Raw genomic sequence first — 57,671 nt, 5'->3', positions numbered from 1 at the left:
GATGGAAACCTTCGCTGATTTTAAGATGGACGGTCGTTTTATCAACGTGGAAGTCTCTCAAAAAGCCAGCGGACGCGATCGCGGCCGTAAGAAGGGCAGAAATCGTGATGAAGCCACTCGATTTAGCAAAAAGAAGGAAACTTCCTCCAAAAAAGGGAAGAAAAAGGACAGCAGAAGCCGAAAAACTGCCGAAGCCTTCGAGAACGCCTTTAAGAAAAAGAAGAAAAGAAAGTAGGAAGGAGAGATCAGGAGTCAGAGATCAGAGGTCAGGGATCAGAGAAGAGAGAGCAGGAGCCAGAAAGCAGAGGTCAGAGAGTAGAGAGCAGAGAGTAGAGAGTAAAGATGCGTGATTGGTTGTAATACTCCAAAAAACAAAAGTCAGGAATTAACATTTATGATTAATTCCTGACTTTTTATTTACTACAAAACTATTTCTAAAGCATTTACAGCAGATCTCTGAACTCTAACCACTAAATACTAACCACTAATCACTGCTCTCTGCTCCCTGATCTCTGTTCTCTCTATTGAAAATACTCCAAATTGCGTTCGATGACGCTTACAGGCTTTTTATTATCGTCATCATTGGGGATATATTTGATGCGTTTTACCCAATTATTTCGATATTCGTAGGTATATTCGTACAAAAATACTTTATGATCGCTCTCTTTTTCAGTAGAAAACTCTTCTTTTATAAGATTATGGTGCTCATCGTAGGTGTAAAGCGTTGTATCGATCAATTTTTTCCCTGAATTGTAAGTTTTCTTCTCTATAATGTTTCCATTAGCGTCGAATTTACCTTCGATGTAGTTAGAAAGCATTTTACCAACGAATATATCCGTACGAATAGGGTTCCCATTGGCATCATCCTCAAAAACGAACTTATAAGGAAGGTTGCGATGTGCCTCACTTACTTGCAGCTCCTTCAAGAATCCTTTCTCGTCATAAGTAGGCACCATCCGAATCCCACTACTGACAACCACCGATGTAGGACGCTTTCCTCCTTGGTAAACATAGTCCATCTCAAAGTCTTTTTTGCCCGTTTTAACGTTGTAATTAACGCCTTTGGTTGCAAATCCGTTTTCGCTAAAGGTATACACACTTTTTGAAAGCAATTTTTCCTTCTTTAGGTCGCCTTTTTTGTTCGCGGAAACAGTATACTCCAATTCCCAAACGGTTTTTACTTTTCCTACGATGGAAAAATCCTTTAATCGATATTGAAACACATCGTCCTGAGCCCAAGAAGCCATACTTATCCCCAACAGAAGAAATGTTATAAGTATTGATTTCATATTTTTACTTATTTTTTGATGATTTTTGTATATAAACACGGTTTTTCACTACTCCCCTACTCTATTTATATAGATAGATACGGAGTATTATAGGTAAAACAGCCCTCTTTTGGTATAAAGAGGGGCTTTACATACCTAAAAATCGACGTTTAAAACTGTTTAATCGTTGTTTTTATTGGTATTATCCGATATTTTTTTTGCTTTTCCGCGTGGCATATCGGCTTTACGGGCTACAATATCCGCATAATATTTGCGAATGTTGTTCACCACGCCGATGATGGTCTTCAAATTGTCCGATGGAGTTACTTCGTTGATAGCTACCACATAGTTTACCAATTTTTGATATTTGGCATTGAGGTCTTTGCGTTCTTTTCGGGTGTTGAGCTTCCCTTTTTGAAGGTTCACAATCGATCTACTGCCGAATAGCTCGTTAAACTCGTCGTTAGATTTTTCAAGTTCGTCAACATACTTTTTGATGCCTAATGTTTTAACATCATCGGCGTATTTTGACGACTTAAGCGACTCGATCAAGAGCTTTACTCGCTTGGTAAACTCCTCATAAGTTTCTTTTTTCTCTTTTTTATTGCTATCCAAGAGGAGTTTCAGGTCTTCATACGATTTTTTTTCGGCTTCTACCTTGGCATAACGGTGCAAACGAATACTATCCTTCAATATCTGAAAGTCATTTTCGCGCACTTTACCTAATTTCGCAATCGCTTTTGATTCTTCAGCAGCGTAAACTTGCTTTAACGCCGTGTCGTATACTACATTTTGCGCTTTTAAGTCATCAAACAATTTCTTTAGGGCTGGATCTGTCTCTAAATCAATAGTTACTTTGGCTAAATCTTCAAAAAGACGGGTAACAAACTGTCCGATTTCGATGTTTGAAAGTTTATTAACATTCAAACTTTTTAACACATAGGTTCTCATTGTTCTTTTTTTTTAAAAAAAATTAATATTATTTCTATGTTTAACTATATTTCTTACTTGCAATAATTATCGCAAGCAACATTTACATTTATTTATCCCTTGCAACAATTGTTGCAAGCTATTTTTGCTCTTATTTTTCGCTTGCAATAATTATTGCAAGTCATATTTATATCTATTTATCACTTGCAACAATTATTGCAAGGGTGTTTTATATTTATTTCTTCGTTGTTACAATTATTTTCGGCGACAAAGGTAATATATTATCCAATACGTGTCAAGTTTTTTGGGATATTTTTTTTATTTTTTTCGTATATATTAAAAAAACTCCTCCCATTTTAAATTTTAAAACAAGAGGAGTTATAAACAAAAAGCATAATGTTCGTTATTTAAGGTATTCTTCATACATCATCTTTACGCCTTCTTCGATTTCTACGCTATGTTTCCATCCTAATTGGTGTAATTTTGATGGATCGGTGAGTTTCTTCATCGTACCATCGGGTTTGGTAGTGTCAAAATGAATTTCTCCTTTGTAGCCAACGGTGTCCTTGATAAGCTCAGCGAGTGATTGGATGCTTAAATCCTTGCCTGTACCTATATTTATATGTGTATTGCGTATTTCTGAGGTGTTTTGAGGGAGCAAATCCTTAAAATCTATATTTTCCATTAAGAATACGCAGGCATCTGCCATATCTTCACTCCATAAAAACTCTCTTAAGGGGGTGCCTGTGCCCCATAACACTAATTTATCGCGATAGATGCCAAAAGAGGCTAATACGCTTTCAAAATCTTCAAAAGCGCTTGACGATGTTAGGTTTTTTATAGGTAATTTGGCTATATCGGATCTTAAAATGGCTATATTCTGCTCATTAAGGGCTTTTGCAAGATGCATTTTGCGTATCATTGCAGGCAACACGTGCGATTTTTCGAGATCAAAGTTGTCATTAGGGCCGTATAGGTTGGTGGGCATCACGCTGATGTAGTTTGTGCCGTATTGTAGGTTGTAGCTCTCGCACATCTTGATGCCTGCAATCTTTGCAAGGGCATAGGGCTCGTTGGTATACTCTAAAGGCGAGGTAAGCAGGGCGTTTTCGCTCATCGGCTGAGGTGCTTCTTTAGGATAAATGCAAGTGCTGCCCAAAAATAGCAATTTCTTAACGTCGAAAGCGTAAGCGTTGTGGATTACATTGTTTTGTATCATCAAATTCTCGTAAATGAAGTTCGCACGATAGGTGCTATTAGCCATAATACCCCCAACTTTTGCCGCTGCGAGGAATACATATTGCGGACGCTCCTCTTCGAAGAAGGATCTTACTTGCGCGCTATCGGTAAGGTCTAACGCGGCGTGTGTACGCTCAATAATATTGGTATATCCCTTGCTTCGGAGATTTTTTGCGATGGCAGAACCTACGAGCCCGCGATGTCCTGCTACATATATCTTGTCTTGTTTGTTCATAGTGCGTTTCTCTTATTCAAAATAGTTCATTACGGTAAATCCACCTTCTTTGAGGTAAGCATCACGCTTGAAGAGCTTGATGTCGGAGCGCATCATATCCTCAACAAGGGTTTGCAAGGTGTATTCTGGCTTCCAGCCGAGTACGGTTTGCGATTTTGTAGGATCGCCGATGAGAAGATCTACCTCAGTGGGACGGAAATACTGTGGATCAACGCAAACGACTTCCTCTCCTCGCTTTATTTTCTCCTGAATGGAAGGTAGGTACTTCTCTCCTACTTTCTCACTAAAAATAGCGGTATCCACGGCGGTGATATAGCCTTTTTCATCGACTCCTTGTCCTCTGAACTCGATGGAGAGGCCTATTTCACGAGCTGCAAGCAAGATGAAATCGCGGATGGCGGTGGTAATGCCTGTGGCGATGACATAATCGCTTGGTTTTTCCTGTTGTAGGATGAGATACATCGCCTTGATATAGTCTTTTGCGTGTCCCCAATCGCGTTGAGAGCTAAGGTTGCCCATAAATACCTTTTCTTGCATACCGAGGGCGATACGGCTCAGTGCACGAGTGATTTTACGAGTTACGAAGGTCTCCCCGCGCACAGGTGATTCGTGATTAAATAATATACCGTTAGATGCGTGCATATTATAGGCTTCACGATAGTTAACCGTGATCCAATAGGCGTAAAGCTTGGCTACTGCATAGGGTGAACGGGGGTAGAAGGGTGTTTTCTCGCTTTGTGGGACTTCTTGCACCAAGCCATAGAGCTCGGAGGTGGATGCTTGATAAATTCTTGTCTTCTCGGTAAGCCCCAAAAGGCGTACTGCCTCTAAAATACGCAATGTTCCGAGCCCATCAGCGTTGCCAACATATTCAGGAGTTTGAAAGCTGACGTGAACGTGGCTCATAGCAGCGAGATTATAGATTTCGTCGGGTTGCACTTCCTGTATAAGGCGTGTGATATTCATACTATCGGTAAGATCGCCGTAATGCAGGATGAAATTGCGGTTCTCAAGATGTGGATCTTGGTATAAGTGATCGATACGATCGGTGTTGAAGAGTGAAGAGCGGCGTTTCATACCGTGAACTTCATAACCTTTCTTCAAAAGATACTCTGCAAGATAAGCACCATCTTGCCCTGTGATTCCTGTGATTAATGCTGTCTTTTTTTTCATTGATAAAATGTGTTTATAATAATAAATACAGAAAACTCAATTTCTTAAAAACTTATAAATAAATTCTAATAGTTTTGTAGGGAGCATACGGGGTACTGCACGCAATAAAAATACGAAGAAACCGCTGATGGGATTTTGTAATTTGAGTTGTTGTTTTAGAAGATAAAGTTGCCATTCGCTTTGCACGTATATACTACCACGACGGCGACCTATCATTGTGTTTCCTGCGCGCGCATAGAGTAATACACTGTCGAGGTTGCCTACCTCATAGCCTGCGGCAATTACGCGTAGCCACAGGTTGTAATCTTCTAAATAGAGGTGATGACGATAGCCCCCGACGGCTTGAATAACACTTTTTTTGAAGGCTACGGTCATATGATTAAACGGGCTGCGTTTTAATGCATAGCGTTTGATATGTTTATCGCCAATGGGTACTTTTCTGTAGCTTAGAATGTGTTCTACGCTATCGGAGAACTCTGCTATATGGCTACTAAAGAGCACTACGGAGGGGTTTTGGGCGATGAATTGGGATTGCTGTTCAAATCGCTCGGGAAAGGCGATGTCGTCGCTATCCATACGGAAGATCCACTCGTTGCTGGCGTATTTTAAGCCTTCGTTGAGGGCTTTACCTAATCCGAGGTTCTCGGGTAGGGCTACTATTTTGAAGATTTGTGGGTATTTCTCGATGTAATTGCTGATAACTTCGTCTATGGCAGGGGTGAGTGCCCCATCTTTTACCAAAACAATTTCGTCTGGAAGGAGGGTTTGCCTTTCGGTGATGCTTTCAAGGGCCTCAGCGAGGTATTGTGCGTTCTCTTTGTGATATACGGAAATAAGTACTGAGAATTTCATTGGGTTTGGGTGTTTATTTGGTTATATTATTTTTTGTATTTATTAGATTTAGGTTATATATAAAGGTTTAAAATAGTCGTCAAACACATAAGGGGCTTGAAAGATATAAGTTACAATTGCTTGTATTATAACAAAAAGTATCATTAATATATAAAATTCTCTTTTTCCGAATCGTTGAAAGACGAATGGCAATATAAATATCTCAGAGTACGAAAATGCGATTGCAAAACGCCCACTTAATATACTAAATTCAGAAAAACCAATACGGAAAGCTAATCCTACTGTGAAAAACAGGAAGAATAAAGTAAATATACGATTCTTATAAAGCTTCTCATTCATTGCCATAAATATAAGCAAAAAGGTAAGGAATGCTTTTATATTGGGTAATCTGAATAGACTTAATGCAGCTCCATCTTCTCCTGATTCTGAATAGTCTGCAACGCGAGCAGATACATTCAAAAGTATTGGTATTAATAAAAACTTGGCTATAAGTATAAATATAAACAGTAGTATTAGTACTACTTGTTTAAATTTATATAATGAATACTTTTCAATCCTTTTCTGAATTAGATATAAAAATCCTCCTATAAGAAAAAGGGCTAAAGCAACTTGATGAAGAGAAAAGGCAATTAAACTCAGTAATATAAAGCTCAGTTTTTTCTTATCAATAAGCCAAATTGTAAAGGCATAAAGTTGTATTGCGGTAGCCATTCCTTGCCTCATCTGCATAAATTGTTGTATCAAAAAATAACTTGATGAAATATAGATAAAAAATACAAATGAGTAATTAATTTTTATTTTCTGAGATATTTTATAAATAAAATAAAAATTAATAAAGGAAAATAGCGTAAAGAAAACAGCTACTGAATCAGTGAAAAAACTCACTATATAGGCAAACCATCCGAACCCTATTTCCATTCCTGAGATAATATAAAATTTAGGAATATCGGTTAAATCGAACTCGTCTATAAGTGTAAAAACAGTGTAATAATTAGGCGTATCACGCGTGGCTCCTCTATTCCCAACTATAAGAGCCAGCAATAAAGAAGTGATGAAAAATATTAAATATTGCTTTTTAACAATTAATTTCATATTTACTACATTTAAATTATCTTCTAAAGATAGCATCAAATATACCTTTATTAATACTTTTAAAATACTCCCATCGTGGCGATACCATCAATGGAAAATAAAAATATTTAATAAGATATTTTACTCCATTCACAATTTTCCAGTAAAGAGGCACATATTTTCTTGGTAGAAACCTAAAATAATTTCTAAATTGATAATAGGTTCTAAATGGTGTAGAAATTGCAACATTTCTATAGAGCAAAAACTTATCTCCTTCTCCTAATTGATGGCTGAGTAATACATCTTCTGCGATAAAAAAACGATATTTTGCAATCTTGGTAGCACGCCAACACCATTCGTGGTCAACGCCATCAATAAATAAGTCATCTTCCATCTTTCCTACTACTTTAAAATTAGCTACTGGAATTAAAGATGACGAACTAATAATTTCAGTAACCTCTGTTATATTGTTTGTTATTGCAACATTTCTTGATGAGGTGTTAGGATATGGCTTATTTGAGTTTCGATTATAAGGTCTTGCTCCGATGGCTCCAATTTTAATTTTTTGATTGTTTAGAACTGTATATGCTGATAGTAGTTTTTCTATTAAATCATCTGATGGTATACTATCTTGATCTAGAAAGGTTATAAAATCATAGTTTTTTTCCTCAAAATATTTAATGCCAATGTTTTGAGCTGTTGCAATTCCTTTATTCTCTCCTATAAAATGATATGTTATATTTTCATATTGGTCAAGATCATCATAGGGCATTGGAGAATTATCTACAATAAATACAGAATCAAACTGATTTATTGTATGCAATAAAACGTCCTTAAATAAGTCCTTACAGGGGTTATACAACACTATGACAGCTCCTACTTTCATCTTTTTAATCAATTTACATTATTTTCTTTCAATTTTTCAAACAAGCTCAATATACTGACATTGTTACTTTGGTATAATTCCTTTATAATTTTGATATTAATCAGGCTCTTTTGGGGTTTTAAATCCTTGTTAATATCTTTATAATTGATCCTTTCATATCCATATTCTAAGAAATCACCTATATTATCCGACAATGTGATAGGAATTATGCCAAAATTCATATATTCTACTAATTTTGTGGGGCAGGCAACATTGTTTACAGCAATATCATCTCTTAATATAAAACCATAATTTGATTTTTTGTAGTATTGGGAGAGTTCTTCTGGAGAAACAGAATTTATACGTATCAGCTCAGATTTTTCTAATCCGTATTGTTTGAGTTTTTTTTCCATTTCTTGCAAATTTCCTGTAAGAATTTGATATCTAAAGTTAGAGAAAAGATTATTTTGTATTGTTTGTAACATCAAATCTATATTTTGCCATTTTTGCAAGTTACCACTATAGATAATATGCACAATGTCGCTCTTGTTTTGCTCTTTCTCCGTTATATAATTCTCTAAATTCTTAGGTAAAATCATATAAATGATATATTCTGCTGTTGCTTTTGGATATTTTTGTTGATAGTGTTTTTTCAATTGGTTTGTTACTGCTACAACATAAGAAAATCTGTTATAAACATTTTTTTCAATTACTTCTAAAATATTTTTCTTAAAAGTCTTTCCATAAAGTTCAAACTCTTCAGGAACAACTCCATGTAAATCAAAAATATATATTTTTTTTATAAGTTTAATGAATATAAATGTGTATATAACGTTAAATAAAGATTGTATATATACAAAACTTGCTTTTTTAAATAGTTTTACAATAAAAAAGAAGTGTAAAAAGAAATTACAATAAATCGATGTGAGATGTGCGTCCACATTTATTTTTCTCATTTTAAAAAAATGAAAAGGAGAGACTTTCAAATAGATCCTTTCTTCTTCTAAAAAAAAACTATCTATCCCGATTACTCTTTGAAAGAAGCCATCTTTTTTTTGTTCTTCTGTTTGTGGATACTCAGATAAAAATAAAATCATACCTTATACATTTTTAATAAACTGAAAAATTCTCTCACAAGCCTTTCCATCACCATAAGGATTATGGAGTACACTCATTCTCTGGTATAAAGCACCATCATTTAGCAATTTTTGACATTCTTCTATGATCTTTTCGGTGTTTGTGCCCACTAAAAGTACTGTACCAGCATTAACAGCCTCAGGGCGTTCAGTAGTATCACGGAGCACAAGAACAGGCTTACCAAGACTTGGAGCTTCTTCTTGTATACCTCCACTATCAGTGATAATTATATAGGAATGTTTCATCAACCATACAAAAGCTGGGTAACCAAGAGGAGATATAAGGTTAATATTAGGTTCATCAGAGAGCAAATCATAGACAGGTTTTTGTACATTAGGATTCAAATGCACAGGATAAATAATTTGTGCCTGAGGATTGTTCTGAGCAATATGCTTGAGAGCCTTACATATTCTTACAAACCCATCTCCATGATTCTCACGGCGGTGCCCTGTTACTAAAATAAGTTTTTTATCTTTTTGTACAAGCTGTTTTAGCTGAGTTATTTCTTCATCTACAAAGTTTTCTACTTTATCTTTACTGTATAAGAGTGCATCAATCACGGTATTTCCTGTCACAAGTATATTTGTCTCTATTAGATTTTCTTTTAGAAGGTTTTCTTTGGATTGCTGTGTAGGGGCAAAGTGAAAATCAGCAAGACGTGCGGTTAGTTGTCTATTGATTTCCTCAGGGAACGGTGCATATTTATTATACGTTCTAAGTCCTGCCTCAATATGGCAGACTTTTGTTTCTGCATAAAAAGCTGCTAAGGCTGCAGCAAAAGAAGTTGTAGTATCTCCGTGTACAAAAACAAAATCAGGCTTGAAATTATCTAAGATAGGTTTGAGATCTGTAACAATAGCCGCAGTAAGGGCATTAAGGCTCTGATTAGGTTTCATTAGGTTTAAATCATAATCAGGAAATATCTGAAAGAAATTCAATACTTGGTCAAGCATTTGCCGATGCTGAGCTGTAACACATACTTTCACCTGAAAATTAGTATTATCTTCTTGAAAATATCTTACCAATGGAGCCATCTTAATAGCTTCAGGGCGAGTACCAAAAATAAATAGTAGTTTTTTCATATTTTTCTCAATAATTTTAGCCTATAATAATCTAATTTCCCAGAAATATTAATCCCCAAAAGTCTATACAACAATATTTTTAACTTGAATTTCCATCCAAAGATATTTTTAGGGTAATATTTTAATACATATTTCCATTTTTTTAGTTTATCCAGACAATATTTTCTTTCTTTTTTTTCTAACATATTCACAAACGGAAGATATATAAAATAGTTATACGCAAAATACTCACGTCCTCCTTCAATTGATAGGAGATTCTCTTCTCTCTCTGCCAAAATATCTATCATATCAAAAATAGCCTCTCTTTTAGGTTTATAGGTAGCAGAACCCTTTCTATTTTTTCTATAATAATAAAAAGCACTATTGTAAATAGCATATCTACCTATATAGGGTATCATATCCGCTGCCCAAGCAACATCCTCAACAGATTTTCCTTCTGGGAAAAATAAAGAATTATCAATAAGTAATTTTCTTTTTAAAACTTTACTACAGATAGACGCGTGAAATACAAATTTCTCTACTAATTCTTTTAAATCTTGTCTAAATATTTTACTACTATTTTCCATATTAGGATAGAATACACCTAACCTATCATCATTATCTGTATAAAATAGCGTAAAACCATATACTATTAGATCTGGATGATTCTCTTCTCTAATAATCTTAGATAGATCAAAGAATATGGTATTCCCCTGCCAAAAATCATCTCCATCTAAAAATATAATATAATCTCCGATAGCATTTTTAATTCCTATATTTCGAGCATCAGATGGTCCTGTGTTTTCTTTATGAATAACTTTTATTTGCTCATATTCTAATACATATTTATCACAAATTTCGGATGACCCGTCTGTAGATCCATCATCTACAAGAATAATCTCATAATCTTGAAAATCCTGTGCCAAAACAGAGTCGATACATTGCGGTAAATAGTCCGCTATATTATATACAGGTATAATAACGCTAAACAATTTCATCTAATTATTTTTTTTAATAAGTATTTCTCATAAATACGATAAGGAAAGTGCAAACATTTATATAATAACATATACTTACCCTTATTCAAATTTTTCTTTTCAAAGAAAAATTTGAGATTGTATTCATATTCTCTAAAAAAGTCAAACAAGCGCCCCCTCTTCCCTTTTATGTATTTCTTATAAACTACTATTTCTGTTTTAAAAAATAAAGAAAAAAGGTGGTTTTCACTTGATGTACTTACTGAAGCATTATGCAATCTATAGTTTGCAGTTACTTTATCTAAATAATAAAATAAATATCCAGCACTATTAACTTTTAACCAAAAAGGATAATCTTCACATAATGGTATAGTCTCATCAAATCCTGATAGCTCTTCTAAGAGTCCTTTATTGATAATTACACTTGGGGCTGGAATAAAACTCCGCAAAGAAAGTAACTCAAATTGCTTATCTATAGATAGTTTTTCATTAAAGAAAGTACTTGCATATATACTTTTAAAATTCTTTTCTGTAAAATCATCTACATACATATCAATATTTGAATGCACTATCTTAGTCTCAGCATTCTTATCTATAAATTCAACAAACGACTCTATAGCATCTATTTTTAGAGTATCATCTCCCGCTATATATTTTATCCACTCTCCTTTAGCTGCTTTCCAACCTCTATTGCAATTCGCTGGTATACCTGTGTTTACTTCCGTTGTTATTAGCTTTGTATCAATAAATCTATCTTTATTTTCGTTAAGCCATCTCTCAGTTATTGCTACTGTATTATCCTTAGAACAATCATCAGAAACTATTAATTCAATATCGGCATAAGTTTGGCTTTTGATACTCTCTAAAGTTTCAAGTACATACTTCTCTGAATTGTAAGTAATAACTACAACTGTTACTAAGGGTTCTTTCATCTTTTTCTAAATTTATGTTTAATTAAAGTGATTATATCAAATCTTTTATTCAATACACTATAATTATATGTAAAACACAAGGAAAAAATTATGCTTGTTAATAGATATTTATATAAAGCACTTTCTATGTATAATACCGCGAAAAAAGCTGCCAATAAAAATAGTAATGAGAAAGCTATTAATTCTGAAGTTTCCTTATTCCTTTTGTAACCATATTTATTTCTAACAAAAAAATAAATGATAAAAGAATAAAGTACATATATTGTGCAGAATGCATATCCGAGTCCCTTTAGTCCATAGAAATAATAACATCCTACAGTTATAATCAATTGAAAAACATTAGACAATACTCCTTCTAATATCAAATATGTTTTTTTATCGTTTTTGGCAAAGGAAATATACCCCATACAAAAGGAAATCATTTGAAAGAATGAACCTATAGCTATAAATCTTATGAAACCAACGATTGGTAAAAACTCCTTGCTTAACAACAGCGATATCAATAATGGGGCAGTGATCAACAATAATATCAACAAAGGGGTTGCTAACAGTACTATTACTTCTGTTTGTTCATTGACAACCCGACTTATCCCTTCTGAACTGTTATGAACCTTAACTAATCTTGGGAAAAAATCAGCACTCAATGAATTCAGTATAAAACCAATATATTGACTACTTATGCCTATTGCAGCAGCATAAAGCCCCACATCTGCAATATCACCTATTCTCCCTATCCATATATTAATTAGATATTTAGTAATTAGACCCAACAAAGATGCAACAACCATCATCATCCCTAATTTAACCATTTCTTGTCCTGATGATCTTATTTCTTCTATAGAAACCTCAACATTACTATTTGTAAACGTCTTCGTATAAAAAGAGGTTACTATAACAACTGCAATAGATGTTAATATTATTGCAGGAACAATCCCGTCTTTGCCTAAAAAATAATACAATGGTATAGATATAAACAACCCTACAAGAGAAGAAATTAGACCACTATATATAAGTACTTTTACTTTTCTTAGCCCTCTCATAATGGTTTGCTGTCCTCTGTTTATAGCCGTAAAAAGCATATAGATCGAGAGCAAAGCAAATGACATTGTGTAAGAAGTTGTGGCAAAAGTCCATTTACTAAGGAAATAAGACAAAAACAATGTAAGTAACAGCCCTAATATCCCTGTATATAAAAATAACCTTTTCGTTATTTTTACAATTTTGCTTGAGTTTTCATTTGATTCCGATATTGCCCTAACTGCACTCAAGTCTAATCCAAAGCCAGTGAATGTAGTCAACATTGTAAGAGAACTCATAAAGAGATTATTAATCCCGATACCCACAGGACCCAACAATACTGCAATAAGCTTCCCTCTGATAACTGAAATCAGGATTGAAAATACCTGAAACCCTCCAAAAGCTATGGTATTCTTAAAAGTATCTTTATATGTCTTATTTGCCTTTTCTGACATTATTCTCTATCAATAAAACTATATTTTTTAGTTTCTGCTTCTCCAGATGGCAAACCTTGATATTCTTTATAATTTATCCGTTTCCCTTCATTCCATAGTGTAAGTAAATCTTCTAAGGAATAATCTCCCAAAATATTATTATATCCCTCCGTTTGAGTAATATTGGCGTGAATACAAGGGCTAACAACATTCTCAAAGCAAACTCCTCCCCTATCCATAAAATAAGGATTGAATACTTGTAAATTTCCTTCTAAAGAATTAGGAGCTTTGAATGCAATAGCTTTCATCATTTCCAAAATCTCTTTTGTAGAAAACATATATCCACTCACCCCTACAGGATATGTCCAATCTGAAAAATCTTTTATTTCATTCCACCTAAAACGATATAAGCCATTCCCTATAGGTTTAAGCGTAGGCACCTCTATTTTTTTAGCTAATACTGTACTATATACCAAATCTTTTCCTCTTGAGAGTGCTACAATATCTTTTAAAGGATCAATCTCTTTTAACACATTGTAATCTATTTTTCGTGTAAATAACATATCATCTACATAAAAAATAACTCTACCTGCCTTTTCATTATCCAATAATGTTATCAATTGTTCTCTAAAATTTACTTCTTCGATAAAGGTAACAGGTTTGTCTTTGTATATGTTCTTCAAATCTTCATACGAAATTCTATGAGATTCATTACTCGCTTTATAAATAACCTTTACAGAGGAAGTATTTTGTACGTTCTCGAAATAGCTCATCAAAAAAGCATCTAACTGCATTGCTCTATCCTTCGAAAATACAACTGAAATAATATCCTTATTTATCGTATCACTAAAAGCACGCTCCTTTACTAATTCATAGTATCTTATTTTAATTTTCTCCCAACGTTCATTTTTACGCACAAAACCATACCGTTCTAAAAATGCAACTATCTTACGCTTTATATATTGTATCATCTCTTACCCTTTATATTGATTACACACCTCTATTACTTTACTAACCTCCTCTTCCACCATCACAGGACTTATCGGTAAACTGAGTACCTCGCTGTGCAATTGTTCTGAAATAGGATAGCCCATCTCATTCCACTCACGATACGCCTGCTGCTTATGAGGTGGAATAGGATAATGTATAAGTGTTTGCACCCCATTCTCTTCTAAATATCGCTGTAAAGCATCTCTATTCTCACTTCGTACTACAAACAGATGCCACACGTGTTCTTTATTATCACTCGGCGACTCAGGCAACTGTATGTAAGGATTCTTTATTTCTGTTAGATAACGATGCGCAATAACTCTTCTCGCTTGGTTTTCTTTATCTATATATTGCAATTTCACATCTAATACAGCTGCTTGTAATTCATCTAAACGCGAATTAAGTCCTTTGTAAATATTTACATATTTCTGATTAGAGCCATAATTAGCTAAAGCGCGCACAGCCCCTGCCAACTCGTTATCATTAGTGGTAACAGCACCTGCATCACCTAAGGCTCCCAAGTTCTTACCAGGGTAAAAACTAAATCCTGCTGCATCTCCCAAATTGCCCGTTTTTCTACCTTTCCACTCAGCTCCTATTGCTTGTGCATTATCTTCTACCACTTTAAGGTTATATTTATGAGCCAAATGTTTAATATCTTCACTCCATACCACCCTACCATATAAGTGAACTAAGAGAATAGCCTTTGTTCGCATTGTAATCTTCTCTTCTATCTTTGTAATATCTATGTTATAAGTATGTGGATCAGGCTCTACTAATATAGGTACTAACTTATTATCCGAAATGGCTAATATAGATGCTATATAAGTGTTTGAAGGGACAAGCACCTCATCACCCTCTTGCATTATCCCCAACTCTATATAAGCACGTAATATGAGCCGTAAAGCATCTAAGCCATTAGCCACTCCAATAGCGTGTTTTGCACCTATGTAGGTTGCTAAATTATTTTCAAAACGTTTTACTTCATTACCAAGCAAATACCAACCGCTACGAAAAGTATGTAGCAATCGTTCTTCTATTTCTTGCTGATGCAGCAAATTTATCTTTTGTAAATCAAGGAATTTTATCATTTTAAATATTTCTTTAGTAGCTTTATAACTTTTTCATTTTTATACTTTTCTGCATAGTAAAAGACATCATTCCCATAATAATCTTTTTGATGCAATATTGGTTTATACGTGTCAATAAAGTTCTTTAGAGACAAAATATGATTATTTGTAGCAGCATCAGTCATTAAATACATTAATAACGTAGTCCCGTTATTATTAACTACGTTAATATCCCAACCTTTTTCATTCAAAAGATACTCTAAGTAAGTATATTTTCCATTGTACGCTGCAATCATTGCAATATCCCAACCTTCTTTGCTTCTTTGATGTATATCATAATCCTCTTCAATAAATTTATGCAAAACTTCTATATTTCCATCCTTTGCAGATGCAAATAAAACATCTCGTAAATCTTTATACAATATCAAATCATAATCAATAGTAGCAATACAAAGTTCAAAATCTGTCTCTGAAATAATTGTACCAGCTTTCTTATCAGTTTTAACATTTGTTATTAATGACTTATATACCTTAGTCCCCCCAATTATTGGTAACTGATATGCTGGAAATGTAAAAGCCCGTATTTGAGATTGTATTTCAAAAGCCGTCTTATTAGTATCAATTCTAAGATTAGTATAATCTATTGTTTTTTTTGAATAATAAGAAGATTGAAATGAACTTTGAGGAATTGCTATTATCTTATTATTTAAAATGTTTTCAATGTTTTCTATTACTAATTTGGTTCCTTCTTCTATATATTTCAAATATAAATCTTGCCCAGAAAAATCTTGCAGTATCTCAATTTTTTTTTGAGCTATAATATCTCCCGTATCTATCCCAACATCTATTTTATGTAATGTTACTCCTGTATAGGTCTCGCTATTCAAGATTGGTAAAGCTGAGGTATACATCCCTTTGTATGCTGGTAAATATGAAAAATGTATATTATATAGTTTCTCTGTTAAAAAATTAGATGGCCTTATTATCCTGTCATATTCTAAACTCAGGAAGATCAAATTGCTAATAGAATAAAGCTCTTCTAATTTCTTAACTGGCACTTGATGTTGCGTACAAAAAGACTTAAAAGAACGCTGAAATCCATTCTTACCATTATCTGTAGCATTACAACAAGCTATTAAAGTAACCTCTTTATATTCCTTTAAAATATACTCCGCCACTGTTACTGCTATATTATTCTTGCCTGCAATACAAATAGTCATCTCATTATTCATTCTCTTATATATTTTAAATACTCATCATAATCTCTTATATAATCATCTTCTTCATACTCGTGGGATGCCAGCACTAAACATATAGCCCCAGATGAAAAATTGAGTTCACTAGCCCAAATGGGGGGGGGAAATACAGCCCCATATTCGGACGATTAAGCAGTATTTGACGTTTAAACCTACCATCATCAATAATCACCTCAAAACTACCGCTTGCAGCTACTAAAAACTGACTACATTTCTTATGTGCATGAGCTCCTCTACTCTCTCCTCCTATAATATCATACAAATAAAAAATACGTTTGGGTACAAAAGGAAAATCAGAATACTCATCAATCACAGTAAGATTTCCTCTGTCAAATCCTTTTTGCCCTAAATCTATAACAGAGCAATCAAAAACTGAAACTCTATTTTTCGTATTGTCTTTTAAATTCATCATAATCGCGAATGTAATCACTTTCCTTATACTCCATAGAGGCTAATACTAAACATACACTTCCTCCTGAAAAATCTTTCATCTCACGCCAAATCCCTTGCTTAATATGCAATGCTTTGTTGGGACGATTCAGAAATACTTCTTTACGCTCAACACCATCATCCAACACAAAAACAAAAGATCCACTTGCTGCTATTACATATTGTTCTAACTCATAATGTGCGTGCCCTCCCCTTGTTGAATTAGTAGGAATATCATATAAATAATAAACCCTCTTCACATCAAATGGCAGATTTAAGTGGTTTTCTAAGACAGAGATATTACCCGAAAGAGAGTGTACTACCGGCATCTCTACAATGGAACAATCGTGTACCTTATTTTCTTTCATTTCTTAAACGCTTAAATTCTTCAAAATCTCTGATATAATCACCCTCATCATAGCTCTTATCAGAAACTATCAACGCCAAAGAATTGGTAGAAAAATTCTCAATTTTTCTCCAATACATTTTAGGGATATACAGTCCATAATACGAACGATTCAGAACAAAACGTTGCTCCTCTTCACCATTGTGAAGCACTACATCAAAACTCCCTGAAAGAGCAATAATAAATTCCTGTTGTTCCCTAAAAGCGTGACTACCTCTCAACTCGCCACCAGGTACATCATATATCCAATAGGTACGAGCTATTTCAAAAGGTATCTGATTCTCATTCTCAAAGAATGACAAGTTTCCTCGCTTATCTACTATCTTTGGTAAATTTATAATTTGTGGTGTATTCATAAAACTACAACATCTTAAATATATTTTACCAACTCTTTTGCATGTTGATAATCAACTGGTTTCCCTATATCTATCCAATAACCTATTATAGGGTCATATACCAATTTTCCTCCTGTCCTAACCAATCTCTCCATCATATCTGTAATGTCACAGTATTTTCCTCTCTGCATATCCTCCAGCAAACTTCTCTTTAATATATAAATCCCTGCATTGGAATGGTATATAAAAGTAGGTTTCTCCTTAAAATTGACAACTACACCTTCTTTTGTTTCAAAAATAGCATAGGGTACATCTACTTTATATTCTGTAGAAGCTACTGCCATATCTGCTTGTTCCTTTATGAGCCTCAGGTAAAGTGATTCTAAATCCACATTAGTGAACAGATCACTATTCATCAACAAAATATGAGGTGTTTTAAAATCCTCTATAAGTGCCAAGGCTCCAGCCGTTCCTAAAGGTTCCTCTTCCCACACATAACATAGCTCTACTCCTTTTTCAGTACCATTACCAAAATAATCTACAATCTGCTCTCCAAGATATTTTAGTGATATATAAATCTTCTTAATCCCAAACTGTATCAATCTATCAATATTGTGCTCAATAATAGGTTTTCCTCCTAAAGGCAACATTGGCTTGGGCACTGTATCCGTCAGTGGACTCATCCGTTTCCCTCGCCCTCCAGCCATTATAACAGCCTCTAATGGCAAGATAGCTCGCGTTTTCTCTAAATCAATCAGATCAACCATACGCCCCGATTCATCTATTACAGGCAATATTTTTATATCTGTTTTCCTAAAATCTTCAAAACTCTGGTAAGATTCAGTCTTTTGCAGATGCTTAAAATTCTTATTGCAAATCTCACCCACTCGCTTATCCAAACGCTCTTCTTTCACAATAGCACGACGTATGTCTCCATCTGTTACCGATCCTAACACACGCCCTTGGTCATCTACTACAAATAATATCAACCTACTGATATCCGATAGTTCACTGAGTTGTTTTAACCCCTCAACCAAGTTTTTATCCTTATGAATTAACAGTACCTCTCTCATCGCTCTATACCCTCACCCCACTTGGTATGTTCACCACTCTTGCCTCGAGCCATTCTGCGTTGCTTAGGTCGCCTTTGGGGCAATCCTTAAACATCGGCAAACGATTCATCAACTGCCATATAGGGCGCGTCATCATCCCCTTGGCATTCGTCTCTTGCAAGAAAGCATCTCGCTCCTCTATATTTTTTAGCACAATAGCGTTCAGCCAATAGTTACAACGCTCTTCTTCACGCTCTGCAAAGAAAGGTATCCCTATCTGCTCAAAATACGCTTTGTAGGCAGCAGCTGTTTCACGTTTATTGGCAATAAAACCTTCTAACTGTTCCAACTGCGCTACCCCGAGTGCCGCATTGATATTAGGCATACGGTAATTATAGCCTACCTCATCGTGTACAAACTCCCATTGGTGTGGCACTTTTGCCTGTGTGGTAAGATGCTTCGCACGTTTGGCAAGTTGCTCATCGTCAGTGAGTATCATCCCGCCACCACCTGTGGTGATCGTCTTATTCCCATTGAGCGAAATACCACCTATCTTGCCATACGTCCCCAAATGCTTTCCTTTGTAGAAACTACCGATTGCCTCTGCCGCATCTTCCACCAATTCAATATGATAGGCTTTACAAACCTCCAACAACTCCTCTATCCTACACGCGTGTCCAAAGGTGTGCATAGGCATACAAGCCTTAATGCGCCTGCCTGTTACCTTATTGTAACACTCACCATCTCGCACCTCAGCATTCTCCTGCAAAAATCGTTCCAAAGCTGTAGGGGAAAGCCCCATAGTATCCTTATCTACATCAATAAACACAGGCTCTGCCCCCGCATACACGATGGCATTGGTCGTAGCAATAAAGGTCAGCGGTTGGGTAAGTACCTCATCATTAGTTACGACCCCACTCAGTTTCAAGGCAATATGTAAGGCATTCGTACCATTCACACACACCACAGCATACTTAGCTCCTGTGTACTGAGCCATTCGCTCCTCGAATAGGTCTACAAACTTCCCTACACTCGATACGAAAGTTGTATCGATACATTCTTCTAAATATTTCTTCTCATTTCCCTGAAAAACAGGAGCATGCAGCGGAATAAACCCCTCTGGCTTATGATAAAGCCCTCGCACAAACTCAATGATTGCCTCTGTATCCATATTACATCTTTGCATCTAAATATTTACCTGTTTCCTTATGGTCAAAATTCACCAAAAACGCCTTCATCACCTGTGTTATATCCTCTTTCTTGGTATCCTCACGCTCAAATAGTGTCGCAAAAGTACGAATCAGTTCCTCAATGGCTGCTCTCGTCTTAAAATCTTTTACCGTAATCACTCCCAGCGACTTGTATTGAGCTAAATTGACCTCTTCGCCCTCAGTATAAAACTCTTCATAAGGTTTCTCGCCTGTGGTATCACTCTTTGAGAAATACACGGGGTATTGCTTCCCATCTCCCGCCTTTGCCTTAGCGATCGCCTCCTGCTCATCTTTGCATTCTAAAGGCTCATAACCCAACTCCCTCAGCAATGCCTTTGCAATCTCTGAGAAAGTGAGTACCTGCTCTTCACTGAGCTTTGGAAAATAAATTTGCCCTGTCTTACCAAGCATACACGCCATCAGACATATCTGCCCACTCTCCCCGGGTGAGACAAAGTAGCGCGTTACATCACTGGGTGCTGAAAGTGGCTGATGCTTCGCTATGCGCTCCAAAAAGCCCGCAGGTAGCGACCCATTAGAGAAAGCCACATTGGCAAACCTCGCAGTGGTTACACAGAACTCATTTGCGTATGCCATTATCATATCTTCCATCAGCTTCTTACTGCCCCCCATTATATTCACAGGGTTTGCCGCCTTATCAGTCGATACACAGAAGAAATGCTCTGGCTTGTAGTTGCACAGCAAGTCAAGCAATCCTTTGGCATTCATTACGTTATTTTTGAGCAATGCCTCTACAGAGCACAAATCCTTTTCACTGCGCACGTGCTTATGTGCCGAAAAATTAGCAACAATATCAAAGCCACCGCGCTTCTTAAATAGCTTTGTAAAAGTCGTATCGGCATAGCTCATCGGATACGTCACATAGTCATTGGGCACGTATATCCCTGAGCTACGCAAATCGCGTGTTAGCTCCGTTAGCCCATTCTCATTAGTATCTACTACCACTAGCGAACGCGGCTCAAACGGCAGCAATGCCTTGATAAACGAACTCCCAATAGAACCCGCACCACCGATCACCAACACCGATTTCCCTGCAATACGCTTGCGCAACGCCTCGCTATGCTGCAAAAAATCCTGCTGAAACATACTCTCCTTACGCCGAATTACGCAGTCTGCTATGAACGCTTCTATGTCTATCATCATCTATCTCAAAAACTGTCGTACTTCCTCTTTTAGGTGGCTCAACGCACTTGCCGAAGGAGTTGGCTTATCCACAAACTCCTTAAAGATGGTCTCTACCATCGCTGTTGCGTCGGCTATCTCATCGTCGTGAGTGGCTTTGCGTATAATCTGTATAGTAGCCATCTTAGCTGCACGAATTATATTCCACAGATTTTCACTCAGATAGATCTGCTGTGCCAAATTGTGCTCAAACTCTTCATCAATCGAATTCACCAGCAACATCTCATATTCCTTCTTTGAAAACGTATGCGGAGGAATACGCAGAAAAAGCTGCTGAGGAGTGATGCGCTCCAAAAAGAGCGTCATTCGCTCATAAGCCTGTAAGCGTATCGGCAACCCTATCTTTTGGTTCTCCCGCTGAAGGGCAAACATACGCCTTTTAGTTTCATTGGCAATATGCATCTTAAAAAAATAATACGCAAATGCCCCTACTATCAAAGAAGGGACACAGTACATAAAAAACGTAATAATTTGATCTAACATAAACTATGATTCTTTTAATGGGAGTAACTTCTCCAAATCAGGACTGAAAATGTCTTCAAATGCCGATATAATCCGCCCATTCTTATCCAAAATTAACGATTTATTAATATTATTAATCAAAAACTTCTGCGACAAATCCATAAAATCAACCGAGTGATACTGCTCATCTCTCGCCAATGTATCTTGCAATAGATGCCTACGCCACCGCGCCTTATCCTCCCCTATATCAATTCCTACAAACATCACATTGGGGTAAAGATTTTTTAGTTGAGCCACCCTATTGAATATCAAATCTGATAGTTCCTTCTGATTGGCTGACCAAAAGTAATATATCGTTAATTCTGGCTTCTGTATAGCCGAGAACTTAGTTCGCTCACCCCTCCTATCTATCAAATCAAAGTCAGGAGGCACTTTCCCCGCTTGCAAGGCTATCGCATTCCTAAACACCCTCTCCAGCTCTACTTTATGTGTATTCTGAGCATTATACAACCTAAATACATCAAAATACATCTTATAATTACGCTGATCTCTCACATTAAATATGTAAGAATAAGCCGCATTGCGGAAAAGGTTATCCCTAAGAGCCCCTTCTTTGAAGAGATTGTTAATAATCTGTATCTTCTCCAAGTGAAAGCGCTGCTCTCTATTTACATCTACAAGCGTATTGACATCCGTACTGTACTTAGTATATGCTAAGTTATTCACATACATCACCATATAGCTATAATACGGACGAAAATACTCTAAAAACGTATCATTATAGTTAATCTGCTTCCTATAATCGTAAAAATGAGCTGGCAAAAGCTCCACTATAGGCGTACCATTCTTACTTTGATATACAAAAGGATAGATCTCCATCTCTTTGTAGATCGGAAAAGTCGCACTTACCAATGCCAGATTCTTTGCCTTAGCCGTCAAACTTGGGTTAGCAAGCACAAAAGTGTTGTATTCATCTCTCCGCTCTTGGCAAATAGAGTCCATCACCTTCTGGTATTGAAAAGGCAATAGTGAATGGTATCCTCTGAATAAGTCTGACTGCTTAGTAGCCAAAATCGCTTGCGAATGCACAAAATTATTCACCGCTGACCCCTTCCCCGAAAAGGAAATACTCTCACTAAAGTCCAAAGCATTAGCATAAACTGCCACACTATCATTGGGCTCTAAATAAACGTACTGATATTTGCCACCAATACGGAAATTGTACAACTTCCCTTGATCAATCTTCAAAGAAAAACGGAAGTTCTTATCCTTATCCAAATTCGTCGTATCCACAGGCACATCATTAATGTACAACACCACCTGCGAATCCATCGTATTCGGAAAGAACCCTGTAAGTATCGTACGGCTTTGATCCTCTATCGTACAAGCCGTCAAACTCGCTGCACACAACAAAAATAATAGCCCCTTCATTTTCATCATCAATATTCATCAAAAAATCGGTGCAAAGGTATACAAACCTTCGAATATAAACAAGTTAATAATATGTTAAATTATTACCCCTACTAAAAGAATTTTAACATAACCAATTTCAGTAGGGGTTTTTACTAACTTACTTATAAATCTCAATCAATCCTTTTACTAACTTCACTACATTTGGCATTGCTATATTTGCCGCATTGAGCACCTCCTCGTGCGATACATTTGGCGAAATGTCAGGACCTCCTAAGTCCGTAATCACCGAAAGGGCACATACCTCCATCCCTTGATGGCGCGCCACAATCACCTCTGGCACAGTGCTCATACCTACAGCGTCTCCTCCTAAGATACGCACCATACCATACTCGGCAGGCGTCTCAAAGGTAGGACCCTGCAAGCCTACGTACACCCCTTTCTGCACCTTAATCCCTTGTTTTTTAGCTATTTCCTCTAAGGTAGCAATCATCGTATGGCTATAAGGCTTGCTCATATCAGGAAAACGCGCTCCAAACTCGTCTAAATTCTTACCACGAAGCGGATGCTCAGGAAATAAATTGATATGGTCGCGGATGATCATCACATCGCCAATCGAAAAGTTAGGGTTTACCCCCCCTGAGGCATTTGAGAGTATCAGTCTATTGATGCCCAACTGCTTGAACACTCGTATCGGGTAGGTAACCTCTTGCATCGAATAGCCTTCGTAATAATGCACGCGCCCTGCCATCATAAGCACATAGCGCCCTTGTATCTTACCGTAGACGAGCTTCCCCTTGTGCCCTGCTACGGTCGATTTCGGAAAGTTAGGGATATTCTTATAGCTGATCTCCGAAATCACCTCTACCTCATCCTCCAACTTGCTCAGTCCAGACCCCAAAATAATAGCAAACTCAGGTGTATGCTCTGAAATGTACGACTGTATGATACGTGCCGTCTCGTTAATCCTATCGTAAATCTGTTGCATAATATAATTTTTAGTGTTTTAATCTTCTTTATTGAAAACTCGTTACGCCAAACTTAGCTGCCTCAGCCCTTGCCTTAGGCACCAAAGCCGTCAAGTTCCTGATGCGCGACTCATTGGTAGGGTGTGTGCTGAGCAATGCCGAACCTGAGCCTCCGCCACTCTGTGCACTCATACGCTTCCAAAGTTCGGGAGCCTCAGCAGGGTCGTAACCCGCAATGGCCATAATCTGAATACCAATAGCATCAGCCTCTGTCTCATTCGAACGGCTAAAAGGCAACATCACCCCCACTTGTGTAGCCAGCCCGTAAGCCAAGCCAAACTCATTGGTCAGCGAAGCGTATTTTGAGCTTTGCAAAGCGACACTCCCTGCCAGCAACCCTATCTGCTGCAAGGTGCTTGCACTCATACGCTGCGCCCCGTGGTCGGCAAGGGCGTGAGCTACCTCGTGCCCCATTACCACCGCCAAGCCTGCTTCAGTTTGTGTGATAGGCAATATCCCCGTGTATACCACAATCTTACCCCCAGGCATACACCAAGCGTTCACCTGCTTGTCCTGCACCAAGTTATACTCCCAGCGATAGTCGTCCAGATAGCCCTTATAGCCATTGGCATCGAGCCACAACTGTGCTGCCTTTGCAATACGCTGCCCTACACGCTTGACCATCTCAGCATCCTTAGTGCCCTTCACCACCTTATTCTCACTCAAAAACTGCGAATACTGACTAAAAGCCATCGGAAAGACGGTGCTATTGGGCATAAAATTCAAGGTACTCTTCCCTGTAAACGGATTCGTCTTACACGAGAAAGCCGTTAGTAGTAGTGCTATTAAAGTAATTCTCTTTATCATAATTAAATATTTTTGCAAAGTTACTAAAAAAAATAATACAACAACATTCTATCACAAGTATTTTTTCAACATAAATACTAAGTATTGATTATCAATATCAAAAATAGCACACAAAGTTCAATAACGCACCTCACCCCTACCCTATCGCCCCCCCCTATCATAAGGAATAGCATCTAGCACAAGGGTGTAAATGGGTGCTAAAAAAATTCCCCACTACCCATTGCACATTATAAATTATTTCGTACTTTTGCACCATCTTTTTAACAATACCACAACACAACATCATCTCCCTACATTCTAACCACTGACCTCTAATCACTAACCCCTAAAGCTAAGAGAAACGATAGGAATAGCTCTATAGGATAAGTATTTAGGGTAACAAAAATACGTGTTTAAGTGTATTCCTACAAAGGTTTACATTTTCAATTATTCAATATTTATCAGTTTTATTAAGAAAATAATAAATTCATCGCAATACAACTTTAAGTAATTGTATTGCAATTTCTCACAAACTTTTATAGCAAGTGTTCGTATATTAATACCATTCTCCTTATAGAAAGATTTTTTTTAAGATTTTTTCTTTTTTCCCATCAGGTAAAGGCGTTTGTGAGCATAGTCGATAATGGCTTTTTTCTTCAGGAGGATATCCGCCCCTATGATGCCATGCACCAGTGGTGTGTCGCGCTGTTGCAAAGCATTGTTTACGTGGGTCAGATCAAAGAGGATGATGGGTGTACGCTGCATTTTTGCAGTGCCGATTTCCAAAAGGTTGCTCAGCGATAGGTGCGTTTCCATATCGCTGGTACCCGCCCCAGTGGCTTTGACCTCCGAGGCTTCGGTGCGGAGCTTAAAGTGGCTATCCATCTGTGTGCCGACACAGGTGTTGGAGGCGCCCGTATCTAAAATGAACCTCCCCGCAATGCCGTTGATCTTTGCCTCTAAGATGAAGTGTTGCGTGGTGCCGAGCTCTAACTTAATGCTGGTGTAGCCCTGCGCGGTCAGGATGTTTTTCAATGTATACCCCATTGTTTTTTTACTTGGCTTACTATTTCTTTGATGTTTTGCTCTTTTGCCTTGGGGTAAATGAGTAGCACATCGTCTTTATCGACTATAATATAGTCTTTTAGTCCATCGATAACGATATATTTGTGTGAATCGGAACGAATAATGTTGTTTTCAGCCTCCGAAAGGAGTGTGTGAGCGTTGATTACGGCATTTTTACAGTCGTCTTTGGGCATTCTTTCGTAAAGAGAGCCCCAAGTGCCGAGATCGTTCCAATCAAAACGCGCTGGAAGCACATAGATATTGGTCGAAGGCTCTAAAATGGCGTAATCTACCGATATATTATCGGCAAAATGGTATGTTTTAGCTATAAAATCGCTTTCATCTTCGGTATTAAACACCTCTTCACCCTGCAAAAAGAGGTCGTACATAGCGCGCTGGTATTTCTTAAAGGCGCCGAGCACGCTTTTTATACTCCAAATGAAGATGCCCGCATTCCAGAGGAAGTTGCCTTGTGAGAGAAAGCTCTTGGCAGTCTGGTAATCGGGTTTCTCGCGGAACTGGATCACCTTTTTGATAGCGCTGGGGTCGTCATTTTCATACTGGATGTACCCATAGCCCGTGTTCGGATAGGTAGGCACAATACCCAGAGTGAGTAATTTATCGGCCTTTTGGGCATCGTTAAAGCAAGTAATCACATTGTCCATAAAGGTTTTCTCGTCCTCGATCCAGTGGTCGGAGGGTGCGACTATCATCACGGCGTTGGGGTTGCGCTTTCGCACCTTCATAGCCGCGTAGAGGATGCACGGAGCCGTATTGCGCATACACGGCTCGAGCACGAGGTTGCGCGGCAGTATGTCGGGGATCTGCTCTTCCACCAAATCCTTGTAGCGCTCATTGGTGAGGATCAGTATGTTCTCCTTGGGGATAAATTTATGCAGGCGGGCGAAGGTGCGTTGCAGAAGCGTCTGCCCTGCCCCCAGCATATCGTGGAATTGCTTTGGGTAAGCGGTGGTGCTCACTGGCCAGAAGCGCGATCCAACGCCGCCAGCCATAATCACAGCATAGTAATTGTTCATCATAACTCACTAACTTTTAATTAGCTCCACTTCGGCGTGGGGCTGGAATATATATTTTCTGCCTGTACTCAGCTCGATACAGTCATAACATTTGATGCGGCGTTGTCCTTTGCGGAAGATGCGCCCGTCCTTAGTACGAAAGGTGCTCCCGATGGGGATTTCGTATATGAAGCTCAGGTCGCTCACCGCATCGTACTGCTTCAAGGCAATCGCCAAGGCGGAATCGACATCACTGCTTGCCGTTGGGTTGCGAAAATGGCGCTGCAAGACCCCTAAAAGCTGCTTCGGGAATACTTCGGGCACGATGAAAGGAATCATCAGCTGCCTGAAAGTGTATTTCCACTCCGCACCGTGAGGCTTGATACGCTTCCCGTAGGTTTCAAACGCCACCAAGTGAGCTACTTCGTGCACAAAAGTAATCAAAAATCGGTACTTATTAGTAGTGGCATTCATCGTGATGAGATGTTGTCCGCTCGACAACCTTCGGTAATCGCCGTGACGCGTTTTGCGCTCGCTGACGATCTTAAGGTATATGTTTTTCTCTCTAATGAGCTCAAAACAAGGCATTACAGCATTCATCGGTAAGTATTTAGCAAGTATTTCATTCATAGAATAGCTCTTTGAGCGCTGCAAATATACGAAGATTATTTGAATTAATTGCCAAACAGAAAAGAAAAAAACAAAAAATACATTTTTCCACCGCTCGACCGCCTCCTGTAACACCTCGAAGAGGTATTTTATTCGAATGAGGAACGGAGCCGCAACGAAGAGGTAAAATAGCATTTATGAAAAACACTTATCTACACACATAATAGGTACACGGAAAAAATAACTGCCAGAAAAGTATTTAACAAAATAGATGCCGATACCTTTTTGCAAGGCTACTTCCTCCGAAAGTAATTAATGTGACAGCGATGACAATTTTTTCACAAAAAAGATGTACCTTTGCCGACTGAGAGAAGAAGTTATTTAAAACAACGAAAATGAAAATAGCATTCAAAAATGATTATTCAGAAGGGGCACACCCCTCTATTTTAGAGCGTTTGGTGCAAACCAACCCCATTCAGCAAGCTGGTTACGGCTTCGATGAGTATACCCTTGCGGCAAAAGCACGTATTGCAGCGCTGTTAGATAATCCTGAAAGCCAAATATACTTTGTTTGTGGCGGCACACAGACTAATCTACTGGTAATAAGCCATCTGTTACGCCCTTATGAGAGTGTCATTGCCTGCGATTCTGGGCATATAGTCGATACGGAGGCTGGCGCTATTGAGGCGACGGGACACAAAATACACTTGGTGCCGTCCATCAATGGGAAAATACAGTGTGAGGACATCCGCAAAGTAGTAGCACATTTCGGCGAGCCACCTCATCAAGTGAAACCGCGGCTGGTATACATCTCCAACGCTACTGAATTGGGCTCTATCTATACGCTCAGCGAGCTAAAAGCGATCTACAACACCTGTCACGAGCTTGGGTTGCTCCTCTTTGTGGATGGGGCACGCTTGGCGCACGCACTCAATGCCGTGGGCAATGATATTCACTGGGTGGACTTAACGCGTTACACCGACGCTTTCTATATCGGCGGCACCAAGAACGGGGCATTGCTTGGCGAGGCTATCGTGCTCAACAAAAAGGAACTACAAATAGGCTTCGACTATTATATCAAGCAGAAAGGCGCACTGCTGGCAAAGGGACGTTTGCTCGGGATACAGTTTTTAGAGCTCTTCGAGAACGATTTGCTAAATCAGTTGGCGCGCCACGCTAACGAGCAAGCCGACCGCATACGCCAGAAGCTCATTGAGAAAGGTGTGAAGTTCCTCTCCGACTCACCGACCAACCAACTCTTCCCTATACTCACCAACGCACAAGTCTCGCACCTCGATGAGCGCTTTGAGTTCTATCATTGGGCAGTAATAGACCCCGACCACACAGCCATTAGGCTCATCTGCTCTTGGGCGACCACCACCGAGGAAGTCGATCAGCTACTCAACACCATCGACGAATGTTTTTAAACACTACCAATGGTGATTTTATGCTTATCGATGGAGTAACAATCAGCCTCCAAACTCCTTTTTCTCAGCTCCGAGCTGCCTTCCCTGAGAATAAAATATGGGAAGTTGGCACAGGCTACTGCTGGATTTACTTCTCTGACGTGCTCTACCAAGAGAAGAAGTTTGCCGTTGAAGTGTGTTACTGCGATGAGCGGCTAAAAGTGATCCACTTCACAATGCAAGAGTGCGACACCCCTTGGCAGAAATGGAGCGAAGCACATCAGATCGCCACCGAGCAAGTTTATAAACACTGGCTTACAGCACAATTAGGCGAGGAGCGCAGGTATGATTGGGGCAACGTAGATGCCTACTTTGACCGCCGTAGTGCCTTGACCTATATGTATGTATATTACAACTGAAAGCCATTCATAATCAAAGTTTTTCGAGAAAAAAGCCTCTGATAAGAAAAATAATTGTATCTTTGCACCGCTTTGGTCTGATATTTGCGTATAGAAAAAAGTAAGCAACAAAAAACAATGATACATATCGACAATAAAACATACCTGTGGCTCATATCAGTAATAGCTTTATTGCTGATTATTTTTGTGATTTCGCAACTACGCAAAAGAAAAATGCAGAAGCAGTTTGCCTCGGAGAAGTTGCTCAGACGCTTGGCGCCCGACCGCTCTGGGTTTAAGCCTTGGGTAAAATGGGGATTGCTATCGCTGGTAGTGTTATTGCTCAGTGTAGCCTTGGCAAACCCTAAGATGGGCACCAAAATTGAGACTGTGAAACGCGAAGGCGTGGATATTGTCTTCGCCATTGATGTTTCGAAGAGTATGCTCGCACAAGACGTAGCCCCCAACCGATTGGAGAAGGCCAAGCGCATTGTATTTGAGACGATCAACTCACTAAAAGGCGACCGCGTTGGTATCGTGGCTTACGCTGCCAGTGCTTATCCACTCTTGCCGCTCACTACCGACCACTCCGCCGCAAAGATGTTCTTGCAAAGTATGAATACAGATATGCTTTCCTCACAAGGAACAGCCATTCAGGAAGCTATACGTATGGGCAGCCAATTCTTTGACGAGAAAAGCAAGACGGCACGCCTACTAATTGTGCTTTCTGATGGCGAAGACCACGAAATGGGCGCCACCGAGATAGCTTCAGAGGCGCAAAACAATGGAGTGCACATCTACACCATAGGTGTGGGCACCGAAAAAGGAGCTCCGATACCACTGGGGAGAGGTGGTGACACTCAGAACTATAAACGCGACCGCAACGGCGAGGTAGTTATCACCAAGCTCAACCCTGAATTGCTGATGCAGATAGCCCAGAACGCTGGTGGCAGTTATATCAATGGCGACAACACTAAGGCAGTAGTCGAAAAGATAGATAAAATACTCTCTGGCACTGATAAGAGCGAGTTCGAAGCACAGCAATTTGTCGACTACAAAGATCAATTTCAGTGGTTCTTAGCTGGAGCTATCCTCTTATTGGTGTTAGACTTGTTTATCTTTGAAAAGAAAACCGCTTGGGTAAAGAAACTCAACCTATTCAATGAAAAGAAGGACTAAAAAGGTTACTTACTAAACAAAAACGAAGATGAGATTAAGAATATTTTATATTGCAACCCTGATAAGCCTTATCACTTTTGCTCAGGAGAAGGAAAATAAAGAACTCAAAAAGGCTATAGAACGCTCGAAGAAGTACACCTACGAAGGAAATAACTCGCTGAAAGCTAAAAAGCAGGTTCAAGCTGAGGTGGACTATCGCAATGCCATCGCTGAGAATAAAGACAATGCCACAGCACAGTACAACTTGGGCACGATGTATTACCAGCAGAAAAGTTACGGAGAAGCATTCCTACGCTTGAAGAATGCAGCAACCGCAAATGGAATAAGCCCTGAGGAAAAACACAAAGCGTTCCACAACCTCGGAAATACTTTTATGAAGGAAAAAGCCTATGACAAGGCTGTCGATGCTTATAAAGAAGCCTTACGCAATAAACCCTATGATGAGGAAACACGTTATAACTTAGCTGTAGCTAAAGAGATGCTGAAGAAGAATCCTCCACCACCAAACAACCAAAAAGACAACAAGAACAATCAACAAAACCAAAACCAAAATCAGAACAACCAAAATAACCAACAGAATCAGCAGAACCAAAATAACAATAATAACAACAACCAACAAAACCAGAATAATCAGCAAAATCAAGATAAGAAGGATAATAGGGACAACAAAGATAAAAAGGATAATAACCAAGATAAGAACGACAAACAAAACCAGCAAAATAAAGACAAGGATAAGGGCGATCAGCAAAAAAATCAAAACCAAGACCCTCAGCAAAGAGATGAAAATAGCAAAGGAGAGGGCAGACCGCGCCCTTCGTCCATCTCTCCTCAGCAAATGGAGCGTATCTTAGAGGCAATGAATAACGAAGAGCGCAAAACGCAAGAAAAAGTCAATGCTCAAAAAGTAAAAGCCACACGCTCAAGAGCTGAAAAAGATTGGTAGTAATAATAGTAAGATGATTTAAAAATAGTAGTTGTAAAAAGATGAAATACAAATTAGTACTCTTTATAACTTTTCTCTTTCACACCCTGTACGCTCAGAATGTAGAGTTCAAGGCAACCGTGAGCAAAAACCACTTAGGTGCCAACGAACGCCTGCGAATCGAGTTCTCAATGAACAAAGATGGCGACAACTTCGTAGCACCGAATTTTCAGGGATTTACCGTCGTTATGGGACCCTCACAGTCCATTTCGCGCTCGTGGATCAATGGAGTGAGTAGCTTTTCAAAAACATATATTTATATCTTACAACCCAATTCCAAAGGAAATTTCACCATCCAACCTGCAAGCATCGAAATTGATGGGCGAACTTATAAAACAAACCCCATACAAATCACAGTTTCCGCAGCGGTAAACAACCCTTCTATCGACCGAACAAGTAGAGATATTGCTAATGACAATATATTCCTATTAGCCGAAGTATCAAAAGCAAATCCATACCTGAGTGAGGCTGTAAGTGTCACCTACCGCTTATACGTAGGCGGAGAAGTTGCTCTAAGTGAATTGCGAGGCGTAAATGTACCTAAGTACACTAACTTCTGGAGTCAAGATATCAACTTTCCCGAATATAAGATAGAAAACTGTACTTACCAAGGAAGGCAATATCGCTGTATTGTAGTGAAAAAAGTAGTGCTATACCCTCAGAAAGTTGGTAATATCACCCTTGATCCATTCACTTTAGAGGCTACACTAAACGTCCCTACCTCACAACGCGACTTCTTTGGCAGACCGATGTATGAGCAAGTAAGAAGGCGTATTACTTCAGGAGGAAAGACTTTGGAGGTAAGAAACCTACCTGAGGAAGGAAAACCAGAGAACTTCTCAGGAGCTGTGGGTGAGTTCTCATTTGATGTGAACGCTTCAAAGCACACACTCAAAGCTGGAGAAAGTTTACAACTTAAAGTACAAGTATTAGGTAGCGGCAACCTCAAGCTATTTGAAATGCCTAAACCAACCTTCCCCTCATCATTAGAAGTATACTCACCTGAGCAAAAAGAGGATATCAACACCTCACTGGCAGGAATGCGAGGACGTGTAGAGCAGGCTTACACCATAGTGCCTCAGTACAAGGGAAAATACCCTATCTCAGGATTATCCTTCTCCTACTTTAACCCTAACACAGGAAAATACGTAACCCTCAAAACAGACGATATCTGGATAGATGTAACCGATGGACCTATTTCGGAGAACAAACGGATGGATAACGAACAAGGCAACTTATCCGAAAAACAATTCAAAGGAGTGCAAAGCTATGCTAACCTGCAACCCAAAAACAAAACCTTGTTCTTCGGCTCTGTACCTTATTATCTTTGCTTATTGTTGCCTCTGTGCATCATCCCAATAGTTCTATTACTTTGGTACGTAAAACAGAAACGAGAAGGAGATATCCAAGGTACCAAAGCACGCTTGGCAAACCGCTTAGCAAAGAAATATCTAAGTGAAGCCAAACAGAAACTAAATGATAAGAGTACTTTCTACGAAGCGTTAGAACGTGCTTTACACAATTATCTAAAAGCAAAATTAAAGATTGAAACTTCTGAGATGAGCAAAGAAAAGATAACCGACTTACTGCTCGAGAAACACGCTGAGGCTTCAACAGTAAATAGCTTTATCCAGTTGCTGAGCAATTGTGAAATACATCGCTACTCACAGCAGCACACAGAGGCTTCTCTAACCAAAGATTTTCAAGAGGCTATTCGTGTTATTTCAGACTTAGACAAACAAGTAAAGAAATAAAAAAATGAGACGAATATTATATATAATACTTATAGTTTTACTGCCGTTCTTGGGGTTTTCACAAGCTGAGAGCAATGAAGCATTATTCTCAAAATCAATAGAAAACTACGGCAAAGGAGATTACCAACAGGCGATCTATGGTTATCAAGCTATCTTGAAATCAGGATATGAATCTTCCTCGTTGTATTATAATATGGCAAATGCCTATTATAAGCTCAATCACGTGCCCGAAAGTATTTATTATTATGAGAAAGCTCTAAAACTTAACCCTGAAAATAAAGAAGCAAGGACCAACTTAGTTTTTGCCAACCAAATGAGGGTAGATGCAATCACCCCCCTACCTCAGACGTGGCTAAGGAAACTATCAAATAGGATTATCTCCTTGTTCTCACTAAATGTATGGGCAACCTACTCCATTATTGGGGTTTGGCTATTTGTGTTTAGCTTTCTACTGTATTATTTCATTGAAAAAACAACTTTGAAAAGACTGTTTTTTACGCTAATGCTCTTTACAGTTATCTTTACCGCAGGAACTTACTTTATAGCAAATACTCATAAGAATAGAGTTGAGAATGAGAAATTTGCAATTCTATTTGATAAAACTGTACGTCTTTTTGCTGAACCTAATGCCTATAGCACAGAGGTAGCTTCCTTACACGAAGGCACAAAAGTAGAAATTATTGAACAGCAGAATGATTGGCTAAAAGTCAAATTAGCCAATGGCAAAATAGGTTGGACAAAAGAGAGCGTTCTAAAAATCATATAGAAGAGCTTTTTGGGGCATCTATTACCCTTTCAATAGCTTTCAGTCCTTCTACATCAGTAAGCCCATCCATAGGAATGTGATACTTAGCCTGCATATAAAAGGGATTCCTATCAAATAGGTGCTTACGGATAAAGTCCTCTAAATCTGTATCTACTATATCTGCTATCAATGGACGAAGATGTTTCTCTTGCAGCAGACGCTCAGCTAACGACTTAGGTTGATATTTCAGGTAGACAACCATTTCAGTACTATCTGTGATAAGTTGCATATTATTCCCAAAACAAGGGGTGCCTCCCCCTACAGCAAGTACAAAATCCTCTTGAGAAGCTAAGAGTTCACTCAGGTAGTACGACTCTATCTTACGGAAATAGATCTCACCTCTATCCTTAAAAATACGTCTTACTGAGGCACCTTCTTTCATCTCTATATACTGATCTAAGTCGATAAAAGGAACGTTTTTCTTAAGTGAAAGGGCTTTTCCAAGAGTCGTTTTTCCACTTCCCATATAACCTATTAAAATTATCTTCATTGTTAAAATATTGTATAATAGTGGTTTAAAAAATAATTTAAAAATAAAGTGCAAAAATAATGATTTATTTCTTGCTATGTAAAAAAATTGTTATAAATTTGCACCCGCATTGAAGGAATGACATTGCGACTTGGTAGCTCAGCCGGTAGAGCACAACACTTTTAATGTTGGGGTCCTGGGTTCGAGCCCCAGCCAGGTCACCATTGTACAATTTGTTTTTATATGTTTTTTGACTCAGTAGCTCAGCTGGTAGAGCACGACACTCTTAATGTTGGGGTCCAGGGTTCGATCCCCTGCTGGGTCACGGGTTATACAATTTGTTTTTATGGTTTGACTCGATAGCTCAGCTGGTAGAGCACGACACTCTTAATGTTGGGGTCCAGGGTTCGATCCCCTGTCGGGTCACAAAGGTTATTCAATTTGTTTTTTATTTTTTAGGGACTTGGTAGCTCAGTTGGTAGAGCACAACACTTTTAATGTTGGGGTCCTGGGTTCGAGCCCCAGCCAGGTCACTAAAATGCCTACGTGGAGAAATTGGTAGACTCGCCATCTTGAGGGGGTGGTGCTCGTAAGGGCGTGCAAGTTCGAATCTTGTCGTAGGCACGAATTAAGTTTTCTAAAGTCATAACAAAAAGCCTTGGTAGTTAATTAACTGCCAAGGCTTTCTAATTATGATTACTTCTTACCAATATAATCTAAGTTATTTTCTTTTTCAACAACGGAATCAGTAGAAAAGAAATCCCTCCTAAAAGAAGTGTCATCACAAATTGTGACGTCCATACAATCCATCCAAAAGCAGTCCCTACCACTGTCGAAATACCAAAAAGTGCTAATACTTCTGCAATAAAGAAAGGATAAGAACCAAACCCTCCATTAGTAAAGGCAACGGCAAAACTTCCTACTACAAAGGCTGTAAGTATATTAGGAATACCTACATTTGAAGTTTCTGGTAATGCAAAAAAAGGTATATAAAACATTAGAAAATACATTCCCCATATAAAAAGGGTATGAAGTAAAAATAGACCTTTTCGCTTGAGTTTAAGTATAGAAAGTACACCATCTTTAATACCACTCAAAAAAACTTTTATCTTTAAAAAGAACCTATTTGTAGAAGTATATATCAAGTAAAAGAATACTACAACTACAATAACGGATACAATACCTAAAATTAAAAGTTTCTGAAAAGGTATTTTTGAGAGTAAGAACTCACTAATCACATCGAACTGAAAAATAAAGGCTAATAAAGTAGAAATGAATAGAAGTAGTAAGTCAATTACACGTTCTGAAATAATTGTCCCTAATGATTTCTCAAAAGGAACAGCATCATAATTGCTTATCAACAAAGCACGAGAAAGCTCTCCTGAACGAGGAATAGTAACATTTACCAAATAGCCTATAAAAACAGCCATCACCCTATGAAGTGTTTTTGTTTTATAACCCAATGGTCTAAGAAGTAAATCCCAACGTACAGCTCTTGATAAATCACTTAGGAAGCCTAAGAGTACTGCCAAAGCTATATAAAAATAATTAGCTTTTAAAAAAGTTTCTTTTATATCAGAAAGTTGAGATGCTGTAAACTGTTGGTATGCGTACCAACAAAAAAATATCCCTAATAAGATAGGGAATATAATTTTTAGGAGTTTCATTATTCAATCCTATTGGTTTCTTCATTAGGGAAAATAATCCACGGTTTAAAGATTTTTGCTTCTTCAAAGTCCATAGAGGCATAGGATATAATAATTACAATATCTCCTCGCTGTACTTTACGAGCAGCAGGTCCATTAAGCACAATAGATCCTGAGGCTCTTTTCCCCTTAATGATATAAGTTTCAAAACGCTCTCCATTGTTTACATTTACAATTGAAACTTTTTCACCCTCAATCATATTAGCTGCGTCAAGTAAATCCTCATCAATAGTGATGCTACCTACATAATCTAAATCAGCTCCTGTAACCCTAACTCGGTGAATCTTAGATTTTAATACTTCTATTTGCATCTTATAGTTACTAAAAACGCGACAAAGGTAGTGATTTTTTATAACAGCAAAAAATAATCATAATTATTTACCTATTCTACCGTTACCGATTTTGCTAAGTTACGTGGTTGGTCTACATTGCACCCGCGCTTAATTGCAATATAATAAGACAACAATTGTAGTGGTACCGAAGCCAATATCGGAGTGAGTGCCTCGCTTATCTCAGGTATCTCAATCACGTGAGTGGCAAGGGCAGCTATCTGGGTATCTCCCTCAGTTACTACTGCAATGATATTGCCTTTACGCGCTTTGATTTCCTGTGCGTTGGAAACTACCTTATCGTAGTGTGTCATCTTCGGTGCAATAAAAACCACAGGCATCTGCTCATCAATCAGGGCGATAGGTCCGTGCTTCATCTCTGCTGCGGGATAACCCTCAGCGTGTATGTAGGATATTTCTTTGAGTTTCAATGCTCCTTCTAAAGCTGTTGGGAAGTTAAAGCCACGCCCCAAATAGAGACAATTGCGGGCATCCTTATAGGTCTCTGCAATCTCAATCACCTTATCCTGCACGCGCTCCAGCGTTTGTTCTATCAGTTGAGGTGTACGTGCTAAGTCATCGCATAACTGACTATATTGTGCCTCACTAATGGTTCCTTTCTTATGTCCTAAGTGTAAAGCAATAAGAGTAAGCACGGTGAGTTGGGTAGTGAAGGCTTTAGTAGAGGCTACGCCTATCTCAGGTCCTGCGTGGGTATAGGTACCTGAATCAGTAATACGAGCAATAGAGGAGCCTACTACATTGCATATTCCATAGATGAAAGCTCCTTGCTCTTTAGCGAGTTTCAGCGCAGCAAGCGTATCAGCAGTCTCTCCCGATTGTGAGATGGCTATAACAATATCGTCTTTATGGATAATTGGATTGCGGTAGCGGAACTCCGAAGCATATTCTACTTCCACAGGAATACGGGCGTATTCCTCTAAGAGATATTCGCCTACCAAACCTGCGTGCCACGAGGTACCACAAGCCACAATAATAATCCGTTTTGCATTAAGGAATGCCTCCAAATGTTTATCCACGCCAGAGAGTTTAGTCGTATGATCTTCCAGTAGGCGACCGCGCATCGTATCGCGGAGGGCTTTGGGTTGTTCGTGGATTTCTTTGAGCATAAAATGGTCGTAACCGCCTTTCTCTATGGCCTCTAAGTTGAGCTTGAGTTGTTGTATAAACGGACTTACTTCTTCATTACTCTTAATATTAATGACCTTTAGTGGTTTTTCCAAGTGGATAGTTGCCATCTCGCCATCTTCTAAGTAGATAGCGTTCTGGGTATACTCAATAAATGGAGAGGCATCAGATGCCACAAAGAACTCGCCCTCACCTATTCCGATAACCAGCGGACTTCCCAAGCGTGCCACTACGATCTCTTTAGGGTCATCACTGCTCATCACCACGATGGCAAAAGCTCCTACCACATCGTTGAGGGCATAGCGTACTGCTGTCTCTAAGTCTACCTGCTCTCGGGTTTGTATGTATTCAATAAAGTTAATGAGCACCTCTGTATCAGTATCGGAAGTAAAGGTAAAGCCTTCTTTGAGTAAGTTCTGCTTAATGCTCTCATAGTTCTCAATGATACCATTATGCACTATAGCCAGTTTACCCGAATTGGATAAATGTGGATGCGAGTTCACATCATTAGGTACTCCGTGTGTTGCCCAACGTGTGTGCCCCATACCACAGGAATATTCTGGCACTGCCTCACCTGCTTTGGCTACCAAATCAGAGACTTTCCCTTTGGTTTTCACTGCAAAAAAGCCATCAGAGTTCAGTACAAACCCTGCACTATCATAGCCGCGGTATTCTAAACGCTTTAACCCGTCAATCACTACGGGATAGGCAGCTCTGCTACCCAAATAACCTACTATTCCACACATAATTATTTAATTTATTAAGAGTTTTTATTCTATTCTGACACTATCGGGGACCAATACGGTATAGTCCCCCCCGTTGCGGATAACATCGCGCACTATGGATGATGAGATAAACGAGGTACGCGAGGCGGTAAGCAAAAACACGGTCTCTATGCCCGATAGCTTGCGGTTGGTATGCGCAATCGCCTTCTCAAATTCAAAGTCTGCGGGATTGCGCAAACCTCTGAGGATAAACTGAGCGTCTATCTCTTTGCAATAATCTACGGTAAGTCCACTATAGGTTGTTACGCGCACTTTGGGCTCTTTTTCAAAGGCTTTCTCGATAAACTCCTTGCGCTTTTCAGCAGTAAACATACTGTTCTTCTCGTTATTTACCCCAATAGCCACCACAATCTCGTCAAAGAGATCTAAGGCGCGCTGGATAATATCGTAATGCCCTAAGGTAATGGGGTCAAACGACCCTGGAAATAATGCTCTTTTCACGCTACTATACTTGCTAACTCGTTGTCAAATAGTTCAGAGAGGGATATGCCAGCCACAGCAGCTTGTTGTGGCAATAAGCTCGCCTCTGAGAGTCCTGGTGAGGTATTCATCTCGAGGAGATAAGGCGTATCGCCCACGATAATAAACTCACTGCGGCTAAAGCCTTTCATACCTAAAAGCTGGTACACCTTAGCTGCTAATGCCTCCACTTTGGCAGTCATCTCAGGGGAAAGCCGTGCGGGGGTAATCTCATCCGACTTGCCTTCGTACTTTGCCTCATAATCAAAGAAATCATTATGGGAGACAATCTCCGTCATAGGGAGTACTTTTACCCGTCCTTTGTAGGTAATCACCCCTACTGATACCTCTGTGCCATCTAAAAAACCCTCTATAAGCACCTCATTGTCTACCTCAAAAGCCTTGCTAATAGCCTCTGGCAATTCTGCCTCGGTGTATACCTTATAGACCCCAAAGCTACTCCCTGAGCGGTTAGCCTTTACAAAGCAAGGTAAGCCTGTTCTCTCTACAATCGCCTTAGTGTCAATTGTGTCTCCCGCATTGATATAATAGGCAGGAGCCGAGAGTATACCATAAGGTTTGAGCACCGATAGCATATCGCGCTTGTTGAAGGTTAGTGCTGCCTCATACATTCCACAGCCCGTCATCGGTAGCCCAATAAGGGTAAAATACGCCTGCAAATAGCCGTCTTCACCAGGAGTACCGTGAATAGCGTTGAACACCGCATCAAAGCGCACCTGCTGCCCATCAATCACTACTGTGAAATTATTCTTATCCACAGGAATCTCTTGATCTTCTCTACCTATATATACCCACCTATCCCTATCAATACGAATAGGATACACCTCGTATTTCTCTTTGCTGAGGTGCTCGCACACCACCTTGCCACTTTTGAGGGATACTGCTGCCTCTGCAGAGTACCCACCCATTATCACTGCAATTCTCTTTTTCATTCTACTTTCTCTTTTTCTACTTTCCTAATAAAAATCACTTCTGCCTGAAATACACATCTATTGGTACGCCTTTAAAGTCAAAATACTCCCGCAACTTATTCTCCACAAAGCGGCGATAAGGTTCTTTGACGTACTGCGGCAGGTTGGCAAAGAAGACAAACTGTGGCATAGGCGTTGGTAGCTGTGTACAATACTTTATCTTGATATATTTCCCTTTGATAGCAGGCGGTGGCGTGTTCTCTATGATGGGCAACATTGTCTCATTGAGCTTGCGCGTTGGGATGCGCTTAGTACGGTTCTGATATACCTCCACAGCCGTCTCTATCGCCTTATAGATACGCTGCTTCTCGAGGGCTGAGATAAAGATAATCGGCACATCGGTGAAGGGCTCTATCTCCTTGCGGATCGCCGCCTCGAACTGCTTTAGCGTCTTGTTGTCCTTCTCTACTAAGTCCCATTTATTAACCAAAATCACTATCCCTTTGCGGTTGCGCTGTGCCAACCAAAATATATTACTGTCCTGACTCTCAAAGCCGCGTGTAGCATCAATCATCAATATACATACATCAGAGTGCTCAATGGCGCGTATCGATCGCATCACTGAGTAAAACTCTAAGTCTTCCTTCACCTTAGCTTTGCGGCGTATGCCTGCCGTGTCCACCAAGTTAAAGTCGAACCCGAAGCGATTGTATCGCGTATCTATCGCATCGCGTGTGGTGCCTGCAATATCGGTAACAATATATCGGTCTTCACCAATAAGTGCATTGATAAAGGACGATTTTCCTGCATTAGGTCGCCCCACCACCGCAAAGCGCGGCAGCTCGCTCTCCTCTTTCCTCTCCCGCTCAGGCAGCTGTTTTACCAACTCATCGAGCAGCTCCCCCGTGCCACTCCCGTTAATACTCGATAGGCAAAACAAGTGCTCAAAGCCCAATGCGTAGAACTCACTCGCATCATCGCGGCGGTTGTGGCTATCTACCTTGTTTACAGCTAATAATATAGGCTTATGGCTACGGCGCAAGAGGTCGGCAACCGTCTCATCCATACCAGTGATACCGTCCTCAACATTGACCATAAAGATGATAGCGTCCGCCTCCTCAATAGCGAGGTTTACCTGCTTATCGATCTCCTTTTCAAAGGCATCATCACTGCCTACGACATAGCCGCCCGTGTCGATCACCGAGAACGCTACCCCATTCCAATCTGTCTTCCCATAGTGGCGGTCGCGCGTTACACCGCTCACGGCGTCTACTATTGCCTCTCGGCGTTTCACCAATCGGTTAAAAAAGGTCGATTTTCCTACATTAGGCCGACCCACAATTGCTACAATAGCACTCATAGATATACATTTAATTTTGCAAAGTTACGACAATTTAACGATACTGCCAAACATATTACTACTTTTATTTATCAAAAAAATGCTTCTACAACCTCTATCTTATCAATATTTTTCTGTATACAATACAACTATTAGAACATTGGGTTCAGCCAGCTAAATAATACCTCCTTCTAATAATAATTAAGTATTAAAATACATTGATAAACTGTATATTACATAATTATTCTAAATAGTATAAGATAAAACAGCCTTTTTATTTTGGTAGTCTCGTTTTTTATTCGTTATTTTGCCCCATTCTAAATTAAAAACTTTATATTTATGCTTAAATCTTATCTATGGATAGCTGTGGCGTTGCTGCTTACGGGGGCTACTTATGCCCAGCAGCAGCGCATCAAAGGGCGTGTGCTCGATGAAACACGCTAAGTAGTGAGCGGTGCCACCGTACGCCTGCAAGGCAACTCCGCCGCAGGAGTACAAACCGATGCTGAGGGCAGTTATACATTATCGTTTGCAGGCAATAACCCTGAGGTGGTGCTCGAAATCGTACGGGAAGGCTACGAACCCCAAACGGTTCCAGTACGCTTGCAGCACAACGAAAACCGCACTACTTATGTGGAAGTGGTGCTGACCAAAGAAGCCATCGCCCTTGAGGAGGTGGTTGTCTCCGATAATCCGAGCCTAATAGCCAACTCCGAGGCTCTTTCGCGCAAGAAGCTCGACAAGATATCTGGGGGCACTACGGTGGCTAACCTTAAAGAGCTGGGCGAGAAGTGTTCGCAGACCCTCAAAGATGCCTTAGTGCGCCAACCGGGGGTGATTATTCAAGAGTTCTTTGGGGGTAACGACCAGCCCCGGCTTAATATCCGCGGCTCGGGCATACAGAGCAACCCCCAATCGCGTGGTGTTGCCCTTGCCCAAGATGGTATTCCTATTAACTTTGCCGACGGATCGTATATTATTGGGGTGCTTGAGCCTCAAGCCTCCAATCTTGTAGAGGTGTACAAAGGGGCTAATGCCTTAGAGCACGGAGGGGCAACCCTCGGTGGGGCAATGAACTTCGTCACCAAGAATGGCTACAACGCCTCGCCGCTGAGTGTGAAGATGGAAGCAGGCAGTTTTGATTACTTTAATAGTAGTATCTCCTCAGGTTTTGCTGCTGGTAAGAACGATCTCTTTGTATCCACTTCATACAGCAAGAGCAACGGCTATAGACAATACAACTCCTCCAACCGCTTCAACGCCCTGCTGAATATCGGCAGGAAGTTCAGCGATAAGTTTGAGAGCCGCCTCTATGCTTCGTTCACCGATTTGTACTTCGACATACCAGGGCCGCTTTCGCGTAATCAGATGAATGCCGATCGTAAGCAAATCAATGCAGGACCACGTCCACCGCAGTTAGGTGGCTTGAAGGATAATTATGCCTTGGGACCTAATGTAGTGCGCGACCGTCCGCATCGCAATAGCCATATAGCTCGCTTCGGTAGCAAGAGTGCCTACCAGATCAATGCACACAACTTGCTGACGGCTACGCTCTACTATCAATATGCAGACGATACCTTTATGTATCCTATCAACAGTAGTGTGCGCCACGATTACAACAACGATTATGGTGTAAAACTCAATTATGATTACACCACCGCTAAGAACGACCTCTCCATTGGGGTACATCTCTCACAAGGCAAGATGCACCAATTGCGCCGTGTGAACTACCGCGGCTATGTGTCCGACCTCTTTGCTAAGCAAGACCTCACTGCTGAGCACGCTGTGGCGTATATCTCTGATGTATACAAGATTACGGATAAACTATTGGTAAACATAGCCGTGCAAGGCAGTTACGATACGCGTAAGGTTGCCGACCTCTACGATGCACCTACGCGACCTGTGCTATTTATCGTGCCTAACCCTAATGTGCGTATGGAGCGCGTATTACGTCAGGCTGCAGGCAACAAAATCGATGCTGATTACAGCTACAATGCAGTAAACCCAAAGGGGGGACTTATCTATAAATTCAGTGATAAGGCATAAGTATACGGCAATTACAGCCTGAGCTATGAGCCGCCTACGTTCTTGGAGATTATCCGCGTGAATGGTGGCGCAGTGCAAACAGGTACCGCACCCAATCTACGGTTCGTCCTACCAGGTAGTTCCAATCCAAGCTCAAGTCCAAGCCAGATCAGTGCCTTCGAGCTCAAAGCCCAAAAAGCCCAAACTGCTGAGCTCGGCACCAAAGGCAACTTAGGAGGCGCCCTTATGTGGAACGTAAGTGCTTATTACTCTTGGGTTACTGATGAGATATTCACCATCTCCGACCGCTTTATGAGTATCAATGGGATTACCGTAAACACCCCTTATGGCACAGTGCACCGCGGGGCTGAGGTGGGCGTGCAGAGCACTTTCTTGAAGGGGAATTTTGGGGCATTTACCGCCTTTGTGAATTACAGTTATAGTGATTTCTTCTTCGACGGCGGTGATTATAAGGGCAACCAGATTGCGGGTATCCCTAAGCACTATGTGTATGGTGCGCTCGACTATCGCCACCCTGTGGGCTTCTTTGCGGAGGTAAATGCGGAGAGCCTGCCCGAGAAGACGCCGATAGACCACGCGAACACCTACTACCAAGAGGGATATACGCTTCTTGGGGCTAAGGTGGGCTTTAAAAAAGGCCGTTGGACTTTCTTTGTGCAAGGCAATAACTTGGCGGATACCGTCTATGCATCGAGCTATCTGGTGCAAGACCGTATGACGCCACCACCAGCACAATTCCGCGGTGCTACCACTGATGACAAGACTGTCTTTATCCCTGGGGTAGGCAGGAACTTTGTCGGTGGACTGAATTATACTTGGTAGGAATTAGGGATCAGAGAGCAGGGATCAGAAAGCAGTGAGCAGCGAGTAGTGAGTACGGATAAGTGCTGACTACTCGCTGCTTGTTTTCTATTTTCTAATTCCTTTTTTCTTAAAAAAAAGCACTATCTTTGCGACCTCAATTTAATTTATCTAAATTATGGCTACACTTACAGATGAAAAGGCATTAGGACTTATCAATGAACTATTAGGAGCTATTGGCCCCTCTCAACTTTCAGAGGAAGAGGAGGATGCACTCACAGAACGTAATAGCTCAATACTGGAACGTGCTTATGGTAAAGAAGAGGGGTTTGTGTCTGACCTTATTTTTTATGAAGATATCACAGAGGATAATGTATTGCTTAACAGACTTAAAGAAGACACTACTATCAAATTATAAATATACAATTTTATGAATGTAAAGATAGATGAGAGTTGGCTTGCGGTGCTCGGGAGTGAGTTTGAGCAGCCTTATTTTAAAGAATTGACGGACTTTGTGCGAGCAGAGTACGCTGCGCACCAATGTTACCCCAAGGGTAGGGAAATCTTTGCGGCATTTGACCATTGTAAGTTTTCGGAGGTGAAGGTGGTCATCATTGGGCAAGACCCTTATCACGGGCAGGGGCAAGCCAACGGGCTGTGTTTTTCGGTGAAGGACGGCATTGCGCACCCGCCCTCACTTATCAATATTTTTAGAGAGATAGAGCAAGATTTGGGCACCCCCTACCCTATCAGTGGCAACTTAGAGCGTTGGGCAGCGCAGGGGGTGCTCTTGCTCAATGCGACCCTTACGGTGCGTGCAGGTGAGGCAGGCAGCCATCAGGGTAAAGGCTGGGAGCGGTTTACTGATGCGGTGATTAAGGCTGTATCCACCCAAGGAGAACACGTGGTCTTTATGCTGTGGGGCGGCTATGCCAAGAACAAAGCCAAGCTCATTGATAGCAGTAAGCACTGTATCCTCACCACAGGGCACCCTTCACCACTGAGTGCTAATCGTGGGTATTGGTTTGGCAACAAGCATTTTAGTAAGGCAAACGCCTACCTCAAAAGCGTAGGGAAGGAAGCGGTAGTGTGGTAGCCAAATAAAATACTTTCCAAACAATAGGTTAAAGTATTGGGCACTTATTTTTTAGTAACTAATACTTTAATCTACCTAAAAAGTGGTGGATGTGCAAGGTTTAAACGAATATCACTAACACCAATGATATTATTAGCATACTCTTTCCATCCTTCCGCTGTTTTATATAATTCTACACTCTCCATAGGTACACATATTTCTAACTTCTCATTGAGCTTATACACCCCTGGAGCAACCTCAATATCAAAACAATGTATTTTTCCTCTATCGTTATAGGACATTTGTAATACAGGAGGGATAAGACTTCTTACTAACAAACGTGATAAATTCTTACAATTCCTAAAAGCATTATCTCCTATGTATTGAGTAGACTTAGAAATCATTGCGATAGTAAGTCTTTTACAGTCATCAAAAGCAGATTCTCCAATAGATATAACACTATCTGGAATGCGAATATCATTGAGTTTTGTCCTTTCAAATGCGTGATTATCAATCACAGTAATACTATCGGGAAGTAAGATTGTACGTAACTCTGCACCATAAAATAAACCTTCATCAATGCGCTTCATACTACTGGGTATAATAACTTCGGTAACACCTGTCTCGCTAAAAGTCCAGTCTCCAAGGAACTCAACTCCCTGTTGAATTTCCAACTTTTTTAATGTATCTAACCCCCTAAATCCAGAATCTCCAAAAATATCAGAGGAAATAGTAAGAGATGATAACTTAGAACCTAAGAATGCGTATTCTTTAATTTCTGTACAGCTTTTTGAAGATAGATTGATTGAGGTAAGCCCTGTATTAGCAAAAGCATCTTCATCAATCATATCTAAATACTTTGGAAAAGCAACTAATTTTAAGGTTCTAACCCCTTTAAAAGCTGCCCTACTAATACATTTAAGCTCTTCTGGAAAGACAACTGACTCCAAGCATTTCATACCAACAAAAGCTTCATCTTCAATAGCTTCGAACATTTCAGGGAGAATAAGCACTTTGATACTTGTTCCATAAAAAGCGTGACTACCAATACATTTTAACTTCTTTGGTAGAATAATTGTCTCTAAACTTTTAATTCCTGCAAAGACATTAGCTCCAATTTTTTCCACCTCCCTCAGGTAAGGGTTTGTTTGCATATCCAAAGTAACAATATCACGATTATACCATTCTGAAAGCTTAGGTCCAAAGTAAGCAGTTTCAAACGGATCATCTATAATATACCCACCCCAATTATCTTCTTCATTGATTTCTTCCTCATCATAGAAATCATCTAATTCATTATTTTCTAACATATTATTATTTTAGTAACTATATTTAATATAGTACAAAGATAGTAAAAAATCAATAAAACAAACTCTCTTTCTCAATAAAAGTTTATTCTAGCCATTAGGATAGCTGTCAAATAATACGTCAAAGTTAATTCTTATACAGAAGAATCTTATTATTTCTAATAGTGTTGTTTTTAAGCTCAGTTTAGGTTATAAGTTATAAGAACAGAATCATTCCTTCTTTTAGAAAGCCCTTTCAGTTGATGAGAGGGCTTTTTGTTTTATACATATTTTTTAAAAAAACATATATAGCAGTTGTTTTTACCATATATAGTCGTTTTAACCATTTTTAGACTTGCCTAAAAAGCATTTGTCTCCATCCGTACTGGTACCGTACTGATACCGTACATCTTCCGTAGTGATGCCGTTAGAAAAATTTTCTTTTTAAGTGGAAAGTAGAAAAACAGTTGGTATAAGGTAGGAAGAAAGTATGTAACTTTTTGACAATAAGTTTTGTAGGTATATTTATCGCTTAAAAATTTGGCAGGTTCAGAAAATAGCTGTATCTTTGTGCCTTTAAATTATAACAGATGAAAGCATATATATTTCCAGGGCAAGGTGCCCAATTTGTAGGTATGGGGTTGGACTTGTACGAGCAGTCCGCAGAGGGGCGCGCACTCTTTGAGGAGGCTAACGCAATCCTCGGGTTCTCCATCACCGATGTGATGTTCAGTGGCACGGATGAAGACCTGAAGCAGACCCGCGTAACGCAGCCCGCGATATTCCTGCACTCGGTAATCCTCAGCAAAGTGCTTGGCAAAGGCTTTACCCCTCAGATGGTAGCAGGACACTCGCTGGGTGAGTTCTCGGCATTGGTAGCCAACGGGGCACTCAGCTTTGAGGACGGACTGCAACTCGTCGCTAAGCGTGCGGGAGCGATGCAGAAAGCCTGCGAAGCCCAAGCGGGGACAATGGCTGCTGTACTCGGTTTGGAAGATAAAACGGTGGAAGACCTCTGCGCTAAGGTGGAAGGCTTGGTTACGCCTGCCAACTACAACTGCCCAGGTCAGTTGGTGATTTCTGGGGAGGTGAGTGCCGTAGAGCGCGCTTGCGAGTTGATGAAGGAAGCGGGTGCCAAACGCGCACTGGTGTTGCCCGTGAGTGGGGCTTTCCACTCGGCATTGATGAAGCCTGCGGAAGAGGAGCTTGCCAAAGCCATTGAGGCTACACGCTTTAAAAAGCCCTTGTGTCCTGTGTACCAGAACGTAACCACCACAGCAGTAAGCGATGAGGGGTTGATACGCGAGAACCTTATCAAGCAGCTCACTGCCCCTGTGAAGTGGACGCAAAGCGTGCAGCAGATGATTGCCGATGGGGCTACAGAGTTCATCGAAGTGGGACCTGGGAAAGTGCTGCAAGGCTTGGTAAAGAAGATTAACAAAGAGGCGGTAACTTCCTCAGCGACTATATGATACAAGTAGAAGATATTCATAAATCATTTGATGGTGTAGAGGTGCTCAAGGGCATCTCCACCGTCTTTGAGAAGGGCAAAACGAACCTTATCATCGGGCAAAGTGGCTCAGGGAAGACGGTGTTCCTCAAATCGCTGTTGGGGCTATTCACCCCCGATAGCGGCGAGATCGTCTACGATGGGGTAAAGTACAGCAGTATGAAGCGCAAGGAGCGCGTTGCCCTCCGTCAGAAGATGGGAATGGTATTCCAAGGTAGTGCGCTGTTCGACTCAATGACGGTGCTCGAGAACGTGATGTTCCCCCTAAAAATGTTCTCCACCAAAACGCCTGACGAGATACGTGAGCGTGCCGATATGGTGCTCAGTCGTGTGAACTTAGTGAATGCGGAAAACAAGTTGCCCTCGGAGATTTCGGGGGGTATGCAGAAGCGTGTGGCGATTGCAAGGGCGATTGTCAATCAGCCGAACTACCTCTTCTGCGATGAGCCTAACTCAGGTCTCGACCCAAAGACGTCTATCGTGATTGATAACCTCATTCAGGAGATTACTGAGGAGTTTAATATCACCACCGTGATCAATACCCACGATATGAACTCAGTGATGGAAATCGGAGCTAAGATTGTGTTCTTAAAGAATGGTTATAAAGAATGGGAAGGCTCTAAAGAGACGATATTCCGTACTGATAACGAGGCAGTAACCGACTTTGTGTACTCCTCAGAGCTGTTTAAGAAAGTAAGAAAGGCATATTTAGCTGAGAATAACGAAGAATAGAGCTTTATATTTCCTTGAAAGAGCACATAATAAAAGCCCTGCGGCGTTATGTCGCAGGGCTTTCTTGTATAGATTACGAAGCTAAATTTCGGTATTCTTCTCGCGGAAAGGCAGGAAGAAAGCCATTGGTTGCTGCTTAAATCGTTCCCATACGGAGCGTGCCAGATTGCCCATCTCTGAGAAGGGCACCTCACGAGAGCGCAGGGCGATCCAGAGCGATAAGGTGAAGCTAACGATGAAGTTGCCAAAGCCTATAATGCCAATCCCCAGAATGCACCAAACGATGTTCTCCATACTTACCATAAAGTGGGCTCCGTAAAGCCCATAGGCAAAGTTACCGCTGGCAAAAGTGATGTGGCGTATATCGATATTCAGCCCAGTGAGTTCTCCCACAATCCACGCACTCCCCATAAAGATACCAAACCACACGTTGGAAACTACTCCTGGCCATTTCTGTTGCATCCACGCCGCTACGCGCTGCATACGCTCTTTGCCAAAGAAGGCTTTGAGAAAAGGGTGTTCGGAGAGGCGATAATAAAAGTTATTGAAATTATTGACGCTGGCTACATTACCCGCAATAATCCCAGAGAGGAAGAGAAATACCCCAGCCAAGCAAGCGTGTGCAAACACAGGGGTGTGCCATATATTCAGGTCTTGGAGCATAGCGTTGCTACTGTGTGCTGAGATGTTTTCCCCTACCAAATAGCTAATCCCCATCACCAAGCCCAAAGCTACAGGGAATGCCCCAAAGACATTGCCTATAAAGGCAATAAACTGTGAGCGAAAGAGCCGTGTAAAGAGTGTGGCAAAGGCATCATATTGCCTGCTTTTTTCTTTCTTATTGTGTACGTTGATATTCTCTAAGGTTTTAGCAATGGTAGAGGCTGTCATTGCGGGCTGCTTGGTTGCCAGCGTAGAACCCGTAAGGTAGATCAGTACAAAGCCCGCCGCATAGTTGAGACTGTAAAGGAAAGCGTGCCCTAAGGGTCTAGCATTAACCTCGTGGAACTTCATCTTCACTAAGCACATAAAGGCAACAATCACCCCCCCCCAGAGGGCTGTATTTAGCATCTTGAAGTACTCGCCTGTCGAAGTGGTAATGTAGTGCTCGCCCGTCTTACCTGTGTAATTGGTGATCTCGTAGGTAACGTTGTAGATGCTGTCGTCGATGAGCTTCTTGACATTGTTCTTCTTGGAGTTCGTCTTGACTAAATCTAAGCTGAAATCGATAGCCTTTTCTATCTTATCCTCTTCTTTTTCAATGAATAAGTAGTTGTAAAGTCTACGGATGCGCTTCACCTGCTGGCGTATGAGCAATAGGGTCTGGTTTACGCTAAAAGTTACCCCGTATTTAGAAGAATTAGCCACTGCCCTATCGACAAAGTCCTCACATTGTGCTGCTAAGATATTGAGCTGCTTGTAGTCGAGTTCGTGTTCGGAGATGAGCAAATAGGGCTTTTCATCTTCTTTAAGCATTCGTGAAAGGTGATTGAGCTCATCGTCCAAAGCGATAAAAGGGCTGTCGAGGGTGTTGTACTCAGGCACCATACGGTGGACATCGGTCTGTAAGGCATAGCCCCCCATACGCTGCGAGAGAATCATTATTGCAGCGAGGATTTGCTTAGAAGTACGTCCTGTGAGGTCATCATAAAACGTGACCACATCCAGCAACGAGAAGAGTTCAGTCCATTGTTCCTTAGGAATGGCAAGAACCCACTTAGCGTCTGAAGGCTTGTAAAATACTTGATTGAGTACATACTGAATGCTATCGGTAGAGGGCTGGTCGGGGATGAGTTGATGCCCTATACGTCTGCGCAATTCTTTAAAGAAGGATACACTGTTAAGCAGCCCTGCATCGGTGAGGAGAATCATCTTCTTTTTATCTGCAAACACTACGTTCAAATGTGCTTTTAAAAACTCAATACGCTCAGGCTCGTTGCGCAGTTGAGCCAAAAGTTCTTCAAGTTGTATCGGTTCTTTAGTGTGTTTATTTTTATGACGGAAGTAGTTTACGAGGTCAAACACAAAGTCAATGCTTTCAACATCAACTAAATGCATATAATGCTCAAAGATTTCGTAAACTGACTTAAAGTTTTTTCTTACTAACATCGGTAGTTATTCTTAAGTTTTCAAGTTGCAAAGGTAGAATAATCTTCTTAAAATAAGTTTTAAAGAAAAGTTAAAGTTACTTACATTAGAAAATAAAATTGGAGTGGGCTCAATAAACTCACTCCAATTATACAATAATAATTTATAATAAGCTAATGGTGCAATCTTAAAAATTGAAAGCTACGTTAAAACTCCAAGTACGGCCTTCCCCAAAGTAAGCTAAATTTCGTACATCAATCCCTTTATAGGTTTCCTTTGTATTAGCGTCAATATGCTGGATATTACCTCTATTAGGTGCGATCTCTGAGAGATAGATATAATCAAGTACATTATTAACATTCAATCGGAAATTCATATACATCTTATCTTTTAGAGGAAGTTTATACGATACCCCTGCATCAAAAAGTTGGTAAGAAGGTAATTGGATATTATCTTTAACTACTACTCGTGCATAAAGTTTATCATTATATTTCCAATCTATATCTACTTTAAAACGATCTACAGGCTTGATATCAACGCCTAACCCTAACTGGAACTGAGGTGCATCACCAACTTTAGCTCCATCTACATCTTCCTTTACTTCTGTTATAAGAGTAAGATTATTATCATAAGTTCTTTTTAAGGCATTTTCATCATAAATCCAGTGCCCATAAGAGACAAAACCTCTTACATCTAATTCTTTAATAGGCTTAGCTTTAAAATCAAGTTCAACCCCTTTATGTAACTGACCAACACCTGAATTAGAAGTATAAGTAAGCAGCCCAGTTGCAGGATCTGTTGAAGAAGATGCTGTTACTCTATCTTTCCACGATGTACGATAAAGATTTAGATTTGCATTAAATATTGGGCTTGAATACTGGTAACCCAGTTCAATTCCTAAGATTCTTTCATTCTTAGCAAGTGGGTTATGTTCATTTGTATAATTCAAGAAAAGATTGCGGTGATATGGCTGACGTGAATAATATCCTGCATTTACAAATACATTATGGTGAGTGTTGATTTTGTAATTAACTCCTCCTTTGATATTAAAACCATTATTGGTTATAGGATTTGATTCTTGGAAGTCTTTACGGTATTGGTATCTATCAATACGTACGTGTTGCTGTCTGGAAAAAGAACCTTGCATATATGCTGAGATTTTTTCAATGGTGTATTCAACTTGTCCAAAAATACCACCATAGGTAATTGTTTCATCATAATCCCAAGAGACGCGTTGATCATAAGGAACTTTATGAGTTACCACGTTCCAAGGATTTGTAGTAAAAGTTTCTGTGACAATATTATTTCCTTCTACACGAGCTCTATCATTATTTAGATATGATGAAAAGCCAAATAAGTCTGTGACTGCCTTAAAGTGAGATCCTTCATATCGACGTACATCAGCACCAATATTTACAGTAAAATTATCTGATAGTTTATGTTGGAAGTTAGTTACTCCACCATACCAAAAGTGCTGGTTGTACTCTGAGAAAAGAAGATAATCATTAGAGGTTTTCAGTCCACTTGCATCTCGAAGAGTAGCCTGAGTTTTTGCTCCACGTTTTGCGTCAATAGCATCAAAATTAATCAGCCCTGTAGTTGGATCTACCTGTGATCGAACAGAACTTAGGACTCCCCCTCCTCTACCGATAGAGGCGTAGAGTACAGTGGCTAATGAGGTATCATCAGAGATTTTCCAATCCCAGTTGAGGTTGAGCACTGGTTTATGATAGAAATTACGACGTGCTGAGAAATATTTTCCATTGCGATACCCCCAGTTAGCGTTGTACTTATAGCCGTATTTTAGATAATCAGAGATAGGTTTGGTACTATTCTGGTCGTGCGATTGCGGTGCACCTGTAATTAAGAAGTTGAAGCTATGCTTTTCGTTAGGCTTATAGCCAAAAGAAAGGAAGTAGGTTTGCCCTTGCCCCTTAGTACCATCATTATAGCCATTACCTTGCCAATTAGCAAGCATTATACTCATACCGAAGCCTTTTTCTGACATACCTGTATTGTAGCCCACAGAAGTTTTTACATACATATCATTTGCTACGGTAGCTCTTACAAATCCTCCTTCATTTTTATCAGTGGCTTTGGTAACAATATTGACCGTACCCCCTACTGATGAAATTGCGAGCTTTGAAGACCCCAGCCCACGTTGGATTTGTATAGCATTAGCGATATCGGCAATCCCTTGCCAGTTGCTCCAATAGAGTGATCCATTATCCATACCATTGATAGGCTGACCATTGAGTAAATAAGCTGTATTATCTTGTGAGAACCCTCGTAGATTCATCTTTGATTCGCCATACCCTCCAGCTTGTGAGGCTACTTGCACGGAAGGAGTGTGCTTCATCAACTCTGGAATATCTTGGTTACCAAGTTTTTCTTGTATGACTGTCACTGGGATGGTAGATACTGCAATAGGGGTTTGCCTATCTTTAACCACGTCAATAAGTGAGCTCCCAGTAACGACAACTTCTCCGAGTGTTTGTTGGTCACTATCAAGGATTACCCTAATATTCGCTTTTTTATTGACAAGCTTATAAGGGATTGTCTTAGTAGCATAACCTACATAGGAAATCTCTAATACGCCCGAATTAGCATCCACGTGGAGAGAAAACTTACCATCCATATCGGTAGTTGCCCCTCGTGTTGTCCCCTTTACTACTACGCTTGCGCCCATCAGAGGTGCTTTATAATCACCATCAATGACACTCCCTGTTATAACCCCTTGGGAGTAAAGCATTGAAGTAAGAAAAAGGGCTGTTAGATTTAAAAACCAGTTTTTCATCATTAAGTCAAATAAATTTAATATTCTCTTTTAGTGTTATAATCCAAATGTTAAAGGTACATAAAGCCTTATGCAGTGTAGCAGTATATAATATAAGGTGTGAATAGGCTTATTCTCTTAATGATAAAAGCACATTAGAATCACGGAGCAAAAATAACACTATTTTTTGTATCTGAGGATATCTTTTATGAAATTTTATCATAAAAATATAAAATTTAACACATCGTCCTGATGAGTACAATCGCTTTATTTTTCTAAACACTTATAAAACAATATAATAACAAGGGTTAGCTCTCTTTTATTTTTTTTTCACTTAGAAAAGAAAATTCAGATGAATTAGAAGTATCAAAGTAAGTTTTTGAAGAAGTAGCTGTTTATTTACACCTCTGAGAGATTTTCAATGTTAATCCGATACGGATCCGTTATGAGTCCGATGAAGGTTTGAGAAAAACTTAGCTAAGATTTTTTAGTATTTTTTCTATTATTCAAATGGCAAAAATAGTGTAAAAACGCTATCTTAATCTTTTCTAAATAGAGTGTTAATTTTTTGTAAATAGAAGTCTTTCAAGTAATAGAGAATGAATTTCACGTAGTCCTTTTTTAAACCGAATATAAATTACATATTTTTAGTCTTTTTTTTCTTGCACAGATATTGGAAATACCGTACTTTTGTGCAAAATTTTAAAGCATTTAATAATTTAAATAAAACAAAATGGCAGCATTATTTAAAACATCTGTTGCGAGAAAAGTGGCGATGGCACTCTCGGCACTTTTCCTTGTCTTATTCTTAGTAATACACTGGGCAGTGAACATAATGTCGGTGTTCAGCGAAGACGTGTACAATGAAATGTCTCACTTTATGGGTACCAACCCGCTCATTCAGTTTGCAATACAGCCTGTACTGATGATAGCGGTATTGTTTCACTTTATAATGGGCTTTGTGCTTGAGGTGCAAAACAAGAGAGCACGCGGCAATGAGGCATATTATCGCTATAATGGCGCAGCTAACGCTACGTGGGCATCGCGCAATATGATTATCAGCGGGGTAGTGATTTTGCTCTTCTTAGCATTGCACTTGTACGATTTCTGGGTGCACGAGATGAACTACAAGTACATCGAGTTCTTAGAGCCCGACCCTACACGCTATTACGGTGAACTCGTTGAGAAGTTCCACGACACTTGGCGTGTGTTGCTTTACGTCTTGGCATTCGTGTTCTTGGCGTTGCACCTCTCACACGGTTTCCAATCGGCTTTCCAATCGATGGGTTGGAAGGACGACAAACGTAAGAAACTCATCTCTCAGGTAGGTAATTGGTATACTATTATCATCTGTGGTGGGTTTATCTTTATCGCTTTATATCATTATATTAACTATTTAATAGCATAACTATGAGTACATTAGATTCTAAAGTTCCTGAAGGTCCTATTGCTGACAAATGGACAAAATATAAAGATCATATCAACTTGGTGAACCCTGCCAACAAGCGTAACATCGACGTGATTGTCGTAGGGACAGGCTTGGCAGGTGGTTCGGCAGCAGCTACTTTGGCAGAATTGGGCTACAACGTAAAGGCTTTTGCTTATCAAGATTCGCCTCGCCGTGCGCACTCTATCGCTGCACAGGGGGGTATCAATGCCGCTAAAAACTATATGGGCGATGGCGACTCTAACTACCGCTTGTTTTACGACACGGTGAAAGGGGGCGACTATCGCGCACGTGAGGCTAATGTGTACCGCTTGGCAGAGGTATCAGGCAACATCATCGACCAATGTGTGGCGCAAGGGGTGCCTTTCGCCCGCGATTATGGAGGACTGCTTGATAATCGTTCCTTTGGAGGGGTGCTCGTATCGCGTACTTTCTATGCTAAGGGGCAGACAGGGCAACAGCTCCTCTTAGGGTGCTATGCGGCAATGAACCGACAGATAGCTCGCGGTAAGATTGATATGTACAACCGCCACGAGATGCTCGATTTGGTGATTGTAGACGGCAAAGCGCGCGGTATCATCGCCCGCAACCTCATCACAGGCGAGATTGAACGCCACTCAGCACACGCAGTGGTGATTGCCTCTGGGGGCTATGGCAATGTGTACTTCCTCTCGACCAACGCAATGGGCTCTAACGCCACTGCTGCTTGGAAGATTCACAAGAAAGGGGCTTACTTTGCAAACCCTTGCTTTACACAGATCCACCCTACTTGTATTCCACGTTCAGGCGACTATCAGTCTAAGCTGACCTTGATGTCTGAATCGTTGCGTAACGATGGGCGTATTTGGGTACCTAAGAAGATGGACGATGTACACGCCATTCGTGAAGGAAAGAAAAAACCTACTGAAATACCAGAGGAAGACCGCGATTACTACTTAGAGCGTCGTTACCCAGCCTTCGGTAACTTGGTGCCCCGTGACGTGGCGTCTCGTGCGGCTAAGGAACGTTGCGATGCAGGCTATGGTGTAAACAAGACAGGTGAGGCGGTATACCTCGACTTCTCTTCAGCCATTGAGCGTTACGGTAAGGAGCAGTGTAAGATACACGGGATTGAGAACCCTACCAAAGAGGAAATCACCAAACGCGGTGAGAAAATCGTGGAAGCGAAGTACGGTAACCTCTTCCAGATGTATGAGAAGATTGTAGACGAGAATCCTTATAAGACTCCGATGATGATTTACCCAGCAACGCACTACACAATGGGCGGTATTTGGGTAGATTACAACCTGATGACCACTATCCCTGGTTGCTATGCGATCGGCGAGGCTAACTTCTCCGACCACGGTGCCAACCGCTTGGGGGCATCGGCATTGATGCAGGGCTTGGCAGATGGTTATTTTATATTGCCTTATACCATCGGCGATTACTTGGCTGCGGATATCCGTACGGGTAAGATACCGACAGATACACCTGAGTTTGACGAGGCAGAACGCGTGGTGAAAGAGCGTTTGGCGTTCTTCATCAACAACAAGGGTACGCACTCTGTGGATTATTACCACAAGAAGCTCGGTAAGGTGATGTGGGATAAGGTAGGTATGGCACGTAACGCTGAGGGCTTAAAAGAGGCTATCAAAGAGATACGCGAGATACGTGAGGACTTCTGGAAGAACGTGAAAGTGCCAGGGGAACTCACCGGTATGAACGTAGAGCTTGAAAAGGCAGGTCGTGTAGCCGACTTCTTAGAGCTCGGCGAACTCTTTGCTAAAGATGCCTTAGAGCGCAACGAGTCGTGCGGGGGACACTTCCGCGAAGAGTATCAAACCCCTGATGGTGAGGCACTCCGCGACGATAAGAACTACGCTTATGTAGCAGCTTGGCAGTACACTGGTAACCCAACAGAGGTGATTTGTACGTACAACCCAAGTGAGGAAGTGGTACATAAAGAGCCTTTGGTATTTAAGGATATCGAATTGAAACAACGTAGTTATAAATAACGAGCGTAAGCGAGTTGAATTATAAAACATTCAAAAGTTCATTATATAAGTTTAATACAGTTAGCAAAGAGTGTTATTCGCTATGAGCTAACTTCTAAATCCTAAACAAATGAATCTTACATTAAAAATTTGGAGACAAAAGAATGCGACTGAAAAAGGTCGTATGGTTGATTATAAATTGAGTGGCATATCTGACCATATGTCATTCTTGGAAATGATGGATGTGCTCAACGAAGAGCTCATCGCTAAGGGTGAAGAGCCTGTGGCTTTTGACCACGACTGCCGTGAGGGTATCTGCGGGATGTGTTCACTTTTCATCAACGGCGAAGCGCACGGACCTGACCGCGGGGTTACTACTTGCCAATTGCATATGCGTATGTTTAAAGACGGCGACACGATTACCATTGAGCCTTGGAGAGCAACCGCTTTTCCTGTAATCAAGGACTTAATTGTGGATAGAACTGCCTTTGAGCGCATACAGCAGGCTGGGGGCTACATCTCGGTAAATACCTCTGGTAATACCCAAGATGCAAATGCTATCCCTATTCCTAAGCACGATGCAGACCGCTCAATGGATGCAGCAGCTTGTATCGGTTGTGGGGCTTGCGTGGCAACTTGTAAGAACTCATCGGCGATGTTGTTTGTATCGGCAAAAGTATCGCAATTTGCGCTTCTGCCACAAGGACGTGTAGAGGCTACCGAACG

General features: G+C 40.1%; 51 protein-coding genes, 5 tRNA genes and 2 pseudogenes (2 of these 58 cut by a window edge). 20 read left to right on the top strand and 38 right to left on the bottom strand.

The window, feature by feature from the left end; all coding sequences use genetic code 11:
* Window positions 1-235: the 3' end of a DEAD/DEAH box helicase gene (locus AXF12_RS06515; protein ID WP_066429359.1), read on the top strand. It extends 1,529 nt beyond the left edge of the window; only the last 235 of its 1,764 coding nucleotides appear in the window; its start codon lies beyond the left edge, outside the window; it ends in the stop codon at window positions 233-235.
* Between the two features lie 286 nt (window positions 236-521).
* On the opposite strand, the gene AXF12_RS06510 is transcribed toward AXF12_RS06515, so the two are convergent.
* From AXF12_RS06510 to AXF12_RS06375, 28 genes and pseudogenes are all read right to left on the bottom strand, one after another.
* Complete coding sequence (locus AXF12_RS06510; RefSeq protein WP_143324997.1) at window positions 522-1,289, bottom strand: RHS repeat protein; 768 nt, start codon at window positions 1,287-1,289, stop codon at window positions 522-524.
* A gap of 159 nt (window positions 1,290-1,448) precedes the next feature.
* Window positions 1,449-2,219 (bottom strand): DUF6261 family protein, encoded by a 771-nt coding sequence (locus tag AXF12_RS06505; protein WP_066429355.1) that lies wholly within the window; start codon window positions 2,217-2,219, stop codon window positions 1,449-1,451.
* Between the two features lie 382 nt (window positions 2,220-2,601).
* A complete protein-coding gene (locus AXF12_RS06500; RefSeq protein WP_066429352.1) occupies window positions 2,602-3,672 on the bottom strand; it encodes a GDP-L-fucose synthase family protein in 1,071 nt (356 codons plus the stop codon).
* Between the two features lie 12 nt (window positions 3,673-3,684).
* A complete protein-coding gene (gmd, locus tag AXF12_RS06495; protein ID WP_066429350.1) occupies window positions 3,685-4,845 on the bottom strand; it encodes a GDP-mannose 4,6-dehydratase in 1,161 nt (386 codons plus the stop codon).
* A 36-nt stretch (window positions 4,846-4,881) separates the two neighbouring features.
* A complete protein-coding gene (locus AXF12_RS06490; RefSeq protein WP_066429349.1) occupies window positions 4,882-5,697 on the bottom strand; it encodes a glycosyltransferase in 816 nt (271 codons plus the stop codon).
* 48 nt (window positions 5,698-5,745) lie between these two features.
* Window positions 5,746-6,789: an EpsG family protein gene (locus AXF12_RS06485; RefSeq protein ID WP_074860735.1), complete on the bottom strand. Its 1,044-nt coding sequence runs from the start codon at window positions 6,787-6,789 to the stop codon at window positions 5,746-5,748.
* A gap of 16 nt (window positions 6,790-6,805) precedes the next feature.
* Window positions 6,806-7,654 carry a glycosyltransferase family 2 protein gene (locus tag AXF12_RS06480; protein ID WP_066431833.1) on the bottom strand — a complete coding sequence of 283 codons (849 nt, stop codon included), beginning with the start codon at window positions 7,652-7,654 and terminating at the stop codon, window positions 6,806-6,808.
* Window positions 7,655-7,662: 8 nt separating this feature from the next.
* Window positions 7,663-8,730, bottom strand: a complete 1,068-nt coding sequence (locus AXF12_RS06475; RefSeq protein ID WP_066429346.1) for a glycosyltransferase family protein — start codon at window positions 8,728-8,730, stop codon at window positions 7,663-7,665.
* 3 nt (window positions 8,731-8,733) lie between these two features.
* Window positions 8,734-9,852 (bottom strand): non-hydrolyzing UDP-N-acetylglucosamine 2-epimerase, encoded by a 1,119-nt coding sequence (wecB, locus tag AXF12_RS06470; protein WP_066429344.1) that lies wholly within the window; start codon window positions 9,850-9,852, stop codon window positions 8,734-8,736.
* The gene (locus AXF12_RS06465) at window positions 9,849-10,829 is read right to left on the bottom strand and encodes a glycosyltransferase family 2 protein (RefSeq protein ID WP_066429342.1); all 981 of its coding nucleotides are present in this window, start codon (window positions 10,827-10,829) and stop codon (window positions 9,849-9,851) included. The genes wecB and AXF12_RS06465 overlap by 4 nt, the downstream gene beginning before the upstream one ends.
* Window positions 10,826-11,740, bottom strand: coding sequence for a glycosyltransferase (locus AXF12_RS06460; protein WP_066429338.1), 915 nt, complete (start codon window positions 11,738-11,740; stop codon window positions 10,826-10,828). The genes AXF12_RS06465 and AXF12_RS06460 overlap by 4 nt, the downstream gene beginning before the upstream one ends.
* Complete coding sequence (locus AXF12_RS06455) at window positions 11,737-13,212, bottom strand: oligosaccharide flippase family protein (protein WP_066429337.1); 1,476 nt, start codon at window positions 13,210-13,212, stop codon at window positions 11,737-11,739. Before AXF12_RS06455 ends, AXF12_RS06460 begins: the two co-directional genes overlap by 4 nt.
* The gene (locus AXF12_RS06450; protein ID WP_066429335.1) at window positions 13,212-14,162 is read right to left on the bottom strand and encodes a hypothetical protein; all 951 of its coding nucleotides are present in this window, start codon (window positions 14,160-14,162) and stop codon (window positions 13,212-13,214) included. The genes AXF12_RS06455 and AXF12_RS06450 overlap by 1 nt, the downstream gene beginning before the upstream one ends.
* Window positions 14,163-14,165: 3 nt before the next feature.
* Window positions 14,166-15,272 (bottom strand): DegT/DnrJ/EryC1/StrS family aminotransferase, encoded by a 1,107-nt coding sequence (locus tag AXF12_RS06445; RefSeq protein WP_066429333.1) that lies wholly within the window; start codon window positions 15,270-15,272, stop codon window positions 14,166-14,168.
* A complete protein-coding gene (locus AXF12_RS06440) occupies window positions 15,269-16,483 on the bottom strand; it encodes a formyltransferase family protein (RefSeq protein WP_066429331.1) in 1,215 nt (404 codons plus the stop codon). The genes AXF12_RS06445 and AXF12_RS06440 overlap by 4 nt, the downstream gene beginning before the upstream one ends.
* Window positions 16,480-16,916, bottom strand: a pseudogene (locus AXF12_RS06435) (sugar 3,4-ketoisomerase). The gene AXF12_RS06440 and the pseudogene AXF12_RS06435 overlap by 4 nt, the downstream one beginning before the upstream one ends.
* Window positions 16,888-17,304, bottom strand: a complete 417-nt coding sequence (locus tag AXF12_RS06430; protein WP_066429328.1) for a sugar 3,4-ketoisomerase — start codon at window positions 17,302-17,304, stop codon at window positions 16,888-16,890. The pseudogene AXF12_RS06435 and the gene AXF12_RS06430 overlap by 29 nt, the downstream one beginning before the upstream one ends.
* A complete protein-coding gene (locus tag AXF12_RS06425; protein ID WP_066429326.1) occupies window positions 17,291-17,698 on the bottom strand; it encodes a sugar 3,4-ketoisomerase in 408 nt (135 codons plus the stop codon). The genes AXF12_RS06430 and AXF12_RS06425 overlap by 14 nt, the downstream gene beginning before the upstream one ends.
* A 14-nt stretch (window positions 17,699-17,712) precedes the next feature.
* Window positions 17,713-18,750: a nucleotidyltransferase family protein gene (locus AXF12_RS06420; protein WP_066429325.1), complete on the bottom strand. Its 1,038-nt coding sequence runs from the start codon at window positions 18,748-18,750 to the stop codon at window positions 17,713-17,715.
* Window positions 18,751-18,754: 4 nt separating this feature from the next.
* Entirely contained in the window at window positions 18,755-19,900 is a 1,146-nt protein-coding gene (locus AXF12_RS06415) for a LegC family aminotransferase (RefSeq protein ID WP_066429323.1), read from the bottom strand.
* Between the two features lies 1 nt (window position 19,901).
* Window positions 19,902-21,101: a UDP-N-acetylglucosamine 4,6-dehydratase gene (locus AXF12_RS06410; protein ID WP_066431831.1), complete on the bottom strand. Its 1,200-nt coding sequence runs from the start codon at window positions 21,099-21,101 to the stop codon at window positions 19,902-19,904.
* 3 nt (window positions 21,102-21,104) lie between these two features.
* Window positions 21,105-21,626 carry a DUF7935 family protein gene (locus AXF12_RS06405; RefSeq protein ID WP_066429321.1) on the bottom strand — a complete coding sequence of 174 codons (522 nt, stop codon included), beginning with the start codon at window positions 21,624-21,626 and terminating at the stop codon, window positions 21,105-21,107.
* Between the two features lie 3 nt (window positions 21,627-21,629).
* Entirely contained in the window at window positions 21,630-23,042 is a 1,413-nt protein-coding gene (locus tag AXF12_RS06400; RefSeq protein WP_066429319.1) for a TlpA family protein disulfide reductase, read from the bottom strand.
* 133 nt (window positions 23,043-23,175) lie between these two features.
* Window positions 23,176-24,003, bottom strand: a complete 828-nt coding sequence (locus AXF12_RS06395) for a purine-nucleoside phosphorylase (protein WP_066429317.1) — start codon at window positions 24,001-24,003, stop codon at window positions 23,176-23,178.
* A gap of 28 nt (window positions 24,004-24,031) precedes the next feature.
* Window positions 24,032-24,847: a M48 family metallopeptidase gene (locus AXF12_RS06390; RefSeq protein WP_066431829.1), complete on the bottom strand. Its 816-nt coding sequence runs from the start codon at window positions 24,845-24,847 to the stop codon at window positions 24,032-24,034.
* Window positions 24,848-25,417: 570 nt separating this feature from the next.
* Complete coding sequence (locus tag AXF12_RS06385) at window positions 25,418-25,876, bottom strand: retropepsin-like aspartic protease (RefSeq protein ID WP_066429314.1); 459 nt, start codon at window positions 25,874-25,876, stop codon at window positions 25,418-25,420.
* On the bottom strand, window positions 25,861-26,934 hold the full coding sequence (locus AXF12_RS06380) for a mannose-1-phosphate guanylyltransferase (RefSeq protein ID WP_066429312.1): 1,074 nt from the start codon (window positions 26,932-26,934) through the stop codon (window positions 25,861-25,863). Before AXF12_RS06380 ends, AXF12_RS06385 begins: the two co-directional genes overlap by 16 nt.
* A 6-nt stretch (window positions 26,935-26,940) precedes the next feature.
* On the bottom strand, window positions 26,941-27,540 hold the full coding sequence (locus tag AXF12_RS06375; RefSeq protein WP_066431827.1) for a SprT-like domain-containing protein: 600 nt from the start codon (window positions 27,538-27,540) through the stop codon (window positions 26,941-26,943).
* Window positions 27,541-27,914: 374 nt separating this feature from the next.
* Between AXF12_RS06375 and AXF12_RS06370 the strand changes: the two genes are divergently transcribed.
* The 6 genes from AXF12_RS06370 to AXF12_RS06345 all read left to right on the top strand — a co-directional run bounded on the left by AXF12_RS06370 (window position 27,915) and on the right by AXF12_RS06345 (window position 34,004).
* Window positions 27,915-28,946 carry a threonine aldolase family protein gene (locus tag AXF12_RS06370; RefSeq protein ID WP_066429310.1) on the top strand — a complete coding sequence of 344 codons (1,032 nt, stop codon included), beginning with the start codon at window positions 27,915-27,917 and terminating at the stop codon, window positions 28,944-28,946.
* Entirely contained in the window at window positions 28,937-29,344 is a 408-nt protein-coding gene (locus AXF12_RS06365) for a hypothetical protein (protein WP_066429308.1), read from the top strand. Before AXF12_RS06370 ends, AXF12_RS06365 begins: the two co-directional genes overlap by 10 nt.
* 117 nt (window positions 29,345-29,461) lie before the next feature.
* Window positions 29,462-30,502 carry a VWA domain-containing protein gene (locus AXF12_RS06360; RefSeq protein WP_066429306.1) on the top strand — a complete coding sequence of 347 codons (1,041 nt, stop codon included), beginning with the start codon at window positions 29,462-29,464 and terminating at the stop codon, window positions 30,500-30,502.
* 28 nt (window positions 30,503-30,530) lie between these two features.
* Window positions 30,531-31,445 carry a tetratricopeptide repeat protein gene (locus tag AXF12_RS06355; RefSeq protein WP_066429304.1) on the top strand — a complete coding sequence of 305 codons (915 nt, stop codon included), beginning with the start codon at window positions 30,531-30,533 and terminating at the stop codon, window positions 31,443-31,445.
* Between the two features lie 41 nt (window positions 31,446-31,486).
* Window positions 31,487-33,238 (top strand): BatD family protein, encoded by a 1,752-nt coding sequence (locus AXF12_RS06350; protein WP_066429302.1) that lies wholly within the window; start codon window positions 31,487-31,489, stop codon window positions 33,236-33,238.
* A 4-nt stretch (window positions 33,239-33,242) separates the two neighbouring features.
* The gene (locus tag AXF12_RS06345) at window positions 33,243-34,004 is read left to right on the top strand and encodes a tetratricopeptide repeat protein (protein ID WP_066429300.1); all 762 of its coding nucleotides are present in this window, start codon (window positions 33,243-33,245) and stop codon (window positions 34,002-34,004) included.
* On the opposite strand, the gene AXF12_RS06340 is transcribed toward AXF12_RS06345, so the two are convergent.
* Complete coding sequence (locus AXF12_RS06340) at window positions 33,997-34,533, bottom strand: shikimate kinase (RefSeq protein WP_066429298.1); 537 nt, start codon at window positions 34,531-34,533, stop codon at window positions 33,997-33,999. The genes AXF12_RS06345 and AXF12_RS06340 overlap by 8 nt on opposite strands.
* Before the next feature lie 127 nt (window positions 34,534-34,660).
* On the opposite strand from AXF12_RS06340, the gene AXF12_RS06335 reads away from it, so the two are divergent.
* From AXF12_RS06335 to AXF12_RS06315, 5 genes are all read left to right on the top strand, one after another.
* Window positions 34,661-34,736: transfer RNA gene (locus AXF12_RS06335), tRNA-Lys, on the top strand.
* 28 nt (window positions 34,737-34,764) lie between these two features.
* Window positions 34,765-34,837: transfer RNA gene (locus AXF12_RS06330), tRNA-Lys, on the top strand.
* Window positions 34,838-34,865: 28 nt separating this feature from the next.
* Window positions 34,866-34,938, top strand: a tRNA-Lys gene (locus AXF12_RS06325).
* Between the two features lie 34 nt (window positions 34,939-34,972).
* Window positions 34,973-35,045, top strand: a tRNA-Lys gene (locus tag AXF12_RS06320).
* Window positions 35,046-35,052: 7 nt separating this feature from the next.
* Window positions 35,053-35,136: transfer RNA gene (locus AXF12_RS06315), tRNA-Leu, on the top strand.
* Between the two features lie 92 nt (window positions 35,137-35,228).
* On the opposite strand, the gene AXF12_RS06310 is transcribed toward AXF12_RS06315, so the two are convergent.
* The 6 genes from AXF12_RS06310 to der form a co-directional block, all read right to left on the bottom strand.
* Window positions 35,229-36,182: a lysylphosphatidylglycerol synthase transmembrane domain-containing protein gene (locus AXF12_RS06310; protein ID WP_066429296.1), complete on the bottom strand. Its 954-nt coding sequence runs from the start codon at window positions 36,180-36,182 to the stop codon at window positions 35,229-35,231.
* Window positions 36,179-36,529, bottom strand: a complete 351-nt coding sequence (gene panD, locus AXF12_RS06305) for an aspartate 1-decarboxylase (protein WP_066429292.1) — start codon at window positions 36,527-36,529, stop codon at window positions 36,179-36,181. Before panD ends, AXF12_RS06310 begins: the two co-directional genes overlap by 4 nt.
* A 71-nt stretch (window positions 36,530-36,600) precedes the next feature.
* Window positions 36,601-38,442 (bottom strand): glutamine--fructose-6-phosphate transaminase (isomerizing), encoded by a 1,842-nt coding sequence (gene glmS, locus AXF12_RS06300; RefSeq protein WP_066429291.1) that lies wholly within the window; start codon window positions 38,440-38,442, stop codon window positions 36,601-36,603.
* 24 nt (window positions 38,443-38,466) lie between these two features.
* Window positions 38,467-38,922, bottom strand: a complete 456-nt coding sequence (coaD, locus tag AXF12_RS06295; protein WP_066429290.1) for a pantetheine-phosphate adenylyltransferase — start codon at window positions 38,920-38,922, stop codon at window positions 38,467-38,469.
* Entirely contained in the window at window positions 38,919-39,893 is a 975-nt protein-coding gene (locus AXF12_RS06290) for a D-alanine--D-alanine ligase (protein ID WP_066429289.1), read from the bottom strand. The genes coaD and AXF12_RS06290 overlap by 4 nt, the downstream gene beginning before the upstream one ends.
* A gap of 34 nt (window positions 39,894-39,927) precedes the next feature.
* Window positions 39,928-41,232 carry a ribosome biogenesis GTPase Der gene (gene der, locus AXF12_RS06285; protein ID WP_066429286.1) on the bottom strand — a complete coding sequence of 435 codons (1,305 nt, stop codon included), beginning with the start codon at window positions 41,230-41,232 and terminating at the stop codon, window positions 39,928-39,930.
* A gap of 318 nt (window positions 41,233-41,550) precedes the next feature.
* Between der and AXF12_RS12725 the strand changes: the two are divergent.
* From AXF12_RS12725 to AXF12_RS06270, 3 genes and pseudogenes are all read left to right on the top strand, one after another.
* Window positions 41,551-44,079, top strand: a pseudogene (locus AXF12_RS12725) (TonB-dependent receptor domain-containing protein).
* Between the two features lie 157 nt (window positions 44,080-44,236).
* The gene (locus tag AXF12_RS06275; protein ID WP_066429284.1) at window positions 44,237-44,476 is read left to right on the top strand and encodes a hypothetical protein; all 240 of its coding nucleotides are present in this window, start codon (window positions 44,237-44,239) and stop codon (window positions 44,474-44,476) included.
* 12 nt (window positions 44,477-44,488) lie between these two features.
* A complete protein-coding gene (locus AXF12_RS06270) occupies window positions 44,489-45,154 on the top strand; it encodes a uracil-DNA glycosylase (protein WP_066429282.1) in 666 nt (221 codons plus the stop codon).
* Window positions 45,155-45,225: 71 nt separating this feature from the next.
* Here the strand turns inward: AXF12_RS06270 and AXF12_RS06265 are convergent, their stop codons facing one another.
* Complete coding sequence (locus AXF12_RS06265) at window positions 45,226-46,443, bottom strand: leucine-rich repeat domain-containing protein (RefSeq protein WP_066429280.1); 1,218 nt, start codon at window positions 46,441-46,443, stop codon at window positions 45,226-45,228.
* A 566-nt stretch (window positions 46,444-47,009) separates the two neighbouring features.
* Between AXF12_RS06265 and fabD the strand changes: the two genes are divergently transcribed.
* Together fabD and AXF12_RS06255 are read left to right on the top strand one after the other, a co-directional pair.
* On the top strand, window positions 47,010-47,891 hold the full coding sequence (gene fabD, locus AXF12_RS06260) for an ACP S-malonyltransferase (protein ID WP_066429278.1): 882 nt from the start codon (window positions 47,010-47,012) through the stop codon (window positions 47,889-47,891).
* Complete coding sequence (locus AXF12_RS06255) at window positions 47,888-48,661, top strand: ABC transporter ATP-binding protein (RefSeq protein ID WP_066429277.1); 774 nt, start codon at window positions 47,888-47,890, stop codon at window positions 48,659-48,661. The genes fabD and AXF12_RS06255 overlap by 4 nt, the downstream gene beginning before the upstream one ends.
* Window positions 48,662-48,742: 81 nt before the next feature.
* On the opposite strand, the gene AXF12_RS06250 is transcribed toward AXF12_RS06255, so the two are convergent.
* Together AXF12_RS06250 and AXF12_RS06245 are read right to left on the bottom strand one after the other, a co-directional pair.
* The gene (locus tag AXF12_RS06250; protein ID WP_231909934.1) at window positions 48,743-50,770 is read right to left on the bottom strand and encodes a site-specific recombinase; all 2,028 of its coding nucleotides are present in this window, start codon (window positions 50,768-50,770) and stop codon (window positions 48,743-48,745) included.
* A 166-nt stretch (window positions 50,771-50,936) separates the two neighbouring features.
* On the bottom strand, window positions 50,937-53,549 hold the full coding sequence (locus AXF12_RS06245) for a TonB-dependent receptor (RefSeq protein WP_066429276.1): 2,613 nt from the start codon (window positions 53,547-53,549) through the stop codon (window positions 50,937-50,939).
* Between the two features lie 709 nt (window positions 53,550-54,258).
* Here AXF12_RS06245 and AXF12_RS06240 point away from each other — a divergent pair.
* The 3 genes from AXF12_RS06240 to AXF12_RS06230 all read left to right on the top strand — a co-directional run.
* Window positions 54,259-54,933, top strand: coding sequence for a succinate dehydrogenase cytochrome b subunit (locus tag AXF12_RS06240; RefSeq protein WP_066429275.1), 675 nt, complete (start codon window positions 54,259-54,261; stop codon window positions 54,931-54,933).
* A 2-nt stretch (window positions 54,934-54,935) separates the two neighbouring features.
* Window positions 54,936-56,966, top strand: a complete 2,031-nt coding sequence (locus tag AXF12_RS06235) for a fumarate reductase/succinate dehydrogenase flavoprotein subunit (protein ID WP_066429273.1) — start codon at window positions 54,936-54,938, stop codon at window positions 56,964-56,966.
* Between the two features lie 109 nt (window positions 56,967-57,075).
* A protein-coding gene (locus AXF12_RS06230) for a succinate dehydrogenase/fumarate reductase iron-sulfur subunit (RefSeq protein WP_066429271.1) crosses the window boundary here: on the top strand, window positions 57,076-57,671 show its 5' portion. Its footprint extends 148 nt past the window's final position; the window shows 596 of its 744 coding nt (coding positions 1-596); it begins with the start codon at window positions 57,076-57,078; its stop codon lies off the right edge, out of view.

The sequence above is a fragment of the Capnocytophaga haemolytica genome (genome assembly GCF_001553545.1).
Taxonomy (GTDB): Bacteria; Bacteroidota; Bacteroidia; order Flavobacteriales; family Flavobacteriaceae; genus Capnocytophaga; species Capnocytophaga haemolytica.
This window is presented reverse-complemented; position numbering and strand designations above follow the sequence as displayed.

What these genes read in the sequence shown, in the direction of transcription:
- AXF12_RS06510 (WP_143324997.1), bottom strand. Translation starts at nt 1,289, where the DNA reads ATGAAATCAATACTTATAACATTTCTTCTGTTGGGGATAAGTATGGCT.
- AXF12_RS06505 (WP_066429355.1), bottom strand. Translation starts at nt 2,219, where the DNA reads ATGAGAACCTATGTGTTAAAAAGTTTGAATGTTAATAAACTTTCAAAC.
- AXF12_RS06500 (WP_066429352.1), bottom strand. Translation starts at nt 3,672, where the DNA reads ATGAACAAACAAGACAAGATATATGTAGCAGGACATCGCGGGCTCGTA.
- gmd (WP_066429350.1), bottom strand. Translation starts at nt 4,845, where the DNA reads ATGAAAAAAAAGACAGCATTAATCACAGGAATCACAGGGCAAGATGGT.
- AXF12_RS06490 (WP_066429349.1), bottom strand. Translation starts at nt 5,697, where the DNA reads ATGAAATTCTCAGTACTTATTTCCGTATATCACAAAGAGAACGCACAA.
- AXF12_RS06485 (WP_074860735.1), bottom strand. Translation starts at nt 6,789, where the DNA reads ATGAAATTAATTGTTAAAAAGCAATATTTAATATTTTTCATCACTTCT.
- AXF12_RS06480 (WP_066431833.1), bottom strand. Translation starts at nt 7,654, where the DNA reads ATGAAAGTAGGAGCTGTCATAGTGTTGTATAACCCCTGTAAGGACTTA.
- AXF12_RS06475 (WP_066429346.1), bottom strand. Translation starts at nt 8,730, where the DNA reads ATGATTTTATTTTTATCTGAGTATCCACAAACAGAAGAACAAAAAAAA.
- wecB (WP_066429344.1), bottom strand. Translation starts at nt 9,852, where the DNA reads ATGAAAAAACTACTATTTATTTTTGGTACTCGCCCTGAAGCTATTAAG.
- AXF12_RS06465 (WP_066429342.1), bottom strand. Translation starts at nt 10,829, where the DNA reads ATGAAATTGTTTAGCGTTATTATACCTGTATATAATATAGCGGACTAT.
- AXF12_RS06460 (WP_066429338.1), bottom strand. Translation starts at nt 11,740, where the DNA reads ATGAAAGAACCCTTAGTAACAGTTGTAGTTATTACTTACAATTCAGAG.
- AXF12_RS06455 (WP_066429337.1), bottom strand. Translation starts at nt 13,212, where the DNA reads ATGTCAGAAAAGGCAAATAAGACATATAAAGATACTTTTAAGAATACC.
- AXF12_RS06450 (WP_066429335.1), bottom strand. Translation starts at nt 14,162, where the DNA reads ATGATACAATATATAAAGCGTAAGATAGTTGCATTTTTAGAACGGTAT.
- AXF12_RS06445 (WP_066429333.1), bottom strand. Translation starts at nt 15,272, where the DNA reads ATGATAAAATTCCTTGATTTACAAAAGATAAATTTGCTGCATCAGCAA.
- AXF12_RS06440 (WP_066429331.1), bottom strand. Translation starts at nt 16,483, where the DNA reads ATGAATAATGAGATGACTATTTGTATTGCAGGCAAGAATAATATAGCA.
- AXF12_RS06430 (WP_066429328.1), bottom strand. Translation starts at nt 17,304, where the DNA reads ATGAAAGAAAATAAGGTACACGATTGTTCCATTGTAGAGATGCCGGTA.
- AXF12_RS06425 (WP_066429326.1), bottom strand. Translation starts at nt 17,698, where the DNA reads ATGAATACACCACAAATTATAAATTTACCAAAGATAGTAGATAAGCGA.
- AXF12_RS06420 (WP_066429325.1), bottom strand. Translation starts at nt 18,750, where the DNA reads ATGAGAGAGGTACTGTTAATTCATAAGGATAAAAACTTGGTTGAGGGG.
- AXF12_RS06415 (WP_066429323.1), bottom strand. Translation starts at nt 19,900, where the DNA reads ATGGATACAGAGGCAATCATTGAGTTTGTGCGAGGGCTTTATCATAAG.
- AXF12_RS06410 (WP_066431831.1), bottom strand. Translation starts at nt 21,101, where the DNA reads ATGATAGACATAGAAGCGTTCATAGCAGACTGCGTAATTCGGCGTAAG.
- AXF12_RS06405 (WP_066429321.1), bottom strand. Translation starts at nt 21,626, where the DNA reads ATGTTAGATCAAATTATTACGTTTTTTATGTACTGTGTCCCTTCTTTG.
- AXF12_RS06400 (WP_066429319.1), bottom strand. Translation starts at nt 23,042, where the DNA reads ATGAAAATGAAGGGGCTATTATTTTTGTTGTGTGCAGCGAGTTTGACG.
- AXF12_RS06395 (WP_066429317.1), bottom strand. Translation starts at nt 24,003, where the DNA reads ATGCAACAGATTTACGATAGGATTAACGAGACGGCACGTATCATACAG.
- AXF12_RS06385 (WP_066429314.1), bottom strand. Translation starts at nt 25,876, where the DNA reads ATGGGGTATACATTGAAAAACATCCTGACCGCGCAGGGCTACACCAGC.
- AXF12_RS06380 (WP_066429312.1), bottom strand. Translation starts at nt 26,934, where the DNA reads ATGATGAACAATTACTATGCTGTGATTATGGCTGGCGGCGTTGGATCG.
- AXF12_RS06375 (WP_066431827.1), bottom strand. Translation starts at nt 27,540, where the DNA reads ATGAATGAAATACTTGCTAAATACTTACCGATGAATGCTGTAATGCCT.
- AXF12_RS06370 (WP_066429310.1), top strand. Translation starts at nt 27,915, where the DNA reads ATGAAAATAGCATTCAAAAATGATTATTCAGAAGGGGCACACCCCTCT.
- AXF12_RS06365 (WP_066429308.1), top strand. Translation starts at nt 28,937, where the DNA reads ATGTTTTTAAACACTACCAATGGTGATTTTATGCTTATCGATGGAGTA.
- AXF12_RS06360 (WP_066429306.1), top strand. Translation starts at nt 29,462, where the DNA reads ATGATACATATCGACAATAAAACATACCTGTGGCTCATATCAGTAATA.
- AXF12_RS06355 (WP_066429304.1), top strand. Translation starts at nt 30,531, where the DNA reads ATGAGATTAAGAATATTTTATATTGCAACCCTGATAAGCCTTATCACT.
- AXF12_RS06350 (WP_066429302.1), top strand. Translation starts at nt 31,487, where the DNA reads ATGAAATACAAATTAGTACTCTTTATAACTTTTCTCTTTCACACCCTG.
- AXF12_RS06345 (WP_066429300.1), top strand. Translation starts at nt 33,243, where the DNA reads ATGAGACGAATATTATATATAATACTTATAGTTTTACTGCCGTTCTTG.
- AXF12_RS06340 (WP_066429298.1), bottom strand. Translation starts at nt 34,533, where the DNA reads ATGAAGATAATTTTAATAGGTTATATGGGAAGTGGAAAAACGACTCTT.
- panD (WP_066429292.1), bottom strand. Translation starts at nt 36,529, where the DNA reads ATGCAAATAGAAGTATTAAAATCTAAGATTCACCGAGTTAGGGTTACA.
- glmS (WP_066429291.1), bottom strand. Translation starts at nt 38,442, where the DNA reads ATGTGTGGAATAGTAGGTTATTTGGGTAGCAGAGCTGCCTATCCCGTA.
- AXF12_RS06290 (WP_066429289.1), bottom strand. Translation starts at nt 39,893, where the DNA reads ATGAAAAAGAGAATTGCAGTGATAATGGGTGGGTACTCTGCAGAGGCA.
- der (WP_066429286.1), bottom strand. Translation starts at nt 41,232, where the DNA reads ATGAGTGCTATTGTAGCAATTGTGGGTCGGCCTAATGTAGGAAAATCG.
- AXF12_RS06275 (WP_066429284.1), top strand. Translation starts at nt 44,237, where the DNA reads ATGGCTACACTTACAGATGAAAAGGCATTAGGACTTATCAATGAACTA.
- AXF12_RS06270 (WP_066429282.1), top strand. Translation starts at nt 44,489, where the DNA reads ATGAATGTAAAGATAGATGAGAGTTGGCTTGCGGTGCTCGGGAGTGAG.
- AXF12_RS06265 (WP_066429280.1), bottom strand. Translation starts at nt 46,443, where the DNA reads ATGTTAGAAAATAATGAATTAGATGATTTCTATGATGAGGAAGAAATC.
- fabD (WP_066429278.1), top strand. Translation starts at nt 47,010, where the DNA reads ATGAAAGCATATATATTTCCAGGGCAAGGTGCCCAATTTGTAGGTATG.
- AXF12_RS06255 (WP_066429277.1), top strand. Translation starts at nt 47,888, where the DNA reads ATGATACAAGTAGAAGATATTCATAAATCATTTGATGGTGTAGAGGTG.
- AXF12_RS06250 (WP_231909934.1), bottom strand. Translation starts at nt 50,770, where the DNA reads ATGTTAGTAAGAAAAAACTTTAAGTCAGTTTACGAAATCTTTGAGCAT.
- AXF12_RS06245 (WP_066429276.1), bottom strand. Translation starts at nt 53,549, where the DNA reads ATGATGAAAAACTGGTTTTTAAATCTAACAGCCCTTTTTCTTACTTCA.
- AXF12_RS06240 (WP_066429275.1), top strand. Translation starts at nt 54,259, where the DNA reads ATGGCAGCATTATTTAAAACATCTGTTGCGAGAAAAGTGGCGATGGCA.
- AXF12_RS06235 (WP_066429273.1), top strand. Translation starts at nt 54,936, where the DNA reads ATGAGTACATTAGATTCTAAAGTTCCTGAAGGTCCTATTGCTGACAAA.